Here is a 57671-nt window from a genome sequence, read left to right as displayed (position 1 = left end):
TTAAAGCGATGAAGAAGGTTGCTGGTACACTTCGTCTTGACTTGGCTTCATATCGTGAACTTGAAGCCTTTACGCAATTTGGTTCAGATTTGGATGCTGCGACTCAAGCAAAATTGAACCGTGGTCGTCGTACAATCGAAGTTTTGAAACAACCGCTTCATAAACCACTTCCAGTTGAGAAACAAGTTGTTATCCTTTACGCTTTGACACATGGTTTCTTAGATAGTGTTCCGGTTGATCAAATCTTGGATTTTGAAGAAGCACTCTATGACTACTTTGATAGTCACCATGAGGATATCTTTGAAACTATTCGTACAACTAAGGATCTTCCTGAGGAATCTGTACTTAATGAAGCTATCCAAGCTTTCAAAGATCAGTCAGAATACAAATAGAAATAGGGAGGACAGCATATGGCAGGCTCTCTAAGAGAAATCCAAGCAAAGATTGCTTCAACTAAGAAAACGAGTCAAATCACAGGAGCCATGCAGATGGTTTCTGCCTCAAAATTGACACGTTCTGAGCAAGCTGCTAAAGATTTCCAAATCTATGCCTCAAAAATTAGACAGATCACAACAGATCTTCTACATTCAGAATTGATTAATGGTTCGTCAAATCCAATGTTGGATGCACGCCCAGTTCGTAAGACAGGTTACATTGTCATTACTTCAGATAAAGGACTTGTTGGAGGTTATAACTCAACAATTCTTAAAGCTGTGTTGGACATGATTAAACGTGACCATGATTCTGAAGATGAATATGCTATCATTTCTATTGGTGGAACAGGTTCAGATTTCTTCAAGGCTCGTAACATGAATGTTGCTTTTGAACTTCGTGGCCTTGAAGATCAACCTAGTTTTGATCAAGTCGGAAAAATCATTTCTAAAGCTGTAGGAATGTATCAAAATGAACTTTTTGATGAACTCTATGTGTGCTATAATCACCATGTTAACAGTTTGTCTAGCGAAGTTCGTGTGGAACAAATGCTTCCTATCGCTGATTTGGATCCCAATGAATCAGAAGGTCATGTGTTGACCAAGTTTGAATTGGAACCAGATCGTGACACTATTTTGGATCAACTCTTACCACAATATGCGGAGAGTCTTATCTACGGTGCTATCGTAGATGCCAAAACAGCTGAGCACGCAGCTGGTATGACTGCAATGCAGACAGCCACTGATAATGCTAAGAATGTGATTAACGATTTGACAATCCAATATAACCGTGCGCGTCAAGCTGCCATCACTCAGGAAATTACTGAAATTGTTGGTGGTGCAAGTGCACTTGAATAGCTAGAGATTTGTCTTAATTAGACACACATGAAAAAGGGATGATTGTCATCCAAAAAACTATCATAAGGAGAAAACAATGAGCTCAGGCAAAATTGCTCAGGTTGTTGGTCCTGTTGTAGACGTAGCGTTTGCAGCCGGTGATAAACTCCCTGAGATTAACAATGCATTGGTCGTTTATACTGATGAACAAAAGTCTAAACGTATCGTGCTCGAAGTAGCTCTTGAACTTGGAGAAGGTGTGGTTCGTACCATTGCCATGGAATCTACTGATGGATTGACTCGTGGACTAGAAGTTCTGGACACTGGTCGTCCAATCAGCGTTCCTGTTGGTAAAGATACCCTTGGACGTGTCTTTAACGTTCTTGGTGATACCATTGACTTGGAAGCACCTTTTGCAGACGATGCAGAGCGTGAACCAATTCACAAAAAAGCACCAACTTTCGATGAATTGTCAACATCTACTGAAATCCTTGAAACAGGGATTAAAGTTATCGACTTGCTTGCCCCTTACCTTAAGGGTGGTAAAGTCGGACTCTTCGGTGGTGCCGGTGTTGGTAAAACCGTTCTTATTCAAGAGTTGATTCACAACATTGCCCAAGAGCACGGTGGTATTTCCGTGTTTACAGGTGTTGGTGAACGTACACGTGAAGGTAATGACCTTTACTGGGAAATGAAAGAATCTGGCGTTATCGAGAAAACAGCCATGGTCTTCGGTCAAATGAATGAACCACCTGGAGCACGTATGCGTGTTGCCCTTACTGGTTTGACAATTGCGGAATACTTCCGTGATGTCGAAGGTCAAGACGTGCTTCTCTTCATCGATAACATCTTCCGTTTCACTCAAGCAGGTTCTGAGGTTTCTGCCCTTCTTGGTCGTATGCCATCAGCCGTTGGTTACCAACCTACACTTGCTACTGAAATGGGTCAATTGCAAGAACGTATCACATCAACTAAAAAAGGTTCTGTTACATCAATCCAAGCCATCTACGTTCCGGCCGATGACTATACTGACCCAGCGCCAGCTACAGCATTTGCTCACTTGGATTCAACAACCAACCTTGAACGTAAGTTGACACAAATGGGTATTTACCCAGCCGTTGACCCATTGGCATCAAGCTCACGTGCCCTCTCACCTGAAATTGTTGGTGAAGAACACTATGCTGTTGCTACTGAGGTTCAACGTGTGCTTCAACGTTACCGTGAATTGCAAGATATTATCGCTATCCTTGGTATGGATGAATTGTCAGACGAAGAAAAAACATTGGTTGGACGTGCTCGTCGTATCCAATTCTTCTTGTCACAAAACTTCAACGTTGCTGAACAGTTTACAGGTCAACCAGGTTCTTATGTTCCAGTTGCTGAAACCGTTCGTAGCTTTAAGGAAATCCTTGAAGGTAAATATGACAATCTTCCAGAAGATGCCTTCCGTAGCGTAGGTCCAATTGAGGATGTAGTAGCTAAAGCTAAAGCTATGGGCTACTAATGAGGTGAAGATATGGCACAAATGACCGTACAAGTGGTAACTCCGGATGGTCTGAAATATGACCACCATGCCAGCTTTATCCACGCGGTTACTAAAGATGGTCAAATTGGTATCTTGCCAGGCCATATTAACTTGATTGCGCCACTTGAAGTGGATGAACTCAAGGTTCGTCGTGTGGATGACGAGAGTCACGTCGATTGGATTGCCGTAAACGGTGGTATCATCGAAGTTAAAGATGATTTTATTACTATCGTTGCCGATTCAGCAGAACGTGAACGCGACATTGACGTTTCTCGTGCCGAACGTGCCAAGCAACGTGCCGAACGTGACTTGGAAGAAGCAACTAAATCTGACCGTATTGATGAAGTTCAACGTGCTCAGGTTGCTCTCCGTCGAGCACTTAATCGTATCAGTGTCGGTACAAAATAAGACAAAAAAAACGAGACTTTGGTCCCGTTTTTTATTTGTCGTAAAAGAAAAAATGAGAAGTAGCAAAGTTATCAAAGAAAGCTCATTGTAAAACCTATCTGAAGGTAAGATAAAAAATCAGATTTCCAGTCCTGAAAACGGTTAATTTAGCTTTTACTTTAGTTTAAGGTATCAAAGTGTTATAATATAAGCTGTTAGCTTTATATTTTAAGAGAAAATGTAGAGTAACGTAATAGAAAGTATGAGTTTTTTAAAGATATGAAAATTGAAAAGAAGCATCTTTTAGATTACACCATCTTGATACCTTATTTAATCTTATCCATAGTTGGTTTAATAGTAGTGTATTCAACAACGAGTGCTCGTTTAGTAGCCTTGGGAGCCAATCCCTTCGCATCTGTTATGAACCAAGGAGCCTTTTGGTTGGTATCCTTGTTCTCTATTTTTTTCATCTACCGACTGAAATTGAACTTTCTCAGGAAAGATAAGCTTTTGGGAGCTGTTATTGCCTTTGAGATTTTACTTTTGGTCATTGCCAAATTTTTCACTAGGGAAATTAATGGTGCCAATGGTTGGATTGTGCTAGGTCCCTTGTCTTTCCAACCAGCGGAGTATCTTAAAATCATTGTTGTCTGGTTTTTGGCGCACACTTTTTCAAAAAAACAGTCTGCCATAGAACGGTATGACTACCAAGCTTTGACGAAGAATAGATGGATTCCAAGGAATGGTAAGGAGCTGAATGACTGGCGTGTTTATTTGCTCGTTATGATTGGTTTGGTTGCTATCCAACCTGACTTGGGTAATGCGGCCATCATTGTATTGACTACGGTAGTTATGTTTTCAATTTCTGGTGTCGGCTACCGCTGGTTCACGGCCTTATTTGCTGGTATTGTAGGAGTTTCATCTGCCTTCCTAGGTTTAATTGCCTTGGTAGGGGTACAAACCATGGCTAAGGTACCTATCTTCGGTTATGTTGCCAAGCGTTTCGCAGCTTATTTTAATCCTTTTAAGGATTTGACTGGATCTGGTCTCCAGTTATCTCATTCTTACTATGCTATGAGTAATGGGGGCTGGTTCGGGCTTGGACTTGGAAATTCGATTGAGAAAACTGGCTATCTTCCAGAAGCTACAACAGACTTTGTCTTTTCAATTGTTATTGAAGAGTTAGGCCTTATCGGAGCTGGCTTGATTTTGGCTCTCCTCTTTTTCCTCATTCTTCGTATTATGATTGTGGGGGTTAAGGCCAGAAATCCATTTAACTCTATGATGGCGCTGGGTGTGGGAGCTCTCATGCTAATGCAGGTCTTTGTTAATATCGGAGGAATCTCAGGACTGATTCCATCAACAGGGGTTACCTTCCCTTTCCTTTCGCAAGGTGGTAACTCGCTTTTGGTAACTTCAGTTGGGATAGCCTTTGTCTTGAACATCGCTGCTAATGAAAAGCGTGATAATATTGTTCAAGCTATTGAGGAAGAATTGTCTCAGACTCAAGAATTAGAAAGTCAAGATGAAAAAATTGTACCTTTAAGAAGAAGTCGTTAATTCGGCTTCTTTTTTTACTTGATAGCGTTTTGCATTAGTAAAGGTAATACTAAAAGCTTGTAGAAGTAGTAGAAATAGAATTACTGAAAGAAATATTTGTGATTACTCTAAAGAAAAATTGAAAACTATATAAAATACTTGCAATTCTATGACATTTTGATAGAATAGTAGAGTAAAGTTAGACTGTATTGCCTACTGTCTATCTATAAAATATATTTTATTGGAGGCTTTTCCTAAATGGCAAAAGAAAAATACGATCGTAGTAAACCACACGTTAACATTGGTACAATCGGACACGTTGACCACGGTAAAACTACTTTGACAGCTGCTATCACAACTGTATTGGCTCGTCGTCTTCCTAGCGCAGTTAACACACCAAAAGACTACGCTTCAATCGACGCTGCTCCAGAAGAACGTGAACGCGGTATCACAATCAACACTGCACACGTTGAGTACGAAACTGAAAAACGTCACTACGCTCACATCGATGCACCAGGACACGCGGACTACGTTAAAAACATGATCACTGGTGCCGCTCAAATGGACGGTGCGATCCTTGTAGTAGCATCTACTGACGGACCAATGCCACAAACTCGTGAGCACATCCTTCTTTCACGTCAGGTTGGTGTTAAACACCTTATCGTCTTCATGAACAAAGTTGACTTGGTTGACGATGAAGAATTGCTTGAATTGGTTGAAATGGAAATCCGTGACCTTCTTTCAGAATACGATTTCCCAGGTGATGACATTCCAGTTATCCAAGGTTCAGCTCTTAAAGCTCTTGAAGGTGATTCTAAATACGAAGACATCATCATGGACTTGATGAACACTGTTGACGAATACATTCCAGAACCAGAACGTGACACTGACAAACCATTGTTGCTTCCAGTCGAAGACGTATTCTCAATCACTGGTCGTGGTACTGTTGCTTCAGGACGTATCGACCGTGGTGTTGTTCGTGTTAATGACGAAGTTGAAATCGTTGGTCTTAAAGAAGATATCCAAAAAGCAGTTGTTACTGGTGTTGAAATGTTCCGTAAACAACTTGACGAAGGTATTGCCGGAGATAACGTCGGTGTTCTTCTTCGTGGTATCCAACGTGATGAAATCGAACGTGGTCAAGTATTGGCTGCACCTGGTTCAATCAACCCACACACTAAATTCAAAGGTGAAGTTTACATCCTTTCTAAAGAAGAAGGTGGACGTCACACTCCATTCTTCAACAACTACCGTCCACAGTTCTACTTCCGTACAACTGACGTAACAGGTTCAATCGAACTTCCTGCAGGTACTGAAATGGTTATGCCTGGTGATAACGTGACTATCGACGTTGAGTTGATCCACCCAATCGCCGTTGAACAAGGTACAACATTCTCTATCCGTGAAGGTGGACGTACTGTTGGTTCAGGTATCGTATCTGAAATCGAAGCTTAATTAATATTAAGTTCCCAATACAATTATTCGTCAGACAATAATTGAGAGAGTCGAGTTTACTCGGCTCTTTTTGGTGTTTAAAAATACTCGTAATATTATATTTTTGACGTGTTTTAGATGCTTAATCTAAGTTTTGATTGTGATAAATAGACATAAAGGAGGTTGAGTTTTCGGAATTTTCCTAAAATCCTAGTAATAGTAAGGGATTTGTGATAAAATAAACGAGTAAATAAATAAAAGAAGAGGTATGTGAAATGTCACGTAAACCATTTATCGCTGGTAACTGGAAAATGAACAAAAATCCAGAAGAAGCAAAAGCATTCGTTGAAGCTGTAGCATCAAAACTTCCTTCATCAGATCTTGTTGAAGCTGGTATCGCAGCTCCTGCAGTTGACTTGACAGCTGTACTTGCTGCTGCTAAAGGTTCAGACCTTAAAGTTGCTGCACAAAACACTTACTTTGAAAATGCTGGTGCCTTCACTGGTGAAACTAGCCCACAAGTTTTGAAAGAAATCGGTACTGACTACGTTGTTATCGGTCACTCAGAACGTCGTGACTACTTCCACGAAACTGATGAAGACATCAACAAAAAAGCTAAAGCAATCTTTGCTAACGGTATGCTTCCAATCATCTGTTGTGGTGAATCACTTGAAACTTACGAAGCTGGTAAAGCAGCAGAATTCGTAGGAGCTCAAGTTTCAGCTGCTCTTGCTGGATTGACTGCAGAACAAGTAGCTTCAACAGTAATCGCATACGAACCAATCTGGGCTATCGGTACTGGTAAATCAGCTTCACAAGACGACGCACAAAAAATGTGTAAAGTTGTTCGTGACGTTGTAGCTGCTGACTTTGGTCAAGAAGTTGCTGACAAAGTACGTGTTCAATACGGTGGATCAGTTAAACCTGAAAACGTTGCTGAATACATGGCTTGTCCAGACGTTGACGGAGCTCTTGTTGGTGGTGCATCACTTGAAGCTGAAAGCTTCTTGGCATTGCTTGACTTCGTTAAATAATTTTACATAAAGTCGGGGGGTTCCCTCGGCTTTTTTGTTTTTTGATGAATAGATTTAATAATTGCTTGGGATAAGACAAATGCTATTGGTTTGTAAAAATGAACGCTTTAGGTCCTGTATTTTATAGGTTTAGGGTTTCACAAATAGAATTGGATTGCCCAAAGAGATAGATAATATGCTATAATTAAATAGTATAACTAGAGCTCAGACGCTAATAGTCTGTATGCTCCGCATTTTTTTCCAAAAAGGAGAGTTAGAATCATGACTTTTGATGCAATTGACCAAATGGCGGTCAGCACTATTCGTTCGCTTTCGATCGAGGCAATTCAAGCCGCGAATTCTGGGCACCCAGGTCTTCCTATGGGTGCAGCGCCAATGGCTTATGTGCTTTGGAACCATGTGATGAATGTCAATCCAAAGACTAGCCGTAACTGGACAAACCGTGACCGTTTTGTTCTTTCTGCTGGTCATGGTTCTGCCTTGCTTTATAGTCTATTGCACCTTTCTGGCTATGATGTGACAATGGACGACTTGAAGAATTTCCGTCAATGGGGCTCTAAGACTCCAGGTCACCCTGAAGTTAACCATACTGATGGTGTTGAAGCAACATCAGGTCCTCTTGGTCAAGGGATTGCTAATGCTGTAGGTATGGCAATGGCTGAAGCACACTTGGCAGCTAAATTTAACAAACCTGGTTTTGATATTGTTGACCATTATACTTATGCCCTCCATGGCGATGGTTGTTTGATGGAAGGTGTTTCTCAAGAAGCTGCCAGTCTTGCTGGTCACCTTAAACTTGGTAAGTTGGTACTTCTTTACGATTCAAATGATATCTCACTTGATGGACCAACTTCAATGGCTTTCACAGAAGATGTTAAGGCTAAGTTTGAAGCTTATGGTTGGCAACACATTCTTGTCAAAGATGGTAATGATTTGGAAGCTATTGCTAAAGCCATCGAAGAAGCTAAGGCTGAGACAGATAAACCATCTATCATTGAAGTTAAGACAATCATTGGTTATGGAGCTGAAGGACAAGGAACATCAGCTGTCCACGGTGCTCCAATCGGTCAAGATGGCATTGATCACGCAAAAGGTGTTTACGGTTATGATGCACCGGCATTTACAGTTCCAGATGAAGTTGCTCGTCGTTTCGAAGTTGGTATTAAATTCCGAGGTGAAGCTGCTGAAAATGCTTGGCAAACTAAATTTGCAGAATATGAAACTGCTTACCCAGAATTGGCTGCTGAATACAAGGTTGCCTTTGCAAATGAACCTGTACACGTTAACTTGAATGCTCATGAATTGGGTTCAGCAGTAGCTAGCCGTGTATCAAGCCAACAAGCTATCCAACAGATTTCTGAACAAGTTCCTTCATTCTGGGGTGGTTCTGCAGACCTTTCAGCTTCTAACAATACAATGGTTAAGGCTGAGTCTGATTTCCAAGCAGACAACTATGCTGGACGTAATATTTGGTTTGGTGTGCGTGAGTTTGCTATGGCTGCAGCGATGAATGGTATTGCTCTTCATGGTGGTACTCGTGTTTATGGTGGTACCTTCTTCGTCTTCTCAAACTACTTGCTTCCAGCAGTACGTATGGCAGCTCTTCAAAACCTGCCAGTAACTTATGTAATGACACACGACTCAGTAGCAGTTGGTGAAGATGGACCTACTCACGAACCAATCGAACAATTGGCAAGTGTGCGTTCAATGCCTAACCTTAACGTTATCCGTCCTGCAGATGGTAATGAAACTAATGCTGCATGGAAACGTGCCTTGGCTGAGACTGAACGTCCAACAATGCTAGTCTTGACACGTCAAAACTTGCCAGTCCTTGATGGTACTGCTGAAAATGCTGAAACTGGTGTCAATAAAGGAGCTTACATCATCTCAGAAGCAAACGGTGATCTTGATGGTATCATCATTGCAACTGGTTCTGAAGTGAAATTGGCTCTTGATACGCAGGCTGCTCTTGAAGCTGAAGGTGTGCATGTTCGTGTTGTTTCAATGCCATCACAAAACCTCTTTGATGAACAAGATGCTGCATATAAAGAAGAAGTCCTTCCAGCAGCTGTGACAAAACGTTTGGCTATCGAAGCTGGAACTAGCTTTGGTTGGGGCAAATACGTTGGTCTTGCAGGTAAAACACTTACTATTGATACTTGGGGTGCCTCAGCACCTGGTGACCGTATCTTTAAAGAATATGGTTTCACTGTTGAAAATGCAAGTCAACTTTACAAATCATTGTAAGAAAAGAAAGAGCTTGGTTCGTCCAAGTTCTTTTTTGTAAATTTCATACAGAACTTGACTTTTTAGGGTATAATGTTAGAATGACTGTGTCAGCCGATTTAGCTCAGTTGGTAGAGCAACGCACTCGTAACGCGTAGGTCACAGGTTCGAAACCTGCAATCGGCATGGTCAGAAGTATTCAGATAGAAAAAGGGGTTTTTAGAAACCTCTGTTTTCTTTTGTCCTAGATTGTTCATTTAAGCTAAAATTTGATAAAATAGAAGGTAACAAAATAAAAAAGGAAGTATCATGTCAAAAGGGTTATTAATCTCAATCGAAGGGCCAGACGGTGCTGGAAAGACTACAGTTTTGGAGGCGCTTTTACCTCGTCTTAGGGAAGCCTATCCAGCTCAAGTCGTAACGACACGTGAACCGGGCGGAGTCGCTATTGCAGAGCAAATCCGTGAGGTTATTTTGGATGTCAATAATACGGCTATGGATGCTAAGACAGAGCTTTTGCTCTATATTGCGGCTCGTCGTCAACATTTGGTTGAGAAGGTTTTGCCAGAGCTTGAAAAAGGTAATATGGTTATAATGGATCGTTTTATTGATTCATCAGTTGCTTATCAAGGTACTGGCCGTGGCTTGAATCAGGATGAGATTGCCTGGTTAAATGCCTATGCGACCGATGGTTATAAACCTGATGTGACCCTATTGTTTGATGTGGATTCTGAGACTGGTTTGGCCCGCATTGCAGCCAGCGGTGAACGTGAAGTCAATCGGTTGGATTTAGAGAAGCTTGACTTGCATCAGCGTGTACGTCAAGGTTATTTAGATTTAGCACAGGCTGAACCAGAACGTATCAAGCTAATCGATGCCTCACAGGCTTTTGAAAATGTTGTAGAGGACGCTTGGAAAGTAATTAAAGGCTATTTATAAGGAGCAAGATGAAGTTAGCTGAAAGTCAAAGCAAACTATTTGAAGAGTTTTCACAAATTATCAGGGAAAATCGTTTGAGTCATGCTTATTTGTTTTCGGGTGATTTTGGAAGTCTCGACATGGCTATTTGGCTAGCACAGAGTCGATTTTGTGTGACTCCTGAGAATGGTCTACCTTGTGGTCATTGTCGTCCTTGTCGCTTGATTGCACAGGGGGACTTTTCTGATGTTAAATTAGTAGAGCCACAAGGACAGATTATTAAGACGGACACGATTCGTCAGTTGACCAGAGAGTTTAGTCAATCGAGTTTTGAGGGGCAGGCTCAGGTGTTTATCATTCGTGATGCAGATAAGATGCATGTCAATGCTGCCAATAGTCTATTAAAGTTTATTGAAGAACCTCAAAGTCAGATTTATATTTTTCTTTTGACAGCTGATGATAGTCGGATGTTACCGACGATTAAAAGTCGAGCTCAACTCTTTTATTTTCCTAAGAATCGGGCTTATCTGGAAGAATTGCTGCAGAAGGAAGGCTTGTTGCTGACACAAGCCAAAGTGTTGGCGGATTTTGCTAAAGATGATGTTCAGGCTTTAGACTTAGCTAAGGATAATAGGATTCTTGATCTGATTAATACAGTAGAGCGTTTCACACAGTCCCTGCTATCTAATCAGGACCTGCTTTATTTGGATGTTGCAAAACTGGCTGTCCAGTGTAGTGAAAAGTCGGAACAAGAGATGGTCTGGGCTTTTTTAACTTATCAATTGGGGAAGGATATACAAAATCCACAAGCAAGACGATGGCTAGACTTGGTTTATGAGGCACGAAAAATGTGGCTAGCTAATGTCAGCTTTCAAAATGCGATGGAGTATATGGTATTATCATGACAGAAGTCATTGGAATAAAATTTGAGGAAACTGGAGCAGTAGAATATGTTGTTCCTGATAAAAATTACGCCAAAGATGACTTTGTAGTCGTTTTGGAGAAAAAAGATAAACGCCTAGCCCAGGTTGTCATGGAAAACTCTGATTTTCCTGAGCTTAGTTTGCCTGCGGATTTGAATCGGGTTGAAGGATTGGCGGGGGAGAAAGATTTCGCTAGATATGATGAAAATCTTTTGAAGGCTGAAAAGAGTATGGGAGTAGTAGCTGATTTAATTGCTCAAAATCAGCTAGAAATGAAGGTCGTTGATATTGTCTTTCCGCTAAATTGCTCTTATGTGCTAATCAGTTTTGTTGCTGAAAAACGGGTAGATTTTCGTCAATTGCTCAAAGATCTGGCTTCTTACTTTAAGACACGTATTGAGTTGCGCCAAATTTCAAGTCGTGAGGAATCAAAGATTTATGGTGGCTTAGGACCTTGTGGGCGGGCACTTTGTTGTTCTAGTTTTTTGGGTGAATTCCCACCAGTATCAATTAAGATGGCTAAAAATCAGAGTTTATCTTTGAATTCTGGTAAGATGAACGGAGTCTGCGGACGACTCATGTGTTGTCTCAGTTATGAAGATGACTTTTACCGAGATAGCAAGGCCAGTTATCCTGACTTGGGTGATGACATTGAAACCAAGGATGGCACAGGTCAGGTCGTTGCCATTGATGTAATTGCAGGAACCATTAAGGTTGTATTTGAAAAAGGGCGTGCGCCCCTAACTTATGGAGTGGAGGAAGTTCAGCTAAATGGAAAAGCGTGAATTGTATGATAAATTCGAGGAATTATCACAAAATTTGATGTCGATGTTGGCAGAAGTGGAAGCGATTAAGGCGAACTTCTCAGGGATTCTTGATGAAAATACGGCCCTCAAGTTGGAAAACGACAAGTTGCGTGAGCACTTGAGTCAAGTGGTTCAAGAGGAGACAGGGACTAAAATGTCTCATGGTAAGGTGAACCTCGAGGCTATTTACGATGATGGATTCCATATTTGTCCAGATTTTTATGGCCAACGTCGTGATAATAATGAAGCTTGTGGCTTCTGTGCAGAATTGTTGTACGGAGACTAAACATGCAGGTTCAAAAGAGTTTTAAGGGGCAATCTAGCTACGGCACCCTCTATCTGGTTCCCACTCCTATTGGGAATTTGCAGGATATGACTTTTCGTAGTGTGCAAATCCTGAAAGAGGTGGATCTTATTTGTGCGGAGGATACGCGCAATACGGGTCTCTTGCTCAAGCATTTTGAGATTGAAACGAAGCAGTATTCTTTTCATGAGCACAATGCTTATGAGAAAATTCCAGATTTACTGGAGCGCTTGAAGTCAGGTCTTTCTTTGGCTCAGGTTTCTGATGCGGGGATGCCTTCTATTTCGGATCCTGGGCATGATTTGGTCAAAGCTGCCATTGCAGAGGATATTCCAGTGGTGGCCTTACCGGGAGCATCGGCTGGTATTACAGCCTTGATTGCCAGTGGTTTAGCACCCCAACCTCATATTTTTTATGGCTTCCTCCCCCGTAAAAAAGGACAGCAGATTGATTTCTTCAAGGAAAAACTGTCTTATCCTGAGACACAGATTTTTTACGAGTCACCTTACCGTGTGGCGGATACTCTTGAAAATATGCATGAGGTCTATGGCAACCGTCAAGTAACTTTAGTTCGAGAATTGACCAAGCTTTATGAAGAGTACCAACGAGGATCTATTTCAGAAGTTTTAGATTATATTGCTAGTAATCCTCTCAAGGGTGAATGTTTACTGATTGTGGCTGGAGCTTCTGAAAATGATAAGGAAGAAAATCTAACATCAAATGTTACCCCGGTAGAGGCTGTAGAAGCTTTAATTGCCTCTGGAATGAAACCTAATCAGGCTATAAAAACCGTTGCTAAAGAGCGAAAAATGAATAGACAAGAGCTTTATAACCTTTTTCATGGGGTTTAAGAGGCTCTTTTTTTGTGGCAACACAAGATATTAGAAAAGAAAGAATTATCAAAAAAATCTCGTAAATACACTTGTTTATCTCATGGTTTTGTGTTGCATTATCTGACATAAAATAATTTACTTATTGGAGTGGTTTCATGGATACAGGTAGCAGTGCCTTTATATTGATTTGTTCTGCCATGGTTTGTTTGATGACCCCGGCCTTGGCCTTCTTCTATGGTGGGCTTGGCCGTCGTAAGAATGTTATCAATACCATGATGATGTCTGTTCTTCCCTTAGCTATAGCTTCTCTTTTGTGGATTGTTGCTGGCTACTCGCTTTCTTTTGGCGGTCATGGGAATTTCTTTGGTAATTTCAGTCATCTTTTTTTAAATGATGTGTCTGAAACGGCCTCAAGCCGTGGTTTAACCATTTCTGATATGTTATTTGCTGCTTTTCAGATGATGTTTTCGATTATCTGTGTGGCGATATTGACGGGTTCAGTGGTAGGACGGATGCGCTTTACACCTTTAGCCATTTTTGTTGTCTTTTGGTTACTTTTTGTCTATTATCCATTTGCACATATGGTTTGGGATGAAGGGCTCCTTGCAAAATGGGGGACGATTGACTTTGCAGGTGGTGATGTGATTCATATTACCTCAGGTGTATCAGCCCTAGTTTTGGCAATCGTTGTTGGTAAACGGCGTGATTTTGGCATTTTAGAACACCGTCCTCATAATGTTCCTTTTGTCCTATTGGGAGCGGGTCTCTTATGGTTTGGTTGGTTTGGCTTTAATGCAGGATCAGCCTTGGCTGCCAATGGTTTGGCAGTTCACGCGCTAGTAACCACTCATGTGTCAGCTGCTACAGCCATGTTTTCATGGTTGGCAATTGAAAACCATGTCACAGGACCTCCATCCTTGCTTGGTGGTTCAACCGGTTTGGTGGCAGGTCTGGTTGCAATCACACCTGGAGCAGGTTTTGTTTCAATTTGGAGTGTTATCCGTATTCGTACTGGTGAACGCGGTGGAGACGCCATATAATATAATGGAGGCTTAAACCGGTTAGTTTGGGTCTTTTTTAGTGAATTTTGATATACTTAGAGAAGTTAGTATGATTGAGGGGGTGACCAATTGGCAAAAGGAAAAAAGAAAAGCAAGTCGAAAGCTAGACCTAAGAAAACTAAAAAGAAAAAGAAGTCTTTCTTGCTCTTTCCTAAATTTTTCCAGAAGTGGAGTCTGATTTTTATTGGGCTATTTGCCTTATTGGGACTCCTTGCTAGTTTGAATTTTCCAAGGTTGACCATGGAAAAGAACATGACATCTACGGATGAGACCACGGTTGCTTTTATTGCCGAGATTGGCGAGACGTCCCGTTATTTGGCGGCTAGAAACGATCTTTATGCATCTGTCATGATTGCTCAGGCCATCTTGGAATCTGACTCTGGACAATCCAGTTTGAGTCAGAAGCCATCCTATAACTTCTTTGGGATTAAGGGGGACTACAATGGTCAAAGTGTAACCCTACCAACCTGGGAGGATGATGGTAAGGGCAATCCTTACTATATTGATGCAGCTTTTCGTTCTTATGGCTCTGTGGAAAATTCTTTACAGGACTACGTAGACTTCCTTGAGGGCAGCTACTATGTAGGTGTACACCGTTCCAAGACTAAGAATTATAAGGATGCAACGGCTGCCCTAACAGGGGTTTATGCAACAGATACAACCTATGGGGATAAATTGAACAGCATCATTGAACAATATCAGTTAACTATTTATGATACTTATTAGGGTCGAAGGAGAGTAAAATGAATCAGAATCAAGTGAAACTCATTGCAATAGATATGGACGGGACGCTCTTAAATAGCCAAAAAGAGATTCCTGAAGAGAATATTAAGGCTATTCAAGAAGCAGCTGCGGCAGGCATTAAAATCGTACTTTGTACAGGACGCCCACGTTCAGGCATTCTTCCACATTTTGAGAAATTAGGATTGAGTGAAGAAGAGTATATTATCATGAACAATGGTTGTTCAACTTATGAGACAAAAAATTGGACCTTGCTGCAATCTGAAAGTTTATCTCGCCCTGAGATGGAAGAACTCTTGCAGGCTTGCGAAGACTTTCCAGAGGTGGCTCTAACCTTGACTGGAGAAAAGACTTACTATGTTGTGGGCGATGAGGTGCCTGAGTTAGTAGCTTATGATGCTGGCACTGTCTTCACAGAAGCGAAAGCTAGGAGTTTGGAAGAAATCTTTGCGGAAGGGCAAGTGATTTTCCAAGCCATGTATATGGCTGATTCTGAACCTTTGGACGCCTTCCAAAACGCCGTGCAAGATGGACTTAGTCAGAGCTATAGTACAGTTCGTAGTCAAGACTATATCTTTGAAATCATGCCACAAGGGGCAACAAAGGCTAGCGGGCTTAAACATTTAGCAGAAAAGCTTGACATTAACCCAGATCAAATCATGGCTCTGGGCGATGCTGCCAATGACCTTGAAATGCTTCAATTCGTCGGTCAAAGCGTTGCCATGGGTAATGCGAGTGACGACATTAAGGCTTTGTGTAAGTATGTGACTTTGACAAATGACGAGGCAGGTGTGGCACACGCCATTCGTACTTGGGCTCTATAAGAAAAAGACCTTTAGCTTTATTGTTTGCTAAAGGTTTTTCGATTTCTGATAATGGCAATGAGAGTAGTAAGTGTGATAGTGACATCAGTGATGGCAGCTGGGTAAGCCTGAATGGTCAAATCGTAAATTAGCCAAAGTAACATATTTTCAATAATGACCCAGCGAAGCCACTGAAGGTTTCGTGTGATGGCAATGGCTAAACTATAAGAGACTGAAGAGATGATTGGCAGATAGCCAATAAGTCCAAGCTGATTGAGGTAGGATCCTAAGATGATTTGAATAATGATGAGGATGGTCAAGATAGTCTTGCTCATCTTCTTTTTGACCATCAGGCTATTACGTATGATGGAAATACTAATGGTTAAAGCACCGGTATAGCCCCCAAGAAGCAGGTTGGCAATAGCAGTAAAAATATAGTCGGTAATTTGCCAGACGAGCATGTTATTTTTTGATTTTGCAAAAGAGGATATAGTGACACATAGGGCACCTATGGCTGATAATACTTGTGCTAGAAGATAGACTATCATGATATAACTTTCAATTTTTGTCTCCATTATATCACAAGGATTCAAGATATTTTCATCTCTTTTTTAGAATTTACAAGGCTGATATGTTAGCGTTTACATTAGAAAATGATATAATAAAAGTGTAGAAAAGATTGTTCCCTTAAAAGTAGAGAGAACCTGATGTTTCCTTATAACATAGGCCCTATCTTTACTTTTTATGAAAGACTAGAAATGAGGAAATGATTATGAAAAACAAATTTTCCCAAGCAATCGTGCTTTCAATAGTTACCCTTTCCTCAATGGCTTTGCTGACGGCCTGTTCCAGCCATAAGGAATCGAGTTCAGCAGATAAGACACCTAAGAGCAGCCAGGTGACCTCATCAAGTAGTGTTAAATCATCAAAGAAAGATAGTGGTAAGACCAGCAAGTCTAGTGCTAAAGTCAAGGAGTCTTCTGGTTCAAATACTGAATCTTCAAGTGCACCAAGTAGCAAAAAGTCTTCTGCACCAAGTTCAAGCAGTAGTCAGGCTCAGTCATCATCTTCAAATAGTTCATCAGTTCCCTCAAGCAGTCAGTCACAGGCTCCTAAATCTTCAAACGAGAATCAATCTTCAGCCAGTCAATCCCAAGCGACAAAGAGCTCAAGTGATAGTCAAGCTTCAGGAAGTCAATCTAGCAGCCAAGCTCAAGCTAAAACGGATACGCAAGTGACCACTGTGGATATGGATGTGAGTGCGGTAGCGCGTGGTCAGTTTGATAGTATTGCCGGAACTTGGAAGTCTAGTGATGGCAGTCGTCTGGTCTTTAACAACACTAGCCTAGTAGGAGATATAACTGCACAAGGCCAAGCGACAGTTCATAATTATGTACACCCGAAAGATGATTATCAAGAGGGCTCAGGTAAGTATGATGCTACCCTCTCAAGAGATAGGGGGGACACCTCTGGTATCGTTGGAGATATTAGCTTTGTCTCTAAAAAAGCAGCTATTTCTGGTCCAAGCTACGAACAAGATACCATTCAAGTAACCAGTACTGGAGGAACAAAGGTCTACTTAAAAGAATCAGATAATATGACGCTACCTAAAGACGTGACAGTTACTGACAATCAACTTCCAATTGATGGTGGCATAGCAGAATCTGGCAGCTACAAGCTTACCAAACGTACGGCTGTCAAAAATACTCCTAGTGATAAGGCTCCAGTTGAATTTTACTTAGAAGCAGGTGATCAGATTAACTTTGATATGAAGGTTATTCAAGATGGTCATAGTTGGATTTCTTACATCAGCTATAGTGGTGTTCGCCGTTATGTTCAAGTGGATTAATTGAGATATCTAGAAAGGTCAGATTTTCTTCTGATCTTTCTATTATTTTGGGGAAAGGTCTTGTTAATTCCTTAATAAATAGATACAATAGAAAGGTCGGTTTTACCGAAAAATTTTAAATAATGAGGACAAAAATGTGTCAGTAAATTGGCAAGATATTGCGTTTTCTTTCCTCGGTGGTTTGGGGCTTTTCCTCTTTAGTATCAAGTACATGGGAGATGGTCTTCAACAAGCAGCCGGAGATAAGTTGCGTTTTTACATCGATAAGTATACCAGCAACCCGTTTTTAGGGGTTTTGATTGGTATTGTCATGACGGCCTTGATTCAGTCGAGTTCAGGGGTTACCGTTATTGTCGTCGGTCTGGTTTCGGCAGGACTTTTGAGTCTTCGTCAGGCTATTGGTATTGTCATGGGGGCAAACATTGGTACAACCGTAACTTCCTTCATGATTGGTTTCAAGCTTGGTGACTATGCCCTTCCAGTGATTTTCCTGGGAGCTGCGCTTCTCTTCTTTACAAGCAATAAGAAGCTCAATAACCTAGGTCGTATCTTGTTTGGTGTAGGGGGGATTTTCTTTGCCCTTAACCTTATGGGAGATGCGGTTGAGCCTTTGAAGTCAGTTACAGCCTTTAAGGATTACCTGGCAACCTTGGGTGATCGCCCAGTCATGGGGGTTATCATCGGTGCTGGCTTGACCATGTTGATTCAGTCGTCAGCAGCGACCATCGGTATTCTTCAGAGTCTCTACTCGGGTGGTTTGCTTGATCTGCAAGGTGCCCTTCCAATCCTTTTTGGGGATAATATCGGGACGACTATCACAGCGGTTCTAGCTGCTCTTGGTTCAAACATTGCAGCTAAACGTGTGGCAGGGGCTCACGTCCTGTTCAACGTCATTGGGACGGTCTTGTGTTTGATTCTCTTGGTACCATTCACAGCCTTGATTCAATGGTTTAAGTCTGTGCTTGGTTTGACACCTGAGATGACTATCGCCTTTGCTCACGGTACTTTTAACATCGCAAATACTATTGTTCAATTCCCATTCATCGGACTCTTGGCTTACCTTGTGACTAAGATTATTCCTGGTGAAGATGAGATTAACAAGTACGAAGCACTTTACTTGGACCGTTTGCTTATCACACAAGCACCAGCTATCGCCCTTGGTAATGCTAAGAAAGAATTGGTGCACTTGGCATCGTACGCCATCCAGTCTTTGGAAGCTTCCTATGCTTTCTTTGCTAAGGGAGATGAAAAATACTTCGATAAGGTTGAGAAGTATGAAACAGCAGTTAATAGTATTGACGAAGAGTTGACAACTTATTTGATTGACATCTCTAACGAATCTCTAAGCGTTTCTGAAAATGAAGTGTTGGCAAGTGTGCTTGACTCTGTTCGTGACTTGGAGCGTATTGGTGACCTTGCAGTTGCAAGTGCAAACCTTTCACAACACATTCATAATAAGGGAATTGAATTTTCTGATACTGCCAAGGCTGAGCTTGCGGATGTTTACAACCGTACTCACCGTATCGCCCTTGATAGTATTCGTGTTGTTGTAGATGACGATAAGGTACTTGCAGGTCAAGTCATCCTTCGCCATGAAGAGTTGGAAAAACTTGAAAAACAATTGCGTAAAATACATACCAAACGTCTTAACAATGGTGAGTGTACTGCGCAAGCCGGTATCAACTATGTTGATTATCTCTCACATTACACACGTATCGCAGACCATGCGATTAACCTTGTTGAAAAGGTTACAGAAGGTGTGATTTAATAGAGAAAGTCGAGAAAATTTCTCGGCTTTTTTGTTATAATGAAAGCGTATTAAAAACATAGAAAAATGATGAGAGGTGGTCCTATGACCTATTATATTTCAGCCAAGCGTTTTTATTTTGAACATAAAATTAAGGAAGGTGGCTACCTAGCGGTTGAGGATAGCCGTTTTGGTGACTGGACGGAAAATGTACCAGAAGGTGCAGAGGTGCTAGATTACAGTGATTATCAGATTTCTCCGGGTCTTGTAGATACTCACATTCATGGATTTGCGGGTTATGATGTCATGGATAATTCTGAGGAAACTCTTATAGGCATGAGTCAAGCCTTGCTTTCAGCAGGTGTGACCTCCTTCTTACCGACAGCTTTAACAGCGCCATTTGAAGAGTTGAAGGCTATTTGCCAAACAACAGCTAATACGGTTGGTAAGGAGACTGGTGCCAAAATTCAAGGGCTCTTCTTTGAAGGACCTTATTTCACTGAAACCTACAAGGGAGCTCAAAATCCTAAGTATATGGGCAATCCAAGTGTGGAACAATTGAAGGAATGGCAGGAGGCGGCTCAAGGAAAACTGATTAAATTGGCTCTTGCACCTGAACGTGAGGGAGTAGCTGAATTTATCCAAGAAGCAACCAAGCAAGGTGTGACAATCGCTCTAGGTCATTCCAATGCCACATATGAAGAAGCCATGGCAGCAGTGGAAGCTGGGGCGTCCGTTTGGGTTCACGTATACAACGGGATGCGTGGCTTTACACATCGTGAACCTGGTATGGTTGGGGCAGCCTTCGATAGTCCTGAAACTATTGGTGAACTGATTGCAGATGGTCATCACGTGGTCCCTGCAGCTTGTAAGGTTCTTATCAAGCAAAAGACACCTCAAGGAGTTGCCCTAATTACAGACTGTATGTCAGCGGGAGGCTGTCCGGACGGCGACTATATGTTAGGCGAACTTCCTGTTATTGTTGAAAATGGTACCGCCCGCCTCAAAGAAGGTGGTAATCTAGCTGGATCTATCTTACAACTTAAAGACGGCGTCAAACATGTGGTTGATTGGGGACTTGTGACAGTTGCTCAAGCTTTACAAATGGCCACTAGTGTTCCAGCTAAATCGGTTGGGCTTGAAAATACTTGCGGAAGCCTAAAAGCAGGTTTACCAGCTGATTTTATTGTATTAGATGACTTCTTGGAATTACAAGCAACCTTTGTTGATGGACGAAAAGGTTGGGAAAAATAAGAGTATGAGTAGCACTTTCTTATGAAGGTGCTGTTTTTTATTGATTTTTACAAAGGTGTTAGAGTAGTGTAAAATAGAAATACTTTGTATTTTACAGGAGGTAATATGTCAAAACGTATTTGGAGCATTGCCCTGGCCTATGTCGGTGTAATGATTGGCGCAGGGGTATCTTCAGGACAGGACCTCTTACAGTATTTTGTTAGTTTTGGAGCCTGGGGGCTGATAGGTGTCATAGTTCTAGGAGTTTTGCATGTTGGCTTTGGGCGACTCATGATTGCTTTGGGAAGTTATTATCGCTCAGACGATCACTCAGTAGTCCTGGCAGAAATCAGTCATCCTGTTATCTACCGTATTTTGGATATCGCTTTGATTATCACTTGTTTCCTGTTTGGCTTTGTGATGACAGCGGGGGCAGGGGCTAACCTAAACCAACAGTTCGGCTTTCCGATTTGGGTAGGTGCCTTCCTGTGTACAGCTCTGACTATCTTTGTGAGTTTCTTAGATTTCAAAAAAATTATCGGTGTCATTGGAGTTTTTACCCCTATGATTTTGGTTATGATTGCCATGATATTCGTGACCAATGTTTTAGGGCGTCACTGGGATTTTGCTGAGATGGATAAGGTGTCGCAAACCATTCAATCTCCTTTTCCGAGTATTTGGCTGTCTGTGGTTAACTATTTCGCCGTTTGTGTCATGTCAGCCATAGCCATGGCCTTTGTCATGGGTGGCTCTATTCTCAAAATCAATGAAGCTGAAAAGAGTGGAGCCTGGGGAGGATTTATGGTTGGGGTGATTTTCTTCGTCACAACCTTGATTCTCTTTGCTAACAGCGATAAGATTGCTAGCTCAGATGTTCCTATGTTGGCTATTGCAAAGGAAGTGAACCCTATCTTTGCGACGCTCTACGCCTTGGTCATTTTTGGATTGATTTTTAATACCGTCTTTAGTCTCTACTATGCCCTTGGGAAACGCTTCTCAGCAGGTAGTGATAAACGCTTCAAATTCTTTGTGGCTACATTTGCCCTTGCTGGTTTTGCTATTTCCTTCATGGGCTTCCGTCAATTGGTAGCGGTTATGTATCCTATTATCGGTTATTTGGGAATGCTGATGTTGTTTGTGCTGGTTGTGGCTAGCTACCGCAAAAAAGCCAAAATTCGTAAGGAAAAGGAAATTCGAAATCATCTCTTGTCTATCGTTGAGAAAGCTTATGATCCCAATCAAGACTTGACCCATCAGGACAAGAAAAAGGCTGAAGAACTTCGAGATGCCTCAATTATTGATAATGATATTCTCCATGAAGATAGCCATGCACATGTTCGTCAGGAAATGGGGATTAGTAAGAAGGATTAGAATTTTATTTTACAAGTTTCTCTATTTCTGCTATAATACTGACAAGAAAGAAGGGCTTATGGCGTTTTTCTAGCGAGCTTGGGACAGTGGAAGCCAAGTAGAGCAAAGTAGGCAAGTGGCGCTTTCTCTCAGCAAATGGCTGAAGACAAACAGATAAAATGAAGTAATAAATTAGGGTGGAACCGCGTTTCTGACGCCCCTAGGTCAAACGACTTAGGAGCAGAGACACGGTTCTTTTTGTATCCTGAGTCACAAGAAACTTTATGAATAAGGAGTAAAACATGTCTAAAAAATTGACTTTCCACTGCGTCAGTGGCAGAGACCTCCTTACAGTCGGACTGCCTCACGCTCAGCACTAGGGTGCCTGAGCTAGACGCAGTACTAACTCGTCTTGCCTCGTATAATCGACGAGGCAGACTCGTGTCGCAAGAAATCATTTTTAATCAAGGAGTATTCAATGTCTAAGAAATTAACATTTCAAGAAATTATTTTGACTTTGCAACAATACTGGAATGACCAGGGGTGTATGCTCATGCAGGCTTATGATAACGAAAAGGGTGCGGGAACTATGAGTCCTTACACCTTCCTTCGTGCCATTGGTCCGGAGCCATGGAATGCGGCTTATGTAGAACCATCTCGTCGTCCAGCTGATGGTCGTTATGGGGAAAACCCAAACCGTCTTTACCAACACCACCAATTCCAAGTGGTCATGAAACCATCACCATCTAACATCCAAGAGCTTTACCTTGAGTCTTTGGAAAAGTTGGGAATTGATCCGTTGGAACACGATATCCGTTTTGTTGAAGATAACTGGGAAAACCCATCAACTGGTTCGGCTGGTCTTGGTTGGGAAGTTTGGCTTGACGGTATGGAAATCACTCAGTTCACCTATTTCCAACAAGTCGGTGGTTTGGCAACTGGTCCAGTAACTTCTGAGGTCACTTACGGATTGGAACGTTTGGCTTCTTACATCCAAGAAGTAGACTCAGTTTATGATATCGAGTGGGCTCCAGGCGTTAAATACGGAGAAATCTTCCTTCAACCAGAATACGAACACTCAAAATACAGCTTTGAAGTTTCTGACCAAGATATGCTTCTTGAAAACTTCGAAAAATTTGAAAAAGAAGCAGGACGTGCTTTGGAATTGGGCCTTGTTCACCCAGCCTATGACTATGTTTTGAAATGTTCACACACCTTTAACTTGCTAGATGCACGTGGTGCTGTTTCTGTTACAGAACGTGCCGGTTACATTGCCCGCATCCGTAACTTGGCCCGTGTCGTAGCTAAAACCTTCGTCGCAGAACGTAAGAAACTTGGTTACCCACTTCTTGACGAAGCCACACGCGCAAAACTCCTAGCAGAAGAGGAAGAATAAGCAAAGTTACAAGAATGGAAAATGGGCAAACAAAGTGAGCCCACATGGCTACCTAGAGGCAAGTCGAAGACTTGCTAAAGGGATAGGCGCCGCCGTACTGGTATATGGAGATTTTTGAAACGTTAGGTTCAAAAATCAGTTAGCTAAATCCACTTTGATGAGACTGTTGGAAATCTATGTCAAGGAGACACCAGATTTCCCTACAGCCTCACAAAGTTAGTTAGCAACGTCCCCAGTACCTAAGGCGCCTATCAAAAAAAGAATTTTGTAAAGGAAGAAACATGACAAAAAACTTATTAGTAGAACTTGGACTTGAAGAGTTGCCAGCCTACGTTGTCACACCAAGTGAAAAACAACTCGGGGAGAAAATGGCAGCCTTCTTGGATGATAACCGTCTCTCGTACGAAAGCATTCAAACCTTCTCAACACCACGCCGTTTGGCAGTCCGTGTGATTGGTTTGGCTGATCAACAATCCGATTTGACCGAAGATTTTAAAGGCCCTTCTAAGAAAATCGCTTTGGATGCAGAAGGTAACTTCTCAAAAGCGGCGCAAGGATTTGTCCGTGGGAAAGGCTTGACTGTTGACGATATCGAATTCCGTGAAGTCAAAGGTGAAGAGTACGTTTATGTTACTAAACACGAAGCTGGAAAACCTGCTAAAGAAGTTTTGGTTGGCGTTCCAGAAGTGCTTGCTTCATTGACTTTCCCTGTCAGCATGCACTGGGCTAACAACACATTTGAATACATTCGCCCAGTTCACACCTTGACAGTTCTTTTGGGCGACGAAGCACTTGACCTTGATTTCTTGGATATCAAGTCAGGTCGTGTGAGCCGTGGACACCGTTTCCTTGGACATGAAGTGGAAATTACCAATGCGGATTCTTATGAGGAAGACCTTCGTACTGTTTACGTGATTGCGGATAGCAAAGAACGTGAAAACATGATTCGTGAGCAAATCAAAGCTATCGAAGCAGAACAAGGTGTTCAAGTCCAAATCGAAGAAGGGCTTTTGAATGAAGTCTTGAACTTGGTCGAATACCCAACTGCATTTATGGGAAGTTTCGATACTAAGTATTTGGACGTTCCAGAAGAAGTTTTGGTGACATCAATGGAAACGCACCAACGTTACTTTGTTATACGTGACCTTGACGGTAAGCTTAAACCAAACTTCATCTCAGTCCGTAATGGTAACGCTGAGCACTTGGAAAATGTTATCCGAGGAAATGAAAAAGTATTGGTGGCCCGTCTTGAAGATGGTGAATTCTTCTGGCGTGAAGACCAAAAACTTAAGATTGAAGACCTCGTTGCTAAACTGGCTAACGTGACTTTCCATGAAAAAATCGGTTCTCTCTCAGAACACATGGCCCGTGCCGGTGTCATTGCAGCATCACTAGCTGAACAAGCTGGTTTGACTGCCGAAGAAAGGGCAGCCGTAGCGCGTGCAGCTGAAATCTACAAATTTGACCTCTTGACTGGTATGGTCGGAGAGTTCGATGAATTGCAAGGAATCATGGGTGAAAAATACGCCCTTCTCGCTGGTGAAGATGCTGCGGTAGCGACAGCTATCCGTGAGCACTACCTTCCTGATTCAGCAGACGGAGCTCTTCCAGAGACTAAGGTTGGTGCTATCCTTGCGCTTGCAGATAAATTGGATACCCTACTTTCATTCTTCTCAGTTGGCTTGATTCCATCAGGTTCAAATGACCCTTATGCGCTTCGTCGTGCAACACAAGGGATTGTTCGTATCTTGGATGCTTTTGGTTGGCATATCCCTATGGATGAGTTGATTGACAGCCTTTACGGACTTTCATTTGATAGTCTTTCATATGACAATCAAGCAGAAGTCATCAACTTCATCAAAGCGCGTGTGGACAAGATGATGGGACGCACTTCAAAAGATATCAAAGAAGCCGTTCTTGCTGGTTCAAACTTTGTCGTGGCTGATATGCTTGAAGCAGCTGACGCCCTCTCAGAAGCTGCTAAGGCTGATGGCTATAAGTCAGCTGTTGAGTCACTTTCTCGTGCCTTCAACTTGGCAGAAAAAGCGGATGCTTCAGTGACAGTCGATGCTAGTCTCTTTGAAAACGACCAAGAAAAAGCCCTTGCTAAAGCGATTGAAGAGCTTGAATTGACAGGTTCAGCAAGTGACAAATTGGCACAGCTCTTCGCTCTTAGCCCAGTCATCGATGCCTTCTTTGACAATACTATGGTTATGGCAGAAGATGAGGCTGTTAAAAACAACCGTTTGGCCCTTCTTGCAGGTCTTGTAGCTAAAGCTAACGCTGTTGCAGCTTTCAACCAATTGAACACAAAATAATGACCTGATGACAGGTAGGAAGTAGGTCTTGTTATGACACCTGAAAAAATCGCTCGTATCAATGAGCTTGCTAAAAAGAAAAAAACCGAAGGTTTGACTCCAGAAGAAGAAGTGGAGCAAGCAAAACTTCGTGAAGAATACATTGAAGGTTACCGTCGCTCAGTTCGTCACCATATCGAAGGAATTAAAGTGGTTGACGAAGAAGGTAACGATGTGACACCTGAAAAACTACGCCAAGTGCAACGTGAAAAAGGTTTGCATGGCCGTAGTCTTGATGATCCTGAATCATAATAACGATGAACAAGGGTTTGGAATTTTTCCAAGCCCTTGTTTTGAAGTATAAAATTCTGAATATTCTGTATAAAATTGACCAATTATTTCAAAAATGGTAAAATATAAGTTATGTTAAAAAATGGCATGATTCAATGAGTCGTGCTCAATAGAATTGGAGTGAAAAAAATGTCGCAAAAGCAACATCATAAAGACGACGACAACCAGACTGAGAATGGGATGGTGCGTGGTCTTCAAAACCGTCACGTCCAGCTGATTGCCATCGCTGGTACAATCGGTACAGGTCTCTTCCTTGGTGCGGGGCGTTCCCTTTCCCTAACAGGACCTTCAATCATCTTAGTATATATACTAACTGGTATCTTCATGTATCTTATGATGCGAGCGATCGGTGAGATGCTCTATATGGATCCTGACCAGCACACCTTTATCAACTTTATTACCAAATACCTTGGTAAGGGCTGGGGATTCTTCTCGGGTTGGTCTTACTGGGTATCACTGATATTCCTCGGGATGGCAGAAATTACGGCAGTATCAACCTATGTGCAATATTGGTTCCCAAGTTGGCCTGCCTGGCAGATTCAGATTGTCTTCTTGATTATCCTGAGCTCGGTTAACCTGATTGCGGTTAAGATTTTCGGGGAAGTTGAGTTTTGGTTTGGGATGATCAAGATTATCACCATTCTTGCTCTTATCGCAACAGGTATCTTCATGGTAGCAACCAACTTTGAAACGCCTGCTGGACATGCTAGCCTTGCCAATATTACACACGGCTTCCAGATGTTTCCTAAAGGTTGGGTAAGCTTTGTTATGACCTTCCAAATGGTCTTCTTTGCTTACCAAGCCATCGAATTTGTAGGGATTACAACTTCCGAGACAGCAAATCCACGTAAGGTCTTACCAAAGGCAATCAAGGAGATTCCGATTCGTATTGTCATCTTCTATGTGGGTGCCCTCATTGCCCTCATGGCTATCTTCCCATGGCAAAAACTTCCAGTTAATGAATCACCGTTCGTAACGGTCTTCCAAATGGCTGGTATCAAGTGGGCAGCAGCCTTCATTAACTTTGTTGTCTTGACAGCAGCGGCGTCATCATTGAACTCAACACTTTACTCTACAGGTCGTCACCTCTTCCAAATTGCTAAGGAAACACCAAATAGTAAAGTCATGAAAGCTTTGAAGCTAGATACTTTGTCACGTAATGGTATTCCTTCACGTGCCATCATTGTTTCAGCCATTGTAGTATGTGTTTCAGCCTTCATCAATGTCTTGCCTGGTGTATCTGATGCCTTTGCTTTGATTACCGCATCATCATCAGGGGTCTACATTGCCATCTATATCTTGACTATGCTTGCTCATCTCAAGTACCGTAAATCTCAAGAGTTTATGGCAGATGGCTTCCTTATGCCAGCCTACAAGATTCTTAATCCATTGACTATCCTTTTCTTCATCTTCGTCTTTGTTTGTCTCTTCTTGCAAAAGTCAACAGTTGTCGGAGCTATTGGAGCAGCCATCTGGATTGTCGTATTTAGTATCTATAGTAACTGGAAACACAGCAAATAAATCAATTTAGCTCACCTTTATGGTGAGTTTTTTATTGCAAAAAAAGGACACAAGGTGTCCCAGTTATTAGTTATGCAATACTTTCTTGGTTTCCGTGGTGAAAGAAACCACCTAAGAGGCCCTTGCTACGATGGAAAATAGCAGGCTTATGATCGTTGTGTGAACGACCATTAACATCAAGTTTGGCCCATTCAAGAGCCTGGTAGGCATTTCGGTCTGAAACTGTAGATGTCCCAATATAGCTATAGATTCCTGCCTGAGCAAGAATAAAACCTTGTAGTTGGCGAATATGCTCATCATTGAGGGCTTCGGAAAAATGAATCTTCACAGTCTTATAAGTTAAAGCTTGGACAGACTCGACGATTGGTGACTCTGCTAAGAGGTGCAAAAGTTCTTGATGCTTAGTAAAGTACTTATCATAGTCCATTGGAAGAATGATAGTATGGGCAATCCAATCTTCCAAGTTGGCTTTGGCTTTTTTACTGAGACCCCTTACTGTAATACTGAGATCATCTATATTGAAAGGAAGCTGGTCGATGTGAGCAGTGTTTGAACCATATGCCTTTCTGAAAAGCGGTGTACTTGATAGAATATGTCCAGTAGGAGAAATAATAGCCAAGGCAGTTTCCTTGGTTTGGTAACCAAGCTCGTGGCATTCCATGCTAGCGTATGTGTCTTTAAATTCAATAATTGCTCTTGTTTTCATCGTGTAACTCTCTTTCTGTTAGTTTATAAACTAACAATAGTTTATCATGACTTATAATCTTGGTCAAGATTTTACCTTCAAAAACAAAAAATATTTTTGTAAGGGCTTGCAAAAATTTTTGAACTCTGATAAGATAGAACCATAGCAAAAGGATTGTTACTGGTCGGCAGGCAAAACCTAGATAAATACGAAAAACTAATGGGAGTAGTGTAGGCTCATCCCAATTGGTTCTTGGTATTTATTTAGGTTTTTTTCGTTGAGAAAGCCTCAAAGGAGACTAAAAATCCTAGAAAAGAAAGGAGCCCTTATGGCTAAATATACTGAATTAGCTGAGGACATTCTCAAACACGTCGGTGGAAAAGAAAATGTCAATAGCTTAAAACACTGTGTGACACGTTTGCGCTTTGATTTGAAAGATGAATCTAAAGCAGATGATGATTACCTTAAGAACCGTGATGGCGTTGTTACTGTTGTTAAGGCAGGTGGACAATATCAGGTAGTTATCGGTAACCATGTGCCTGATGTTTATGCGGAGGTTCTCCAGGTTGGTGGTCTTCCAGCAGGTGGAAGTCTTGATCTTGATGAGGGGGATGCACCAAAGGGTAATCTCTTTGATCGCTTTGTATCCCTAGTCTCAAGTATTTTCCAACCTTTTCTTGGACCATTGGCTGCAGCTGGTATTATCAAAGGGATAGTCGCTATCATGGCAGCATGTGGTCTGTCTGCTGCGACAAGTCCTATGTATGTTATCTTGAATGCGGCGGGAGATGGTTTCTTCCAGTTCTTGCCAGTCTTGATTGCCTTGACATCTGCTCGTCGTTTCAAGGTTAATGAATTTACAGCTATTGCGATTGCAGGAGCACTTGTTTATCCTGATATTGCTACGCTAGTGACAGCTCTTCAAAAGGCTGGCCAAGGTCATGTTCTAGGTGTTATTCCGTTTACGCTTCCTGCAGGGGGGTACCTCTCAACTGTAATGCCTTCTATCTTGGCGATCTGGGTGGCTTCATACATTCAAAAATTCTTTACCAAGATTACCCCAGATGTCATTAAAGTCTTCGTAGTACCCTTCTTTACATTACTCATTACTGTCCCATTAACATTCTTGGTGGTAGGACCAGTTGCTAATACTTTCTCTGATGGATTGACAAATCTTTTCCAAGCGATCATGAACTTTAGTCCTATTGTCTTTGGTCTTATACTCGGTATCTCGTGGCAAGTCTTGGTTATGTTCGGAATGCACTGGGCGCTTGTTCCCCTTGCTATCCTAGATGTGGCAACAAACGGAAGTTCTATTATTCTTTCGGCAGCTATTCTTCCATGTTTCACGCAAACAGGTGTGTTGGGAGCTATCATGCTTAAAACGAAAGAAGAAAAAGTCCGTACCATCTCTATGCCAGCCTTCATTTCATCTATTTTTGGGGTGACAGAACCTGCTATCTATGGGGTAACCCTTCCAATGAAAACGCCATTCTACATTTCATGTGGTGTTTCAGGACTTATGGGGGCTGCCATGATGGCCCTAGATATTAAGACGTATTCAATAGGTGGTCTGGGTGTTTTTGTCTTCCCAAGCCTTATTGGACCGGATGGTAACCTTTCTAAAGTTATCTTTGCCATTATTATTGCCATTGTGGGTGGTGTTCTTGCCTTCCTCATCCAACTCTTTGTGCGAGTACCAAATCTATACGGTGGTGGAGCAGCTAAGGTTGAGGAAAAAGCTGAAGAAGCTGCACCTGCTCCTAAAGAAATTCAACAAGAAATTATTGCGAGCCCACTTATCGGGAATGTTGTCCCACTTGACCAAGTTCCTGACCAAGTCTTTGCCTCAGGAGCTATGGGTAAAGGTATCGCTATTGACCCTACTGATGGGGTAGTGGTCGCACCAGCTAAGGCAACCGTTAATTTAGTCTTCCCTACTGGTCATGCGATTGGTTTGACGACTGAAAATGGTGCAGAGCTTCTCATCCATATTGGTATGGACACTGTTTCTCTTGCTGGTAAAGGCTTCAAGACCTATGTGGAAGCAGGTGAAGTTGTAGAAGCAGGTCAAAAACTTATAGAATTTGACCTAGCAACTATCCGAGATGCTAAATTACCAGTTATCACGCCAGTCATTGTGACCAATACAGCTGACTTTGATGATGTCTTAACGACTAAAGAAGCTCGTGTTAACACTGGTGACTATCTCCTCACTGCTGTTAAATAAAAAGAAATCCGAGAATCAACTTCTCGGATTTTTGTTTATTTGAATTTGTAGTCTTTAACGACTTCAACGGAATTAACCGTTACATTCTCTTTTGGTTTACTGTTGTCATCGACTTCAAGGTTAGCAATGGTATCAACAACATCCATACCTTTGATGACTTGTCCAAAGACAGTATATTTGGTATCACCAGCTGGGTAACCACCTTTTTTGTAGGCGTCAATGATAGGTTTTGGATAGCCAGCATTTCCTAATTGCTTGCTTTGATCGTCCTTGTTTTGAACAATGTAGAATTGGCTGCCGTTTGAATTTTTAGCACCAGTATTGGCCATAGCAAGTGCGCCACGGATGTTGTAGAGGAATGGTGTAGGCTCAACAGCGAAACCTTTCTTCCAGATAGATTCTCCGCCAGTACCGTCACCCTTAGGATCACCACTTTGAATCATGAAATCCTTGATGACACGGTGGAAGGTGAGTCCATCATAGTATTTGTCCTTGGCATGTTTCAAGAAGTTTTCAGAAGCCTTTGGAGCAAGTGTAGGGAAGAGTTTGACTGTGATATCACCCTTTGAAGTATGGAGAATAACTTCAGCTTCGTCCTTACTGACCTTGTCTGACAACTGTGGAAAGGCATCTTTTCCAGATTTTTGGGCTTTTTCTAATTGTTTAGTGAATATCTTATTATCAACATAAGCATCTCCACGAACGGCGCGTGCGATGTTCTCACGAAAGGCAAAACCTAGGCCTGCGATAACAAGTACAATAATTAATGGAATGTACTTTTTAATGTTTTTCATATATAACTCCTTTGGTGCATTATACCTACTATTGTAGCAGAAAAAAACCTTTTGGGAAACGGTTAACAGAGGTCTTTAAATATGGTAGAATGGAACTATCAACAAGAAAATGAACATGGGACTAGATATAGGGAAAGGTTGCCTCAGGCTAAAAAGTGAGGGCTGACTTTTGGAAGGACGCATGCTACTTGCTCTTATCAGAGACAGGTGTCTGAATCCTAACTATAGAAAACTTCGCTAAGCCGAAGGAACCTCTTGTTTGGATTTCTTGAAAAAAGGAGATTTTTATGTCAACTAAAGCAGAATGGGCTGAACTCTTTGAGTCGGTACACGGGCGTAAGCCTAGCCCCCAAGAATTTTTGGATGCTAAAGCAGCTGACTTTGATACAAGTGCTTTGGCTGCTCAAGCAGCATCTGTAGAAGCACCAGCTAATGAACCTGTCGCTGAAGAAGTAGCTCCAGAACCAGTTGCTACTGAAGAAGTCACAGAACAAGATGACATCGCAGATGTAGCTGAAACAGCTGAGGATGCCGTCGCAGAACAAGCAAGCAGTGAATCACCATTTGGTGCAGAAGCTTTCTCAGAAGCACCTGTGCAACAACCAACACCACAATTTGATTCAAGCATGTTTGAAAAGGCACCTATCTCATCAGCTCAAGGATTTGGAACAGTTCCTAATCCAGCAGCAGCTGGCTCAGCAGATAAACCTCTTTTCAATCTTATCTTGCCAATCGTTGCGATTGCACTTTCAGTAATCTTTGCAGTCTTGGCATGGTTTGTAGGTCCTGCTTGGCTCTTCATCATCTTGACAGTCCTCGCAGTTGCGGTGGCAGTTGTTTCACTTGTCTTTAGCCTTAAATCAAGCAAGAAATTGCTTTCAATCATCGCAACAGGTGTTGCTGGTCTCATGCTCTTTGTGTCTATTGGTGGTTTGATTTTCCAAATCTCTCAAAATGCTAGCAACAACACAAGCTCAAGCAAGACATCAAAAGTTGCTGATAAAGACGATGATGCTGACAAAAAAGATGATGACAGCGATTCAAAATCTGACTCTAAATCTGATTCAAAAGGTGATAGCACTGACGTCAACGATTACATTGACAAAAATGCTAAATTTGATTGGAATGAATCTAAGTTCCAGAAATTGAAAGTCGGTAAAGATACCGTTAAGTCTATCATCAAGACTTATGGTAAGGCTTCTGATGCACAAATCTCTGGCGATGAGATGAAGTTGAACTACTCTGGTAAAGACTATGGTGAAAGTGTTTACCTAACCTTTACGAAACAATATGATGGTACATTTATCTTGTCATATGCTTCAGGTAGATTCCCTCAAGATAAGGTAGAAGTTGATAAGTCTTATAAAGCTGACTGGACAAAAGAACAGTTTGATGCTCTCAATAAGGGGGATTACACTGATCCATCAAACGGTACAAAACTTGAAGATGTCGTTAAGGATCACCCTAAAGCTTCAAGTGCAGAATACACGATTTCAACATCTCGTCAAGGTGAATTCAAAAAAGAAATGACTATTTCTTATAGTGATTATAAGGCTGAAGATGGCAAACTCAAGAGTGTTTACTTGTCATTTGATACCAAAGAAGGTGAAGATACATTCTACCTTACTTATAAATCAGGTCCAGATGAGGATTAATTAAGGGACAGGAGGGGAAACCTTCCTGTTTTTTCTTGATAAAAGGAGAAAGCTATTGAAATTCTTAAATTATACATTCGAGCAAAGTCAGTCTCTTGTCACTAAGGAGACCGTAGAAAAGCTCAATCAAAAAGGAAGCTGGAAACGATTTATTGGCTTGTTAATCACTTCAATTGTTATTTATTTCTTCTCTATTGCTATGCCCATGTTTATAAAAGGATTGACGCTTGATCAAAATCCAAGATTTTCTTGGATTCAGTGGCCCATGATTATCTTGTATGTGGTCATGTATCTGGTCTATCTGCTCTTTTCAATAAAGCACAGAAGAAGCCCGATGAAACTAAAATTTTGCACCTACTTTTACACGGTAGTCTTACTCGCTATCTTTACAGTAAGTGCCGGAATAATGATGATGACACGACGAAATATTGTCAGTATACTATCGGGAGCTATGTTTCTTCTTTCCATTTATTACTTGATTCGAACGGTTCCCCGTAAACTGAAAGAAGCCGTTCAAAATCAGACAGAGTTTAGCCCTATGGTAGCTCTTGTGACTGAAAAGATTTCGGATGGTTTGGTCTTTTTAAGTGGTACAGGGATTACAGCTGGACTGGTGCTTTTTGACCGCTCTACTGGAAGTGACGTTAGAGGGAGCATTGATGCGGTATTGATGCGGTATTGATGCCTATCATGCCTGCCATATTTGTCTTTGCGACTTATGTCTTTTCCATTGATTTGCTACGAGGCTATTACCTCTTCAAATACTCCGAGCAATATAGAGAGCAGTTTGGCTACTCAGTTAAGGATTGGTATGGAGAGAAGTCGAAGGAGTATAGGAGGATGCAGGGTTAGGGTACTTCGAGAAGCCCAACAAGCTTTGACGCTATTTATAAGATTGATGGAAACGTAGCAAAGGATACTCAAAGTTAATGAAAGTGTAACTACAAAAGTATATACTTCAAAATATGATGGTCGCAGTCCAACGTTTTGGTCTCGAAGACAAACAGAAGTTTATGTAAATATAGACTTTAAAATAGTACGGCTTAATTATTATAAAATTTTACTGTCTTTAGATTCTAATGTACTGCCATTTCGCACTTTTAAGAGGTAATATTCTCCTCGTTGCATAATGAAATGGGGCGTTGCACCCTAGTTTTTAAGGGAGTTGCGCATATTTTACTATTCGTTGCGTGCTTTTACTCATGGGTCTTGATAAATTTAAAGTAACAAATTTAAGGAGGTATTCTTAATGTTACAATTTATTAAGAAAAACAAAACTAATTTTATATGGGTACTTACTTTTGGCTTAATGGGGCTGATACTGAAACCTTTAGTTAATTTATCGGTCAGTTTATCAAACAAATATCCATGGGTTACGAGAATTTTATTGTTTCTATTACTTATTGCCGTTTACTTTATTCATAAAAATCCTCTCTTTATAATAGTAATGACGATTTTTCTAGCAGAGCCTTTTATAAAAGAATAAAAATAAGACAGGGGTATTAAAATGGACATTGCTACGTTGATTAAAGAATATAGAACTAAAACGGGTATGACTCAGCAAGAACTTGCAGATAAAGTATTTGTTACTCGTCAGACCATTTCTAAATGGGAATTAGGAAAAAGTGAACCTGATAATGTTTCACTGGATTTATTATTTAAAGAGATGAATATTGAAAAAGAATCTCAAAAAGGCATTAAAGCTAATTTAATTAGCAGAAAAAATATTTTACTTACAATAATTGCCGTTTTATTCTCTCCATCGATACTTATTATTAGACTATTGGTAGTTAAAATAGGCAAGATAGAAAATAAAAGATTAGTCATTTTGATTAATACCTTTCTCTTTGTAATAATTGGCATTTATATGAAGAGTTTAAAGGATAATGTATACTTTGGTTTCTTGGGAATTATTGCAATATCTTATAGCCTTTATAGTTTTTATAAGCTTAGTTTGGAAATCAAAAAGGATTAGATACTTAACTATACAAGTATAAAAACTAGTCATACTAATATCTGAACTGCCCCCAAAAGTGTGACAGAGAAAATCAAACTTTAGGGTGCAGTTTTTTTCGACTTTCGTCTATTTTCATGAGATGGCTTGACACTAAAGCACATCAGGCAGTCTCAAAAAATTCTCTCTTATATCCGACCTTATTTTCATAAGACCAGATTAAAGTATGATAAAATAAAGAAAAAGAGATAAAGGAGTCAGCTATGGCAACTAGAGAAGAATGGGTGCGTCACTTTGAGGACGTCAATGGTCGTAAACCAAGTCCTGAGGAGTTTATGGAAGCTAAGAAAGAGGGCTTTGTCATCGCTTCGGAGGAACCAAGTGTCCAAGTGTCTGAGCAGGTTGAGGCTCAGCAGGTGGATAGCTCTGAATCTACTGAAGAGGTGACAGCTGACTCAGTAGCAGATACGCAATCAGATGAAGTTCAGGTGGCATTAGAGGAGGAAGCTCCTAAGCCAATGCCTGAGTTGAATATGGAGAAAGAGCAAGAAAAAGAAACTCCAAAGACAAGTCAGATACCTTTGGAAAACCCTTATTACAAGCCAAAAGTAACCAAGAATAATGCTTTTGTTAATATTGCTTTGCCAATCATAATTCTAGTCTTGGGGCTTCTATTTGCCGTTTTGGCTTGGACACTTCCAATCGGTTTCATCTTTACCTTCCTTGCTTTCTTCCTTATCATTTTGGCTATTGTGACTTTGGTTTTGAGTCTGAAATCGACACGCAAGGCACTATCTATTATTGCCCTAGTCATGTCAATTATCTTCTTCATGACTTCGCTTGCTGGAGTAGGTTATCAAGCGGTGAAATATGTCATGAACCATGCTGAACAGTTCCAAAGTGAAGGTCACGATAGAGCTTATCTGTACATCGATGAGAATTATAAGTTTGACTGGACTGAGGATCAGTTTAAGGAGTTGAAGGTTGGTACTTTGACATTGGACGAGGTCTTGGATGCTCACGGTAAGGCGACTGATGCCGAGTATAGTGACGCTTACGAGGAAGATAAACCAGATTTGCTAGACCTCACCTATAGAAAAGAAAACACAGATGGAAACAACTATGTGCGTTTGACTTTTGAGCAAAAAGACGGTGTCTATGTTTTGAAATCTGCCTCAGCAACCTTCGACTATGATAAGGTCAAAGAAGTCGATGACTATCATAGCAACTGGACAAAAGATGACTATGAAAAGTTGTCTGTAGGTACACAAGCTGATTTGCTTAAGGGGACACGACTTTCTGAAGTGGTTGAAAAACACCCAGAGGCTAGCTTCACTTATCATGAAATGACACAAACTGAACAGGGCGATCTCACTCAGTCAGTGAGTCTTAGCTACCGTGATTATAATCCAGAAAATGGTAAGGTAGATACTGTTCGTTTGACCTTCGACTATGACAAACGTGAAAACGAGTACTTCTTGACAGATAAATCAGACGAATAGGACTACTTTGTTAGTCATTCAAGCTCAGGGTTGCCTGGGCTTTTTAGTATCAACAAAAGAGGATAAAATCTGGTATAATAAAATTGATTGATTTTTCAAGAAAGAAGTGTCACAGATGAACATACAACAACTACGTTATGTCGTAGCCATTGCCAACAGCGGAACCTTCCGTGAGGCAGCCAGCAAGCTCTTTGTGAGCCAGCCTAGCCTATCAGTGGCTATCAAGGATTTGGAGCAGGAGCTGAATTTTCAAATTTTCACCCGTACAACGACGGGGGCTGTCTTGACCAGTCAGGGTATGACCTTTTATGAGCGTGCGCTTGAGGTGGTACGCAGTTTTGATAGTTTTGAAAATCGCTATCTCAATGCTTCTGAAAAGGGTAACCAGTATTCGATTGCCAGCCAGCACTATGACTTTTTGCCACCTTTGATTACGACTTTTTCAGAGCGTTACCCTGATTACAAGGATTTCCGTATTTTTGAGTCTACGACCATTCAGATTTTGGATGAGGTAGCCAAGGGACACAGTGAGATTGGGATTATCTATTTGAATCGTCAAAATAGCAAGGGAATCCAGCAAAATATGGACAAGCTTGGGCTTGAGGCTATTGATTTGATTCCATTTAAGACGCACATTTATCTCCGTAAGGGGCATCCTCTGGCTAAAAAAGAAAGTCTGGTCATGGAGGACTTGGCAGCCTTGCCTACGGTACGTTTCACTCAGGAGAAGGACGAGTACCTTTACTATTCTGAGAACTTTGTGGATACGTCAGATTCGTCTCTTATGTTTAACGTGACAGACCGTGCGACTTTGAACGGTATCTTGGAACGGACGGATGCTTATGCGACGGGGTCTGGCTTCTTGGATGCACAAAGTGTGAATGGGATTACGGTGATTCCGCTTGAGGATAATTTGGATAACAAGATGGTTTATGTCCGTCGTAAGGGGATTAACTTGTCGTCTTGTGCTCTCAAGTTTGTCAATGTTATGTTTGACTACTTTGATACATACAAACCATAGGAGGATTTATGCGTAAGGTTGTGATTCCTTTGGTTATTCTAGCTCTGATTGGTTTGGATCAGTGGGTTAAGCATTGGGTTGTGGCAAATATTGCCCTTAACCAAGTTATCAAGGCTATTCCTGGACTCTTCAGCTTGACCTATCTACAGAACCGTGGTGCTGCCTTTTCGATTTTACAGGATCAGAAATATTTCTTTGTGATTTTGACGGTTCTGGTGATTGGTGCGGCTTTGGTTTATCTGGTTAAGAATTACCAGAAGAGCCTTTGGCTGGTGCTATCTTTGGTTTTGATTATCTCAGGTGGTATTGGTAACTTTATTGACCGTGTGCACTTGGGTTACGTGGTTGATATGGTTCAGCTTGATTTTATTGATTTTGCAATATTTAACGTGGCAGACTCCTATCTAACGGTGGGCGTACTGCTCTTGATTTTAATCTTATGGAAAGAGGAAAATGGAAGTCATCATTAAAGAGGCGGGAAACCGTCTGGACAAGGCCCTGGCAGATTTGACAGAATTGTCACGTAGTCAGTCCAATGAAGCGATTAAGGCTGGAACGGTCTTGGTTAATGGTAAGTCGGCAAAGGCCAAGTATGCGGTTAAAGAGGGTGATGTCATCACCTATGAATTGCCAGAAGAAGAGGTCTTGGAATACAAGGCTGAAGATATTCCTTTGGATATTATCTACGAAGATGCGGATGTGGCAGTGGTCAACAAGCCTCAAGGTATGGTGGTCCATCCATCAGCTGGTCACACGTCTGGTACCTTGGTCAATGCCCTGATGTATCATGTCAAGGACCTCTCGTCTATTAATGGTGTGGTTCGTCCAGGGATTGTCCACCGTATTGACAAGGACACGTCTGGTCTCCTTATGATTGCTAAGAATGATAAGGCCCACAATGCTTTGGCGGCTGAGCTTAAGGATAAGAAGTCGCTTCGCAAGTATGTGGCTATCGTGCATGGCAATCTACCTAATGATCGAGGCGTGATTGAGGCTCCAATTGGGCGTTCGGACAAGGATCGTAAGAAGCAGGCAGTTACAGCTAAAGGAAAACCTGCAGTAACACGATTTACTGTTCTTGAACGTTTTGGCAACTATACCTTGGTAGAGTTGCAGCTGGAAACAGGTCGTACGCACCAGATTCGTGTGCACATGGCTTATATTGGTCACCCAGTGGCAGGAGACCCTCTTTATGGGCCACGCAAGACACTCAAGGGCCATGGTCAATTTCTACATGCTAAGACCCTTGGTTTCACGCATCCTACGACTGGAGAATTGGTCGAATTTACAGCGGAAGAACCTGCTATTTTCAAGGAAACCTTGGAGAAGTTGAGAGAAGCGTAACAGTTATTAAACGGATAGTCTTTCTTGGGAGGGGCATCCGTTTTTTTCTTGTAAAAGAGTCTGAAATTTGCTATAATTTACCTAATTAAATAAGTCCTTTAATCACTGTCCAGAGAGGCAGGCAAGGAGCCATGAGAAGTGTACGGGTGAACTGTACTCATATTTTTGTGTATCTCCTTGTTTTCGAGGGGATTTTTTTGTATTTAGAAAGGTTCTTTTTATGAAGAAAAAAGAGATCGTCGATGACGTAACCATGAAACGTGCCATTACACGTATCACTTATGAGATTATTGAGCGTAACAAAAATCTCGACAAGATTGTCTTGGCTGGTATTAAGACACGTGGTGTTTATATTGCACAGCGTATCCAAGAGCGCTTGAAACAGTTGGAAAACCTTGATGTGCCATTGATTGAGCTTGACACTAAAGCTTTCCGTGATGATGTTAAGGCTGAGCAAGACACATCTGTTTTCCCTATTGAAATTGATGGTACAGATGTTATCCTTGTGGATGATGTGCTTTACACAGGTCGTACGATTCGTGCAGCTATTGATAATATCGTTAGCCATGGACGTCCGGCGCGTGTTGGTTTGGCTGTCTTGGTTGACCGTGGTCACCGTGAATTGCCAATCCGTGCTGACTATGTTGGTAAAAATATCCCAACTAGTGAGTCAGAAGAAATTGAAGTTTTGGTCGCAGAAGTTGATGGCAAAGATAGCGTCAACATTATCGATCCAAGCTAAGTTAGCTGACAGATAAGGTGAAACGCCTTTTGTATCTTGTTAATTGAACACGGGCTAAGAGCTGTGTAAAATAGATAAATCTTCCTAGAAGCTAAAGCTTCTGCGTCGGATTTCCTAATTTTACTTTGCTCTTTGTACGCCCTTTGTATCTTGTTAATTGAACATGGGCTAAGAGCTGTGTAAAATAGATAAATCTTCCTGGAAGCTAAAGCTTCTGCGTCGGATTTCCTAATTTTACTTTGCTCTTTATATGCCCTTTGTATCTTAATTTTAAGGAGTCCTTTGATATCGTGAATAACGTAAAATATGATGTGAATGATATGCCGAAACCTGGTTTATTGGTTGGTTTGTCATTCCAGCACTTGTTTGCCATGTTTGGTGCGACGGTGCTTGTGCCGATTTTGGTTGGGATTGATCCCGCTATTGCTCTTTTCTCATCTGGTTTGGGAACTTTGGCTCACTTGACGGTGACCAAGTACAAAATTCCAGCATACATGGGGTCTAGCTTTGCCTATATTGCGGCTATGCAGACACTTATGAAGACTGATGGGATTGCAGCGGTCGCTCAAGGTGCCATGGCTGGTGGTTTGGTTTACTTGCTTGTGGCTCTGATTGTTAAGTATGCGGGTAAAGACTGGATTGATAAGGTCCTTCCGCCAATTGTGGTTGGTCCCATTATCATGGTGATTGGTTTGAACCTTGCAGCCAATGCAGTCAATGATGCGACAACTTTGAACAAAAGCTATAGTATCTATGCTCTCTTGATTTCGATGGTGACCCTCTTTGCGGTTATCCTCTTTAACATGTATGGCAAGAAGATTATCGGTGTTATCCCAATTTTACTTGGTTTAATTGTGGGCTATATTTTCTCAGCGGTTCTTGGTTTGCTGACAGGACATAGCTTTATCAATTTCTCAGAGGTAGCAGCGGCACATTGGATTCAGGTTCCAAACTTTGACATTCCATTTGTGGATTATAGCTTCAAGCTCTATCCAAGTGCGATTTTGACCATGGCTCCGATTGCCTTTGTGACGATGACTGAACACTTTGGTCACGTCATGGTTCTAAACAGTTTGACTGAGCGTGATTACTTTAAAGATCCAGGTCTTGACCGTACCCTTACTGGTGATGGTTTGGCACAGATTATCGCTGGATTCTTTGGAGCTCCTCCGGTAACTTCTTATGGTGAAAATATTGGGGTTATGGCCCTCAGTAAGGTCTACTCAGTTTACGTTATTGCGGGCGCAGCAGTGATTGCGGTCTTGATGAGCTTTATTGGTAAGCTGTCAGCACTCTTGCATTCTATTCCAACTCCTGTATTAGGGGGATTATCTATTGCCCTCTTTGGGGTTATCGCTGCTAGCGGTTTGAAAATTTTAGTTGAACATAAGATTGATTTTGATAATAAAAAGAATCTCTTGATTGCTAGTGTTATCTTGGTATCTGGTATCGGTGGTTTGATGATTGACCTTGGTGGTCTTCAAATCACAGGTGTGGCAAGTTCAACCATTCTTGGTATCTTGCTTTACCAAATCTTGCCAGATCCTAAAAAAGGTAGCAAAGATTAGTCAATCAATTTAAAAGGAAAAACTATGGCGATTGCAGATGGAAAAGTGTCACTGAAGCATTTGGTGACCATGGAAACCCTCACGAATGAAGAGGTCTTGGGCCTGATTCGTCGAGGTGGAGATTTTAAAAATGGCAGAGCTGATTTCCAGCTGGATCGACAGTATTTCGCTGCCAATCTCTTTTTTGAAAATTCAACACGAACACACAAGTCCTTCGAAGTGGCTGAGAAAAAACTTGGCTTGGATGTGATTGAGTTCGATGCTAGGACTAGCTCGGTGAATAAGGGTGAGACTCTCTATGATACGATTTTGACCATGTCTGCCTTGGGCGTTGACATCTGTGTGGTTCGCCACTCGGAAGTCGATTACTACAAGCAGTTGATTGATAGTAGGACTATCCAGACCTCTATTGTTAATGGTGGTGATGGTTCAGGGCAACACCCAAGTCAGTGTTTGCTTGACTTGATGACCATTTACGAAGAGTTCGGAACCTTTGAAAATCTTAAGATTTGTATTGCAGGTGATATTACGCATTCGCGTGTCGCTAAGTCCAATATGCAGATTCTCAAGCGTTTGGGTGCTCAGCTTTATTTTGCTGGTCCTGCAGAGTGGTACTCGAATGAGTTCGATGTCTATGGTCAGCATGTGGCTATTGACGACGTCATTGAGGACTTGGATGTGCTCATGTTGCTTCGTGTTCAGCACGAACGTCATGGGGACGATAAAGGATTTTCAAAAGAAGACTACCATGCTCTCTATGGTTTGACTGAAGAACGTTATGCCAAGTTAGCTGATCAGGCGATTATCATGCATCCTGCTCCGGTTAATCGTGATGTGGAGATTGCTGATAGTCTGGTTGAGGCGCCTAAGGCTCGTATCGTTGCTCAGATGCAAAACGGGGTCTTTGTCCGTATGGCAATTATTGAAGCTATTTTAAATGGCAAAGCGTAAACTACGTTAACCGATTCCTGAGAGAATCAGACGAAAAAGAACATGGGCTAAATCTTTGAAAAGAGACAAATCTTCCTAGAGGCTAGAGCTTCTTTGTTAGATTTGATTTTCATTCAGATGTTTAACGCCCTTTGTATCTTAGTGAAAGGAACAATTTACTATAATGGCAAAACGTTTACTTATTTTGGAAGACGGCACTATTTTTGAAGGTCAGGCCTTCGGTGCTGATGTGGATGTGACGGGTGAAATCGTCTTTAATACTGGTATGACAGGTTATCAAGAATCTATCACAGATCAGTCTTACAATGGTCAAATTTTGACTTTTACTTATCCACTTGTTGGTAACTACGGCGTTAACCGTGACGACTATGAGTCAATTAAGCCAACGACCAAGGGTGTTGTTGTGTCAGAGGCTAGCCGTCGTGCCAGCAACTGGCGTAACCAAATGACCTTGGATGAGTTTTTGAAAGCAAAAAACATCCCCGGTATCTCTGGTATTGATACACGTGCCTTGACTAAGATTATCCGTCAACACGGTACCATGAAAGCGACTTTGGCTAATCCTGGTGACAGTATCGAGCACTTGCAAGATCAATTGCGTGCGACTGTTTTGCCAACCAACAATATTGAGCAGGTATCAACTAAGACAGCCTACCCAGCACCAGGTGTTGGTAAAAATATCGTTTTGGTTGACTTTGGTCTCAAGCACTCTATCTTGCGTGAGTTTTCAAAACGTGACTGTAACGTGACTGTTGTGCCACATGATATCACTGCTGAAGAAATTCTCCATCTTAATCCAGATGGTGTGATGTTGTCAAACGGTCCGGGTAACCCTGAAGATGTACCGTATGCACTTGATATGATTCGTGGTATTCAAGGCAAAATTCCAATTTTTGGTATTTGTATGGGCCACCAGTTGTTTAGTTTGGCGAATGGTGCCAAGGCCTACAAGATGAAGTTTGGTCACCGTGGATTTAACCATGCGGTTCGTGAAATTGCGACTGGTCGTGTTGACTTCACCAGCCAGAACCATGGTTATGCCATTGACCGTGAGACACTTCCAGATTGCCTCATGGTAACACACGAAGAAATTAACGACAAGTCAGTTGAAGGTGTTCGTCACCGTGACTTCCCTGCATTCTCAGTGCAATTCCACCCAGATGCAGCACCTGGTCCACACGATGCTAGCTATCTCTTCGATGAGTTCTTGGAATTGATTGATGCTTTCCAAGCTGAAAAAGCACGTCGTTAATTGCAACTGTCTAGTGACTATAGTGGGGTGTGACTCTTGTTCGCCCCAGTCTACTACCTTATTTAATGACAACCAGAGAGTTGTCAAATAGAAAGGAGAAGATACAGGTTCACGGAAGTGAACACGCCCTAAGGACTGTGTGAAAAAGATAAACGGTGACTAGACGCTTAGGTGTCGTCGTCACGTTTCCTATTTTCACTGGGTCCTTAACGGGCTTTGTATCATAAATTATGCCTAAACGTTCTGATATTAAAAAAATTATGGTTATCGGGTCTGGTCCTATCATCATTGGTCAGGCTGCTGAGTTTGACTACGCTGGTACGCAAGCTTGCTTGGCCTTGAAAGAAGAAGGCTACAGTGTTGTTCTTGTTAACTCTAACCCTGCGACTATCATGACTGATAAAGAAATCGCAGACAAGGTTTACATTGAACCAATTACGCTTGAGTTTGTCACACGTATTCTTCGTAAAGAGCGTCCTGATGCCCTCTTGCCAACACTTGGTGGACAAACTGGTTTGAACATGGCAATGGAATTGTCAAAAGCTGGCATTCTTGATGAGCTTGGAGTAGAGCTTTTGGGAACAAAATTGTCTGCGATTGACCAAGCCGAAGACCGTGACCTCTTCAAACAATTGATGGAAGATTTGGAACAACCAATTCCAGAATCAGAGATTGTAAATACGGTTGAAGGAGCAGTTGCCTTTGCGTCAGAGATTGGCTACCCAGTTATCGTTCGTCCAGCCTTTACCCTTGGTGGTACTGGTGGAGGTATGTGTGCCAATGAAGAAGAACTTCGTGAAATCGCTGAAAATGGATTGAAATTGTCACCAGTAACCCAATGTTTGATTGAACGTTCTATCGCTGGTTTCAAAGAAATCGAATACGAAGTTATGCGTGATGCCGCAGACAATGCTCTTGTGGTATGTAACATGGAAAACTTTGACCCAGTTGGTATCCACACAGGGGACTCAATTGTATTTGCTCCAACGCAAACCTTGTCAGATATTGAAAACCAAATGCTTCGTGATGCCAGCTTGAAGATTATTCGTGCCCTTAAAATTGAGGGTGGTTGTAACGTACAGTTGGCTCTTGACCCTAATAGCTTCAAGTACTATGTTATCGAAGTAAACCCACGTGTGTCTCGTTCATCAGCCCTTGCCTCAAAAGCAACTGGTTACCCAATCGCCAAATTGGCAGCCAAGATTGCTGTTGGTTTGACACTTGATGAAATGATTAACCCAGTCACTGGTACAACTTACGCTATGTTTGAGCCAGCTCTTGACTATGTGGTTGCTAAGATTCCGCGTTTCCCATTTGATAAATTTGAACACGGGGAACGTCGTCTTGGTACTCAAATGAAAGCAACTGGTGAAGTTATGGCTATCGGTCGTAACATCGAAGAGTCACTTCTTAAAGCCTGCCGTTCACTTGAAATCGGTGTTTACCACAATGAAATGCCTGAGCTTGCGGACGTCACAGACGATGCCTTGGTTGAAAAGATTGTCAAAGCTCAAGACGACCGTCTCTTCTACCTTTCTGAAGCCATCCGTCGTGGTTATACTATTGAAGAATTGTCAGAGTTGACTAAGATTGATATCTTCTTCCTCGACAAATTGCTTCATATCTTCGAATTGGAACAAGAATTGGCTACTCACGTAGGCGATGTTGCTGTTTTGAAAGAAGCTAAACGTAACGGTTTCTCTGATCGTAAGATTGCTGATCTTTGGAATCAAACAGCTGACCAAGTTCGTGCGACACGTTTGGAAAATAACATTGTTCCTGTTTACAAGATGGTTGATACCTGTGCGGCTGAGTTCGAGTCATCAACACCATATTTCTACTCAACTTACGAGTGGGAAAATGAATCAATCAAATCTGATAAAGAATCTGTCATCGTTCTTGGTTCAGGACCTATCCGTATCGGACAAGGGGTTGAGTTCGACTATGCGACAGTTCACTCTGTGAAAGCTATCCAGGCTGCAGGTTACGAAGCCATCATCATGAACTCTAACCCTGAGACGGTTTCAACAGACTTCTCAGTTTCAGATAAACTTTACTTCGAACCATTGACCTTCGAAGACGTGATGAACGTTATCGAATTGGAACAACCTAAGGGTGTCGTGGTTCAGTTTGGTGGTCAAACAGCCATCAACTTGGCAGAGCCATTGTCTAAAGCTGGTGTGAAAATCTTGGGTACACAGGTTGCTGACCTTGACCGTGCCGAAGACCGTGACCTTTTTGAACAAGCCCTTAAAGACCTCGATATCCCACAACCACCAGGACAAACAGCGACAAATGAAGAAGAAGCGGTTGAAGCAGCTCGTAAGATTGGCTTCCCAGTTCTTGTTCGTCCATCATACGTTTTGGGTGGACGTGCCATGGAAATCGTTGAAAATGAAGATGACCTTCGTTCTTACATGCGTACAGCCGTTAAGGCAAGTCCAGACCACCCAGTCCTTGTTGATAGCTATATCATTGGACGTGAGTGTGAAGTGGATGCCATCTCTGATGGTAAGGATGTCTTGATTCCAGGTATTATGGAACACATCGAACGTGCAGGGGTTCACTCAGGGGACTCAATGGCAGTTTACCCTCCACAAACTCTCTCTAAGAAAATCCAAGAGACTATCGCTGATTACACTAAACGCTTGGCTATCGGTCTTAACTGTATTGGTATGATGAACATTCAGTTCGTTATTAAGGACGAAACTGTCTATGTTATCGAGGTTAACCCACGTGCCAGCCGTACGGTACCATTCTTGTCTAAAGTGACTGATATCCCAATGGCACAAGTTGCTACAAACTTGATTCTTGGTGAATCATTGGCTGAACAAGGTTACAAAGATGGACTTTACCCAGAAAGCAAGCATGTCCATGTTAAAGCACCAGTCTTCTCATTCACAAAATTGGCTAAGGTAGATAGTCTCCTTGGACCTGAAATGAAATCAACTGGTGAAGTTATGGGTACAGATACGACTCTTGAAAAAGCCCTCTATAAAGCCTTTGAAGCTTCTTACCTCCACTTGCCAACCTTTGGTAATGTCATCTTTACTATTCATGATGATACGAAAGAAGAAGCCCTTGATTTGGCTCGTCGTTTCGATGCTATCGGTTACGGTATCTACGCCACTGAAGGAACAGCTAAGTTCTTGAATGAACATGGAGTTCACGCAACGCTTGTTAACAAATTAGGTGAAAATGACGACAACGACATTCCAGCCCTTGTTCGTACAGGTAAAGCGCAAGCTATTATCAATACGGTTGGTAACAAACGTACTTATGACGAAGATGGAGCAGCAATCCGTAGCTCTGCTATCGAAGCAGGAATCCCACTCTTCACAGCGCTTGATACAGCAGATGCCATGGTGCGTGTGCTTGAAAGCCGTAGCTTTACAACAGAAGCTATCTAATTTTAAAACAGAGTCTCAGCCTTGCTGGGACTTTTTTTTATTTAAGGCACAGTTTTCTTTTGAGACTTTTCTTGGGTGATGGCGGACGTCAGCGATCTTCTTCGAAGTTCCATGACTAAGTTTTGAGCCGAACGTCTCAAAACTTCCGAACGCCTGAGACTAATTGCTTCAGGCGTTTTCATCACTGCCAAAAGTCTCGGTCTAAGCTGACTAGGTACGCAAAATCTATTTCATATTTAAAAATAGTTTAATTATGTTCTGAATCTCAGCCTTGCTGAGGAGTTTTCTTACACAAATGTAAGCTAGAAAGTTAAAAATGAAATCTAAGACCATGGTTTAGACTACTTAAATTCTGCTATACTAGAAACATGATTATTACGACATCTTTACGGGAAAACGAGACCTTGATTGCACGTGCCCAAGAACTAGCTCACGAGTTAGGAGCTGACTACCAGCCTCGTCGCAAGTTGTCCTTGGCAAAATGTTTAGAGCGCTTTGGACCTTTCTATCTCCTATATAAAGACAGATTGTCTTTTGTTAATGCGGATGGCAGTGAGCTGAGCTTTCATCCAGATACGGCAGTTCTTCGAATTAAGGCACCTCATGATACTTTAGTCAATCTTTTAGGGCAATCTTCCAAATCTATTCTCGACACGACCATGGGTCTGGCTTCTGATAGCCTAGTGATGGCAGCAATGGGAAATAGGGTGACAGCCCTTGAGAGTCAAGAAGTGATTTTTCAGGTGGTTTCTCGTGGTCTTGCCTCTTATCAGACGGATGATAAGCAGCTTGAAAAGGCCATGCGTTCTATTAAAGCTATTAAGAGCGATAGCTTGTCTTTTTTAAAGGTTCAAGCTGACAATTCCTTTGATATCATCTATGCCGATCCTATGTTTTCAGAGATCATCAAGGAATCGGAAAATCTAGAGGCTATCAAGCCTCTGGCCAATGGTAGCCGTCTGACAGAAAAATGGCTAAAAGAAGCTAAACGTGTTGCACGGGAAAAAATTATCATCAAGGCACATTTTCGAGATACCGTTTTCGAAGAACTTGGTTTTGAACGCCAGGTTCGACCCAATCAAAAGCTGCATTATGGTGTCATGGATGTAAGCGAAGGCCATTGACACTGAAAGTTAAAAGTATTACAATTGTTTTACTCATGCGATACAAAAAGAAAAGAGAGACATATGCGAAAGAAAATCAGTCCAAAGTTATTTAAAAATAAAAAAAGAGTTTGGATCATTGGAGGAATCGGCTTCCTTGTCCTTTTGGTTCTAGGCTTTAACCTTTTTGCAGGTGGTGGCAAGAAAGATAAGGCTTCTGAGTCCCCTACAGCAAGTAAGGTAACTAAGGGGCAGCTAGCCTCGTCGACCCTTCTGACTGGCATGGTGAAGGCTCAGTCGGAACAGTATGTTTATTTTGACAATACCATTGGACGCAATGCCACTGTGACAGTCTCTGTGGGTGAGGAAGTTAGCGTCGGTCAGCAACTGGTCCAATACGACAGCACCTCAGCCCAAGCGGCTTATGATACGGCTAGTCGTGCCTACAATAAGGCAGTTCGTGACCGTAATTATTTCCAACAGTATGGGACGGCTCCTGCGGCTTCAGCACAAACAAGTAGTGATTCGGATGAGGATGATTCGACAACTACCGTTAGTCCTCAACAGCGTCAGCAAACCGAGGCAAGTAATTACCAAACCTTGCAAGATTATAATGATGCTATTGCCAATGCAGCATCAGAGCTAGAAAAGGCACAAGATGTCCTCAACCAAACAGTCATTGTTTCAGATGCTAATGGGACAGTCGTAGAAGTCGCGGACTCTGTGGACCCTGCTTCAAAAGAGAGCCAAACCCTAGTTCATGTGACAAGTGAAGGCCAATTTGAGATTCAAGGGACCTTAACAGAATATGACATTCCAAATATTTCAGTGGGGCAAAAGGTCAAGATTACTTCCAAAGTATACCCAGACCAAACTTGGACAGGGAAGGTCAGCTATGTTTCCAATTATCCTAAGCAAAATGCTAGTCAGTCAACGGGGACATCTGGCAACTCAGGTCAGTCAGGTTCTCAGTATGAATACAAGGTTCAACTGACCAGTCCAATCGGCAAGCTCAAACAAGGCTTCAATGTATCTCTTGAAGTGACCAAAGATGATGATGCCCTGTTAGTTCCAGTAACTGCTGTGACCAAGAAAGGCTCTGACAACTACGTCTGGGTTTACGATGACGAGAGTCAAAAAATCAAGCAAGTCAAGGTCAAACTTGGTAATGCAGATGCTAAGCAGCAAGAAATTGCATCAGGGCTTAAAGAAGGTCAAAAGGTTATTACTAAGGCTGAAAAATCCTTCAAGGATGGTGAGACACTAAAGGATGTGACGGATGCCGATAGCAAAAAATCAAAAGAGACTAGTGGAGAAGAGGTGAAGTCTAGTGACTAAGCCAGCTCTTATGGTTTTAAGGGGGATCACCAAGTCTTTCAAAAATGGCCAAGAGTCCTTGCAGGTCCTTAAGGGGATTGACTTATCAGTTGATGAAGGTGACTTCGTGGCAATCATGGGCCCTTCTGGTTCAGGTAAATCAACCCTCATGAATATTATTGGACTTCTTGATCAACCAACTACAGGTTCCTATCAACTCGAGGGCGAGGATGTGGCTGATCTCTCTGAAAATCGTTTGGCCAAGGTAAGAAATGACCAGATTGGTTTTATCTTTCAGCAGTTTTTTCTCTTGCCAAAGTTAAGTGCCCAAAAAAATGTAGAGCTTCCCTTGATTTATGCAGGGAAATCTCCACGTGAACGTAAGCAAAGGGCAGAGCAATTCTTGAAAAAAGTCGGCTTGTCAGACCGTAGCCATCACCTACCATCAGAGCTGTCTGGTGGACAGAAGCAAAGGGTGGCTATTGCGCGTGCACTATCTAACGATCCAGCAATCATTTTGGCGGATGAACCTACGGGTGCGCTTGATACCAAGACAGGAACCCAGATTATGGATCTCTTAACCCAGCTAAACCGTGAAGGAAAGACCATTGTCATGGTTACCCATGAACCTGAGATTGCGGATTATGCCCGACGTAAGATTGTCATCCGTGATGGGGAAATCACCCAAGACACAACGGACAGCGTTCGGATAGACTAGGAGGTAAGAATGGAAAATTGGAAATTTGCTCTTAGTTCTATTCGTTCTCACAAGATGCGGTCCTTCCTGACCATGTTGGGGATTATCATTGGTGTTGCTGCGGTAGTACTTATCATGGGTCTAGGAAATGGGATGCGTCAGAGTGTTACCGATAGTGTGACAGGTGATAAGGATACTGTTCAAGTCTACTATGAAGCAAAGGGTGAGGAGCTAGATCCTGCCTATGCGGACCTGTCACATCCGACCAAACCGGTTAAAGAAGTTTGGTTGGAGCAAGTGGCTAGGCAGACGCCTGGTATCGATAGTTATTTTGTGACCAACAGCCTAACTTCCTCTATCTCCCTCCAGAAAAAGACTGTGAAGAATGTTAATATCACAGGTGCCAGCCAGGGCTACTTTAAAGCTAAAAAGTTAGAGATGTTGACAGGACGTTCCTTGCAAGACAATGATTATAAAAACTTTTCACGAGTCATTGTCATTGATCAGATGGTGGCTAAAAAACTCTTTGAGACGAATGAGGATGCCCTTAACCAAGTGGTTACTATTGGGAAAAATGATTATCGTGTGATTGGTGTTTATAAGAATAAAGACACAGCAATCGGTGCCTATGGTGAAATTGGAACAGCTCTTGTGGCCAATACCCAGTTAGCAGCTGAAAATAACACTGATGCTATTGGCCAGATTTTTTTCCATGTGACCGATGTGAAAAATAGTAGTAGTGTCGCTAAGGATGCCGCCAAACGCTTGACCCAGTTGACCCAAGATGACAATGGAGAATATAAGGCAGCAGATATGAGCTCGGCCTTAGATCAGGTCAACACAATCTTTGGAACCATTACCACCGTTGTCGGAGCTATTGCTGGGATTTCACTCTTAGTTGGTGGAATCGGTGTTATGAACATCATGTTGGTTTCGGTAACTGAGCGGACACGAGAGATTGGTCTTCGTAAGGCTTTAGGTGCCACACGTCGTAAAATCTTGACACAGTTTCTGATTGAGTCCATGGTTTTGACCATCCTGGGAGGTTTGATTGGGCTGGGCTTTGCAGCCCTAGTCGTTGGACCAATCGGGAATGCCATGGACCTTAAAGCGACAGTCTCTCTTGGCGTAGCCATGGGAAGTATTGCCTTCTCAGCAGCTGTAGGGATTATCTTTGGTCTCCTACCAGCTAATAAAGCTTCGAAACTCGATCCTATCGAAGCCCTTAGGTATGATTAGAAATAACCTCTTGAAATCTTTAGATTTTGAGAGGTTTTATGGTCTTCAAAAAAAGATAGAGAAAAAAATAAAAAAAATTGTATTTTTTTCTTGACGTCTGATTTAGGTCATGATATTATAAATAAGGTTTGAAAAAACTGACCTAAGACAGTTGGGGAGCAAGACTCGTAAACATCCAACCGAGGCACAAAACGTAACTATTTTTTTGTAACGTATTGTACTTTCGTGTCTAGGTTTAGGTACGATTTTTTTGTGCCTAGCCCAAAAATAAAAACGGAGGTAAAACTACTAATGAGTGAAGCTATTATTGCTAAGAAAGCTGAACAGGTTGCTATCGTCGCTGAGAAAATGAAAGCAGCAGCATCTATCGTTGTTGTTGACTCTCGTGGACTTACAGTTGACCAAGATACAGTTCTTCGTCGTAATCTTCGTGAATCAGGCGTTGAATTTAAAGTTATCAAAAACTCTATCTTGAGCCGTGCAGCTGAAGAAGCAGGTCTTGAAGACCTTAAAGAACTTTTTGTTGGTCCATCTGCAGTAGCATTCTCAAACGAAGATGTTATCGCACCAGCAAAAGTTATTAGCGAATTTGCTAAAGACGCAGAAGCTCTTGAAATCAAAGGTGGTGTTGTTGACGGTGCGTTCACTTCAGTCGAAGAAATCAACGCTCTTGCATCACTTCCAAACAAAGAAGGTATGCTTTCTATGCTCCTTTCTGTACTTCAAGCGCCAGTGCGCAACGTTGCATACGCTGTCAAAGCGGTTGCAGAAAGCAAAGAAGACGGTGCTGCATAAGCCCATCTTCACAACTCGTAGCCTAAGCTACGTTTAAAACACTATATTAAAAAACACATTTGGAGGAAATCACTATGGCATTGAACATTGAAAACATTATTGCTGAAATTAAAGAAGCTTCAATCCTTGAATTGAACGACCTTGTAAAAGCTATCGAAGAAGAGTTTGGCGTAACTGCTGCTGCTCCTGTAGCTGCTGCTGCAGCTGGTGCTGCTGACGCTGGTGCTGCTAAAGATTCATTCGACGTTGAATTGACATCTGCAGGCGACAAAAAAGTTGGCGTTATCAAAGTTGTACGTGAAATCACAGGCGAAGGTCTTAAAGAAGCTAAAGCTATCGTTGACGGTGCACCATCAGTTATTAAAGAAGGTGTTGCTGCAGCTGAAGCTGAAGAAATCAAAGCTAAACTTGAAGAAGCTGGAGCTTCAGTTACTCTTAAATAATAATCATATAGCTATTTAATTGCGGAATCCTACTATACCGGTTTTTTATTGCGATAAGCGATTATGAGAAACTGTTTGAATTAATAGGTTCCCTGCCAAAAAAACTGCCAAATTTATTTTTGGCAGTTTTTTTGTTTTTCTATTTTAGATTGGTTTTGTTTATCATATCCTCTACTATGAGATTGAAATATGAACGCTTTTTTTGATTTATTGTCTTTTCGCTTGAAATAATTAAAGCATATATGAATAGATTGTCTCCTACATCATAATTTATATCTGATACTCGCATTTTTTTACTATATTGGAGTTTGACTGTGAAGTCAAAATTGTCCTTAACAATAAGTTCAATCCAATTAGAATTATTTTTTTCGAATTTATGAATGACTTTTCCGTATACATAACATTTTGCGTATGATTTGGGATGTGAGAATCCTAATTTCTTTTGATTATCAAAAAAGTGCTCAGATAGTTCACTTTGCGATTCAGAAATTGAATCAATTATGATAAATTGATCAACACCTTCAAAACTATTTTGTTTATTTTTAATATGTGCTGTAATTATCACATATTGATTTTTACTAATATAAAATATTTTTGGATCATATCTAAATGTTAAGTAAGTATGTCTTAGTCCAGCGCCATTTCGAATAAATAATTTTAAGTAAGAGCAATCCTCATTATGTTCGATATTTATGATTTTTCCTCTTGCAATAACTGTATTTCTTCTCCTATTTTTTATTTGGGAATTGACATGATTCATCATTTATTATCTCCTTATTTTCAATTTTTCTAAATATATTATGTTTGATATTAGTCGTAGAAAAAAATACGAGAACTAACCTTTTTATAAATTTTCATTTTCAATAGTCAATTCTTCACAATGAAAATCTGATTCATTATCAGTTTTAGCATCATATCCAAATAGTTGTGTAGGAGGTGGATCACGTCTTTCACCCTCTAAGTAATCTCGTTCGTGTTGTGCAAGTTTTTCATTTAATTCTGTATCATGACGAATAATATTATAAAGACCATCATTTAAAACAGACGCTAAAAATAGAAAATGTTGTCCTTTTATGACAAAAAAACTACTGTTTATGACTTCAATGAAACTTTAGTTGTCTTTATATTATACTAATCTTGTAAATCATAAGAAAAGGAACGTCAATTATGAAAACAACAACTAAACTCATTGGTATCCTATCAGCTCTTATTGTAGTTATCCTCGCTATCTTCTTAGTGACTAAGTTTAATAGTCATGAGTCGGCACGTGTTAGCTCAAGTAGTAGCCCAGTCAAGACGGTTAAGAAATCATCTTCTAGCTCAAGTAAAGCTGTTAAAAAGGATAAGAAAGTAGCTCAATCATCATCTTCAGCAGTTTCAAATGAAGAAAATGACAATCAGGCTTCAGCAGTAGCACCTAAAGCTTCTTCTCAAGAACAAGCTCAAGCAGGTACCACAGATGGTGGGCAAGTGGCTGAAGCAACAACACCAGCTTATCAAGTTGGAGGAGTTGAAGGTGGTCGAGGTGCTTGGACAGCTACTTCTGGAACATTGACACTTGATGAGGAAACCCCTGTATATGCTGCACCAGATAAAGACAGTGAGGTTGTTTCTAAAATGCCTGCAGGTGATGTTGATTGGGATAAATATGAAATTTTACCTGATGGAAACTGGTATAGTTTTGTCAAAGATGGGCAACGTTATTATATTTCATATTCAGATGTAGGGCATTGATAAATGATTAAGAAGTCTTTATAAACCACTTTTCAAGTCTATCAAGGTTTTAAGAAAAACATGAAATAAAAAAGACAGTAACTATTATGAAGTTACTGTCTTATTTTGGTCTTACGAAAACCACTAGCTATGCTAATGGTCCCAAAAATTATTAAGCTATGTAGCAAAAAATACTAGAAACAGACTATTCAAATGCAAAACCTAAGTCGATTAAAGAGGTTAAAGTTAAAAGTTGAGACTTACTTACAAAATTTGATAGTTTGAGAAAAGAGATGATTTGCACTACGAGTGGTAATCGTAGATTTAGGGTATTTTTCTAATACGCTGTTTACATTATGTAATCCAAGACCTCTTCCTTCCCCTTTACTAGAGTACCCCCTATCAAAAATATGATTAACATCCACTTTTTCTGATTTTATACTATTTTCAACGATAAGTACCAACGAATCATCATTATTCATGAAAGCAACAGTCATTCTTGGACTTATAGCTTCAATCGTAGCTTCGATAGCATTATCACAAAGGACAGAAAGAACAGTTATGAAATCTAGTAATTCTATCCTAAAATTACTAACAGGTTCTTCAATCTCAACAGAAATTGAAATACCTCTATTTTGTGCCTCAAGTAATTTAGCGGAAAGAATACTTTTGATAGCATCATTCTTAATATTACTAAGTTTAGCAATATCAAACTTACTATCATAGAATTGGTTTCCACTATCTCTTAGGACACCACTGTATACAGTTTTAATAGCTTCGATATCTTGATTATCAATTCCTAATTTTAGACTGGTCAAAATATTAATGTAGTCATGACGGAAACTTCTAATTTCCTCATAAAGTGATTCAACATGATGGCTGTAAATAGATAGTTCATTTAATTGAGTATCTTTTTGATCAATTATTTCCTTTTCTAGTTTTTCTTTTGAAATTGCATTGAGATAGAGTAGCATTACAAAAAACAGAACAATATAAAAGTTATTAATATGTCCTCTCCAGTTATCTGCATCAGCTAATTTGTCTCTATAAATAACAAGTATAGAAACTAAGAGCATATATACAAACATAGAGATGTTGATCAGTAACAATAAATACTTGAAATAGTAACGCTTGAAACCTTCTTTTATTTCGTTAAAATCTAACCTAAGAGATTTTACTATGAGTAAATGAAGAGGGAAAACCAGTAATTCAATTAAGATATCATACCAACTTAGTTTGACTTCATTGAAGACAGAGACTCCTAGTAGAGGGAAAACGTAGAATGCTAACATTCTACCTAGCAAGCTTTCAACGATAACGGGGTACAAGCCATAAAAAATATCAAGTGTTTTACTACCATACTTATTTTGATATATGTTATAAGCAATAAAGATAAAAAAGAAAGTAAAGTACCCAACAGGAGGACATATGATGAGGAGTAGAACATACAAAAATGGACCAATAATACACCACAAAGGTTTGATTGGTTGGTTACTAACCTGTTGAAACAGTAACAATGCTACTAACATCTTAGAATAGAACAGCAATAAATTTATAACTATATCCATAGAAACACCTTAGCTTTTCAGAGATTTAACTTTTTCTAGGAGGCCCTTATATTTCGTACGCGAAATGGGACATTCATTATTATTTTCAAACATTACCATTTTATCTTCTTTATTGATCCTAACGATATTTTCAGGATTAACGATAAATGAACGATGGCATCGAAATAGGCGGTCATCAGCTCGTTCAACTTCTGAAATACTGGCGTAGAACTCCATGCGTTCTTCTTTAGTATGCAAAATAACTTTATGTATTGTTGGAGATGTTTCAAAAAATAAAATATTGTTAAAAGGCACTTGAACATGGGCCGTAGCTGTTTCAAAAGTAAATGAATCTTGGGCAATAGTGGCACCGATTTTATCCATGGTATATTCAATTGCTAAATGCACACGTTCATAAAACTCTTCATCATCCAAAGCTTTATCAATAAAATCTAGTGCAGCAACTCTATATTTAAAAGTGACTGGCATAAATTCTGAATGTGTTGTTACAAAAACAATTGTTGCATTAGGGTCTTTTTTCCGAATTTCTTTTGCAATGTCTAGCCCCTTTTTTTCTTCTCCTTTAATTTCAATATCTAAAAAGAAAAGTTGATGAGAACCTCTTTCGGTAATCGCATCAAGTAGCTGGCTAGGTTTTCCAAAAATCTCAGGTCCTTTACATTTTAGAGATTTTTTTGCAATAACATCCTTAATAACGGTCTCTATTCGTGTTTGTTGTAAAAATTCGTCTTCTAAAATAAAAATATTTAACAATTAGTGTACTCTCCATTCGATAAAAAATTTAGTACTGTAGTAAAAGACATTGAAGTCTTTTTCCAGTATGAAAATATATTTGTTTTGTTTTTTTAGGACGTCTAAATAAAAATCCATGTTTCTTTACAAATACAGATAATTTTCCCTAACATGCAGTACACATATAAGTATGTAAACTTTTAAGTAATGATAGTAGTCATAAAACCGGTATATCGTAACAGTTCTAGAAACTATTATATCGGTATACTTTTACTGTAAATGACAAAAAATGAACCGTTTATGATATATGACAAATTAAATGGTATAACCAAGCTATAATAAAAATAGGAATTGGAGGTGAAGTATGTTCAATATTGTGAGGCACTTTTGGTTGTTGATAACTGTTAAAAAGTATATTAAAAAATATAAGTTAAAAGTTAAAGTTAACAATCATTTTAATTATATAAGGATTACTACAGCAACTAACACTCTTTATTTTATCACATTTACAAAGAATTGTAATTATGGAAAAAAGTTAAAAAAATTAGGAGGAGTAACGTTTATGCACAAATTATTTTATTGACAGCGAATATTGATTATAACAAAATATTTAATGAACATCTCGAACTATTAGGTGTCATTGATATCAAAAAGTCATTAGCGAATACCTCTAATGAAATTAGTGATTATCTAGATTATTTTTTTAATATCGAAAAGGTGCATTAACCTCCATGTACATGTAAACTGTACTTGAGGTTATTTTTTTTATCATCAGATTAAATAGTTTTTCGATGTTTTATCGTAACAAATGTTTATTTATGTATGTTATAACAAAACGAAGTTCAAATCTGCAAACTTTTGAAACAAGGATGTACTTTAATTGTCTTAGAATCGCTTTCTAGGACAAATATATCCTATTTACTGGTTTTCTCTAAAAAATGCTATGATAAATCTAGGGAGGGGATTATGATGCAGATTAATCTTGAAAATTTAGTTCCCATTTCTGAAGCTAACCAAAATTTTTCTAAAGTTGCTCGTATGGTCGACAGGAAGGGGACTGCAGTGATTCTAAAAAATAATAAGCCCAAGTATGTATTGGTAGAATATGACACCTTAATTAAAAATGAATAAGGTGAGACAGAAGTTGCAGAGTAGGTCACAGTCGACGATGTGGCTAACTCTGTTTTGTCTCGTCATTTAGATGCCTTCAAGGAATTAGCTAAATGAAGCGATAAAACAGATAATTTAGTGATAGCAAAATAGATAGAAAACTAGGGCATAAGCTCTGGTTTTTTCTATTACTTTTAATATTTTCATTTGTTAGAATGTAGGTAATGTGCGTGCTTGTCACGCCCTTTTTCTGTGTCTTTTACGGCTTTAGTGGTTGTAAATAACTATAAAAATCTTAAA

50 protein-coding genes, 1 tRNA gene, 2 pseudogenes and 1 other annotated feature (1 of these 54 running past the window's edge) are annotated in these 57671 nt (G+C 40.8%); of the genes and pseudogenes, 47 read left to right on the top strand and 6 right to left on the bottom strand.

Annotated elements, in window-relative coordinates; all coding sequences use genetic code 11:
• The 17 genes and pseudogenes from atpA to AX663_RS01550 form a co-directional block, all read left to right on the top strand.
• On the top strand, positions 1–392 hold the end of the coding sequence (atpA, locus tag AX663_RS01630) for a F0F1 ATP synthase subunit alpha (protein WP_014634010.1). Its footprint begins 1114 nt before the window's first position; 392 of the gene's 1506 nt are visible here — the last part of the coding sequence; the start codon falls outside the window, past its left edge; it ends in the stop codon at positions 390–392.
• 18 nt (positions 393–410) lie between these two features.
• Entirely contained in the window at positions 411–1289 is an 879-nt protein-coding gene (locus AX663_RS01625; RefSeq protein ID WP_002890208.1) for a F0F1 ATP synthase subunit gamma, read from the top strand.
• 76 nt (positions 1290–1365) lie between these two features.
• Entirely contained in the window at positions 1366–2772 is a 1407-nt protein-coding gene (atpD, locus tag AX663_RS01620; protein WP_002885994.1) for a F0F1 ATP synthase subunit beta, read from the top strand.
• Between the two features lie 12 nt (positions 2773–2784).
• A complete protein-coding gene (locus AX663_RS01615; RefSeq protein WP_002890211.1) occupies positions 2785–3201 on the top strand; it encodes a F0F1 ATP synthase subunit epsilon in 417 nt (138 codons plus the stop codon).
• A gap of 258 nt (positions 3202–3459) precedes the next feature.
• Positions 3460–4740 (top strand): cell division peptidoglycan polymerase FtsW, encoded by a 1281-nt coding sequence (ftsW, locus tag AX663_RS01610; protein WP_014634011.1) that lies wholly within the window; start codon positions 3460–3462, stop codon positions 4738–4740.
• A gap of 237 nt (positions 4741–4977) precedes the next feature.
• On the top strand, positions 4978–6174 hold the full coding sequence (gene tuf / locus AX663_RS01605) for an elongation factor Tu (RefSeq protein ID WP_002886182.1): 1197 nt from the start codon (positions 4978–4980) through the stop codon (positions 6172–6174).
• A gap of 254 nt (positions 6175–6428) precedes the next feature.
• Entirely contained in the window at positions 6429–7187 is a 759-nt protein-coding gene (gene tpiA, locus AX663_RS01600; RefSeq protein ID WP_002885895.1) for a triose-phosphate isomerase, read from the top strand.
• Between the two features lie 261 nt (positions 7188–7448).
• Positions 7449–9434 (top strand): transketolase, encoded by a 1986-nt coding sequence (gene tkt, locus AX663_RS01595; RefSeq protein WP_049529417.1) that lies wholly within the window; start codon positions 7449–7451, stop codon positions 9432–9434.
• 92 nt (positions 9435–9526) lie between these two features.
• Positions 9527–9599 (top strand) — tRNA-Thr (locus AX663_RS01590).
• Between the two features lie 123 nt (positions 9600–9722).
• Positions 9723–10352, top strand: coding sequence for a dTMP kinase (gene tmk, locus AX663_RS01585; RefSeq protein WP_060972515.1), 630 nt, complete (start codon positions 9723–9725; stop codon positions 10350–10352).
• 8 nt (positions 10353–10360) lie between these two features.
• Positions 10361–11236 carry a DNA polymerase III subunit delta' gene (locus AX663_RS01580; protein WP_060972514.1) on the top strand — a complete coding sequence of 292 codons (876 nt, stop codon included), beginning with the start codon at positions 10361–10363 and terminating at the stop codon, positions 11234–11236.
• Complete coding sequence (gene ricT / locus AX663_RS01575; protein ID WP_060972513.1) at positions 11233–12039, top strand: regulatory iron-sulfur-containing complex subunit RicT; 807 nt, start codon at positions 11233–11235, stop codon at positions 12037–12039. Before AX663_RS01580 ends, ricT begins: the two co-directional genes overlap by 4 nt.
• Positions 12026–12346 carry a DNA replication initiation control protein YabA gene (gene yabA / locus AX663_RS01570; RefSeq protein WP_002887582.1) on the top strand — a complete coding sequence of 107 codons (321 nt, stop codon included), beginning with the start codon at positions 12026–12028 and terminating at the stop codon, positions 12344–12346. The genes ricT and yabA overlap by 14 nt, the downstream gene beginning before the upstream one ends.
• Before the next feature lie 2 nt (positions 12347–12348).
• Positions 12349–13215, top strand: a complete 867-nt coding sequence (rsmI, locus tag AX663_RS01565; protein ID WP_002890224.1) for a 16S rRNA (cytidine(1402)-2'-O)-methyltransferase — start codon at positions 12349–12351, stop codon at positions 13213–13215.
• Between the two features lie 137 nt (positions 13216–13352).
• Positions 13353–14204: pseudogene (locus AX663_RS01560) on the top strand (ammonium transporter); the annotation flags it as partial.
• Positions 14205–14327: 123 nt separating this feature from the next.
• Complete coding sequence (locus AX663_RS01555) at positions 14328–14984, top strand: glucosaminidase domain-containing protein (protein WP_060972512.1); 657 nt, start codon at positions 14328–14330, stop codon at positions 14982–14984.
• Between the two features lie 17 nt (positions 14985–15001).
• Positions 15002–15823 (top strand): Cof-type HAD-IIB family hydrolase, encoded by an 822-nt coding sequence (locus AX663_RS01550; protein WP_060972511.1) that lies wholly within the window; start codon positions 15002–15004, stop codon positions 15821–15823.
• A 17-nt stretch (positions 15824–15840) separates the two neighbouring features.
• Here AX663_RS01550 and AX663_RS01545 read toward each other — a convergent pair whose 3' ends face one another.
• Positions 15841–16350 (bottom strand): YgjV family protein, encoded by a 510-nt coding sequence (locus AX663_RS01545; RefSeq protein WP_060972517.1) that lies wholly within the window; start codon positions 16348–16350, stop codon positions 15841–15843.
• Between the two features lie 224 nt (positions 16351–16574).
• On the opposite strand from AX663_RS01545, the gene AX663_RS01540 reads away from it, so the two are divergent.
• The 8 genes from AX663_RS01540 (at position 16575) to AX663_RS01505 (ending at position 27546) form a co-directional block, all read left to right on the top strand.
• Complete coding sequence (locus AX663_RS01540; protein WP_060972510.1) at positions 16575–17651, top strand: SH3 domain-containing protein; 1077 nt, start codon at positions 16575–16577, stop codon at positions 17649–17651.
• Positions 17652–17787: 136 nt separating this feature from the next.
• Positions 17788–19419: a Na/Pi cotransporter family protein gene (locus AX663_RS01535; RefSeq protein WP_002890237.1), complete on the top strand. Its 1632-nt coding sequence runs from the start codon at positions 17788–17790 to the stop codon at positions 19417–19419.
• An 84-nt stretch (positions 19420–19503) separates the two neighbouring features.
• Positions 19504–20652 (top strand): N-acetylglucosamine-6-phosphate deacetylase, encoded by a 1149-nt coding sequence (gene nagA, locus AX663_RS01530; RefSeq protein WP_060972509.1) that lies wholly within the window; start codon positions 19504–19506, stop codon positions 20650–20652.
• 105 nt (positions 20653–20757) lie between these two features.
• Complete coding sequence (locus tag AX663_RS01525) at positions 20758–22002, top strand: YkvI family membrane protein (RefSeq protein WP_060972508.1); 1245 nt, start codon at positions 20758–20760, stop codon at positions 22000–22002.
• Positions 22003–22459: 457 nt separating this feature from the next.
• On the top strand, positions 22460–23377 hold the full coding sequence (gene glyQ, locus AX663_RS01520; protein ID WP_049496776.1) for a glycine--tRNA ligase subunit alpha: 918 nt from the start codon (positions 22460–22462) through the stop codon (positions 23375–23377).
• 281 nt (positions 23378–23658) lie between these two features.
• Complete coding sequence (gene glyS, locus AX663_RS01515) at positions 23659–25695, top strand: glycine--tRNA ligase subunit beta (RefSeq protein WP_060972507.1); 2037 nt, start codon at positions 23659–23661, stop codon at positions 25693–25695.
• Between the two features lie 33 nt (positions 25696–25728).
• Complete coding sequence (locus tag AX663_RS01510) at positions 25729–25986, top strand: DUF896 family protein (protein WP_002886085.1); 258 nt, start codon at positions 25729–25731, stop codon at positions 25984–25986.
• Positions 25987–26154: 168 nt separating this feature from the next.
• Complete coding sequence (locus AX663_RS01505; RefSeq protein WP_002885919.1) at positions 26155–27546, top strand: amino acid permease; 1392 nt, start codon at positions 26155–26157, stop codon at positions 27544–27546.
• Positions 27547–27616: 70 nt separating this feature from the next.
• Here AX663_RS01505 and AX663_RS01500 read toward each other — a convergent pair whose 3' ends face one another.
• Complete coding sequence (locus tag AX663_RS01500; protein ID WP_060972506.1) at positions 27617–28252, bottom strand: hypothetical protein; 636 nt, start codon at positions 28250–28252, stop codon at positions 27617–27619.
• A 307-nt stretch (positions 28253–28559) separates the two neighbouring features.
• On the opposite strand from AX663_RS01500, the gene AX663_RS01495 reads away from it, so the two are divergent.
• Positions 28560–30461, top strand: coding sequence for a beta-glucoside-specific PTS transporter subunit IIABC (locus AX663_RS01495; RefSeq protein ID WP_060972505.1), 1902 nt, complete (start codon positions 28560–28562; stop codon positions 30459–30461).
• Between the two features lie 35 nt (positions 30462–30496).
• Here the strand turns inward: AX663_RS01495 and AX663_RS01490 are convergent, their stop codons facing one another.
• Positions 30497–31255 carry a peptidylprolyl isomerase gene (locus tag AX663_RS01490; RefSeq protein WP_060972504.1) on the bottom strand — a complete coding sequence of 253 codons (759 nt, stop codon included), beginning with the start codon at positions 31253–31255 and terminating at the stop codon, positions 30497–30499.
• 287 nt (positions 31256–31542) lie between these two features.
• Here AX663_RS01490 and AX663_RS01485 point away from each other — a divergent pair, with 287 nt between their 5' ends.
• The 19 genes from AX663_RS01485 (at position 31543) to rplL (ending at position 52248) form a co-directional block, all read left to right on the top strand.
• Positions 31543–32910 carry a hypothetical protein gene (locus AX663_RS01485; protein WP_060972503.1) on the top strand — a complete coding sequence of 456 codons (1368 nt, stop codon included), beginning with the start codon at positions 31543–31545 and terminating at the stop codon, positions 32908–32910.
• A 334-nt stretch (positions 32911–33244) separates the two neighbouring features.
• Positions 33245–33592: a hypothetical protein gene (locus AX663_RS10900; protein ID WP_231724196.1), complete on the top strand. Its 348-nt coding sequence runs from the start codon at positions 33245–33247 to the stop codon at positions 33590–33592.
• A 567-nt stretch (positions 33593–34159) separates the two neighbouring features.
• Positions 34160–34396 (top strand): hypothetical protein, encoded by a 237-nt coding sequence (locus AX663_RS01475; RefSeq protein WP_060972502.1) that lies wholly within the window; start codon positions 34160–34162, stop codon positions 34394–34396.
• A gap of 21 nt (positions 34397–34417) precedes the next feature.
• Entirely contained in the window at positions 34418–34885 is a 468-nt protein-coding gene (locus AX663_RS01470; protein ID WP_060972501.1) for a helix-turn-helix transcriptional regulator, read from the top strand.
• Between the two features lie 242 nt (positions 34886–35127).
• Entirely contained in the window at positions 35128–36366 is a 1239-nt protein-coding gene (locus AX663_RS01465; protein ID WP_060972500.1) for a CD20-like domain-containing protein, read from the top strand.
• 115 nt (positions 36367–36481) lie between these two features.
• Positions 36482–37387 (top strand): LysR family transcriptional regulator, encoded by a 906-nt coding sequence (locus AX663_RS01460; RefSeq protein ID WP_004183016.1) that lies wholly within the window; start codon positions 36482–36484, stop codon positions 37385–37387.
• Between the two features lie 8 nt (positions 37388–37395).
• A complete protein-coding gene (gene lspA, locus AX663_RS01455) occupies positions 37396–37857 on the top strand; it encodes a signal peptidase II (RefSeq protein WP_060972499.1) in 462 nt (153 codons plus the stop codon).
• A complete protein-coding gene (locus AX663_RS01450) occupies positions 37841–38731 on the top strand; it encodes an RluA family pseudouridine synthase (RefSeq protein ID WP_060972498.1) in 891 nt (296 codons plus the stop codon). The genes lspA and AX663_RS01450 overlap by 17 nt, the downstream gene beginning before the upstream one ends.
• Positions 38732–38951: 220 nt before the next feature.
• A complete protein-coding gene (gene pyrR, locus AX663_RS01445) occupies positions 38952–39473 on the top strand; it encodes a bifunctional pyr operon transcriptional regulator/uracil phosphoribosyltransferase PyrR (protein WP_002886175.1) in 522 nt (173 codons plus the stop codon).
• 290 nt (positions 39474–39763) lie between these two features.
• Entirely contained in the window at positions 39764–41041 is a 1278-nt protein-coding gene (locus AX663_RS01440) for a uracil-xanthine permease family protein (RefSeq protein ID WP_048676126.1), read from the top strand.
• Positions 41042–41065: 24 nt separating this feature from the next.
• The gene (locus AX663_RS01435; RefSeq protein ID WP_060972497.1) at positions 41066–41992 is read left to right on the top strand and encodes an aspartate carbamoyltransferase catalytic subunit; all 927 of its coding nucleotides are present in this window, start codon (positions 41066–41068) and stop codon (positions 41990–41992) included.
• Positions 41993–42155: 163 nt separating this feature from the next.
• Positions 42156–43244: a carbamoyl phosphate synthase small subunit gene (locus AX663_RS01430; RefSeq protein ID WP_002890257.1), complete on the top strand. Its 1089-nt coding sequence runs from the start codon at positions 42156–42158 to the stop codon at positions 43242–43244.
• Between the two features lie 230 nt (positions 43245–43474).
• A complete protein-coding gene (gene carB / locus AX663_RS01425; RefSeq protein WP_060972496.1) occupies positions 43475–46654 on the top strand; it encodes a carbamoyl-phosphate synthase large subunit in 3180 nt (1059 codons plus the stop codon).
• A gap of 368 nt (positions 46655–47022) precedes the next feature.
• Positions 47023–47778 (top strand): class I SAM-dependent methyltransferase, encoded by a 756-nt coding sequence (locus AX663_RS01420; RefSeq protein WP_060972495.1) that lies wholly within the window; start codon positions 47023–47025, stop codon positions 47776–47778.
• A 63-nt stretch (positions 47779–47841) separates the two neighbouring features.
• On the top strand, positions 47842–49095 hold the full coding sequence (locus tag AX663_RS01415) for an efflux RND transporter periplasmic adaptor subunit (RefSeq protein ID WP_060972494.1): 1254 nt from the start codon (positions 47842–47844) through the stop codon (positions 49093–49095).
• Between the two features lie 10 nt (positions 49096–49105).
• Entirely contained in the window at positions 49106–49792 is a 687-nt protein-coding gene (locus AX663_RS01410; protein ID WP_207184709.1) for an ABC transporter ATP-binding protein, read from the top strand.
• A gap of 9 nt (positions 49793–49801) precedes the next feature.
• Complete coding sequence (locus AX663_RS01405; RefSeq protein WP_060972492.1) at positions 49802–51010, top strand: ABC transporter permease; 1209 nt, start codon at positions 49802–49804, stop codon at positions 51008–51010.
• A 123-nt stretch (positions 51011–51133) separates the two neighbouring features.
• Positions 51134–51270 (top strand) — a sequence feature (ribosomal protein L10 leader region).
• Positions 51271–51301: 31 nt separating this feature from the next.
• Positions 51302–51805, top strand: coding sequence for a 50S ribosomal protein L10 (rplJ, locus tag AX663_RS01400; protein WP_003095623.1), 504 nt, complete (start codon positions 51302–51304; stop codon positions 51803–51805).
• 74 nt (positions 51806–51879) lie between these two features.
• The gene (rplL, locus tag AX663_RS01395) at positions 51880–52248 is read left to right on the top strand and encodes a 50S ribosomal protein L7/L12 (protein ID WP_004183006.1); all 369 of its coding nucleotides are present in this window, start codon (positions 51880–51882) and stop codon (positions 52246–52248) included.
• 139 nt (positions 52249–52387) lie between these two features.
• Here the strand turns inward: rplL and AX663_RS01390 are convergent, their stop codons facing one another.
• Complete coding sequence (locus AX663_RS01390; protein WP_060972491.1) at positions 52388–53011, bottom strand: hypothetical protein; 624 nt, start codon at positions 53009–53011, stop codon at positions 52388–52390.
• 404 nt (positions 53012–53415) lie between these two features.
• On the opposite strand from AX663_RS01390, the gene AX663_RS01385 reads away from it, so the two are divergent.
• Positions 53416–53982, top strand: a complete 567-nt coding sequence (locus tag AX663_RS01385; protein WP_060972490.1) for a hypothetical protein — start codon at positions 53416–53418, stop codon at positions 53980–53982.
• A gap of 239 nt (positions 53983–54221) precedes the next feature.
• On the opposite strand, the gene AX663_RS01380 is transcribed toward AX663_RS01385, so the two are convergent.
• Both AX663_RS01380 and AX663_RS01375 read right to left on the bottom strand, forming a co-directional pair.
• A complete protein-coding gene (locus AX663_RS01380) occupies positions 54222–55529 on the bottom strand; it encodes a sensor histidine kinase (protein ID WP_060972489.1) in 1308 nt (435 codons plus the stop codon).
• A 9-nt stretch (positions 55530–55538) separates the two neighbouring features.
• The gene (locus tag AX663_RS01375; protein WP_060972488.1) at positions 55539–56282 is read right to left on the bottom strand and encodes a response regulator transcription factor; all 744 of its coding nucleotides are present in this window, start codon (positions 56280–56282) and stop codon (positions 55539–55541) included.
• Between the two features lie 948 nt (positions 56283–57230).
• Here AX663_RS01375 and AX663_RS10895 point away from each other — a divergent pair.
• Positions 57231–57488: pseudogene (locus AX663_RS10895) on the top strand (type II toxin-antitoxin system Phd/YefM family antitoxin).
• The last annotated feature ends 183 nt before the right edge of the window (positions 57489–57671 follow it).

Origin of the sequence: Streptococcus sp. CCH8-H5, assembly GCF_001556505.1 — a bacterium.
Classification (GTDB): Bacteria; Bacillota; Bacilli; order Lactobacillales; family Streptococcaceae; genus Streptococcus.
The sequence above is the reverse complement of the archived record's forward strand: the minus strand, read 5'-3'. Positions and strand labels throughout refer to the sequence as shown.

Coding starts and splice junctions, on each gene's coding strand:
- AX663_RS01540 (WP_060972510.1), top strand. CDS start 16,575: ATGAAAAACAAATTTTCCCAAGCAATCGTGCTTTCAATAGTTACCCTT.
- AX663_RS01435 (WP_060972497.1), top strand. CDS start 41,066: ATGGCGATTGCAGATGGAAAAGTGTCACTGAAGCATTTGGTGACCATG.
- AX663_RS01430 (WP_002890257.1), top strand. CDS start 42,156: ATGGCAAAACGTTTACTTATTTTGGAAGACGGCACTATTTTTGAAGGT.
- AX663_RS01550 (WP_060972511.1), top strand. CDS start 15,002: ATGAATCAGAATCAAGTGAAACTCATTGCAATAGATATGGACGGGACG.
- rplL (WP_004183006.1), top strand. CDS start 51,880: ATGGCATTGAACATTGAAAACATTATTGCTGAAATTAAAGAAGCTTCA.
- atpD (WP_002885994.1), top strand. CDS start 1,366: ATGAGCTCAGGCAAAATTGCTCAGGTTGTTGGTCCTGTTGTAGACGTA.
- AX663_RS01470 (WP_060972501.1), top strand. CDS start 34,418: ATGGACATTGCTACGTTGATTAAAGAATATAGAACTAAAACGGGTATG.
- AX663_RS01380 (WP_060972489.1), bottom strand. CDS start 55,529: ATGGATATAGTTATAAATTTATTGCTGTTCTATTCTAAGATGTTAGTA.
- lspA (WP_060972499.1), top strand. CDS start 37,396: ATGCGTAAGGTTGTGATTCCTTTGGTTATTCTAGCTCTGATTGGTTTG.
- rplJ (WP_003095623.1), top strand. CDS start 51,302: ATGAGTGAAGCTATTATTGCTAAGAAAGCTGAACAGGTTGCTATCGTC.
- AX663_RS01580 (WP_060972514.1), top strand. CDS start 10,361: ATGAAGTTAGCTGAAAGTCAAAGCAAACTATTTGAAGAGTTTTCACAA.
- tmk (WP_060972515.1), top strand. CDS start 9,723: ATGTCAAAAGGGTTATTAATCTCAATCGAAGGGCCAGACGGTGCTGGA.
- AX663_RS01450 (WP_060972498.1), top strand. CDS start 37,841: ATGGAAGTCATCATTAAAGAGGCGGGAAACCGTCTGGACAAGGCCCTG.
- AX663_RS01465 (WP_060972500.1), top strand. CDS start 35,128: ATGGCAACTAGAGAAGAATGGGTGCGTCACTTTGAGGACGTCAATGGT.
- AX663_RS01475 (WP_060972502.1), top strand. CDS start 34,160: ATGTTACAATTTATTAAGAAAAACAAAACTAATTTTATATGGGTACTT.
- AX663_RS01545 (WP_060972517.1), bottom strand. CDS start 16,350: ATGATAGTCTATCTTCTAGCACAAGTATTATCAGCCATAGGTGCCCTA.
- AX663_RS01390 (WP_060972491.1), bottom strand. CDS start 53,011: ATGATGAATCATGTCAATTCCCAAATAAAAAATAGGAGAAGAAATACA.
- AX663_RS01490 (WP_060972504.1), bottom strand. CDS start 31,255: ATGAAAAACATTAAAAAGTACATTCCATTAATTATTGTACTTGTTATC.
- tpiA (WP_002885895.1), top strand. CDS start 6,429: ATGTCACGTAAACCATTTATCGCTGGTAACTGGAAAATGAACAAAAAT.
- glyQ (WP_049496776.1), top strand. CDS start 22,460: ATGTCTAAGAAATTAACATTTCAAGAAATTATTTTGACTTTGCAACAA.
- AX663_RS10900 (WP_231724196.1), top strand. CDS start 33,245: ATGAAACTAAAATTTTGCACCTACTTTTACACGGTAGTCTTACTCGCT.
- glyS (WP_060972507.1), top strand. CDS start 23,659: ATGACAAAAAACTTATTAGTAGAACTTGGACTTGAAGAGTTGCCAGCC.
- pyrR (WP_002886175.1), top strand. CDS start 38,952: ATGAAGAAAAAAGAGATCGTCGATGACGTAACCATGAAACGTGCCATT.
- AX663_RS01500 (WP_060972506.1), bottom strand. CDS start 28,252: ATGAAAACAAGAGCAATTATTGAATTTAAAGACACATACGCTAGCATG.
- nagA (WP_060972509.1), top strand. CDS start 19,504: ATGACCTATTATATTTCAGCCAAGCGTTTTTATTTTGAACATAAAATT.
- ftsW (WP_014634011.1), top strand. CDS start 3,460: ATGAAAATTGAAAAGAAGCATCTTTTAGATTACACCATCTTGATACCT.
- yabA (WP_002887582.1), top strand. CDS start 12,026: ATGGAAAAGCGTGAATTGTATGATAAATTCGAGGAATTATCACAAAAT.
- AX663_RS01510 (WP_002886085.1), top strand. CDS start 25,729: ATGACACCTGAAAAAATCGCTCGTATCAATGAGCTTGCTAAAAAGAAA.
- AX663_RS01460 (WP_004183016.1), top strand. CDS start 36,482: ATGAACATACAACAACTACGTTATGTCGTAGCCATTGCCAACAGCGGA.
- tkt (WP_049529417.1), top strand. CDS start 7,449: ATGACTTTTGATGCAATTGACCAAATGGCGGTCAGCACTATTCGTTCG.
- AX663_RS01495 (WP_060972505.1), top strand. CDS start 28,560: ATGGCTAAATATACTGAATTAGCTGAGGACATTCTCAAACACGTCGGT.
- AX663_RS01420 (WP_060972495.1), top strand. CDS start 47,023: ATGATTATTACGACATCTTTACGGGAAAACGAGACCTTGATTGCACGT.
- AX663_RS01625 (WP_002890208.1), top strand. CDS start 411: ATGGCAGGCTCTCTAAGAGAAATCCAAGCAAAGATTGCTTCAACTAAG.
- carB (WP_060972496.1), top strand. CDS start 43,475: ATGCCTAAACGTTCTGATATTAAAAAAATTATGGTTATCGGGTCTGGT.
- AX663_RS01405 (WP_060972492.1), top strand. CDS start 49,802: ATGGAAAATTGGAAATTTGCTCTTAGTTCTATTCGTTCTCACAAGATG.
- AX663_RS01525 (WP_060972508.1), top strand. CDS start 20,758: ATGTCAAAACGTATTTGGAGCATTGCCCTGGCCTATGTCGGTGTAATG.
- AX663_RS01415 (WP_060972494.1), top strand. CDS start 47,842: ATGCGAAAGAAAATCAGTCCAAAGTTATTTAAAAATAAAAAAAGAGTT.
- AX663_RS01410 (WP_207184709.1), top strand. CDS start 49,106: ATGGTTTTAAGGGGGATCACCAAGTCTTTCAAAAATGGCCAAGAGTCC.
- AX663_RS01485 (WP_060972503.1), top strand. CDS start 31,543: ATGTCAACTAAAGCAGAATGGGCTGAACTCTTTGAGTCGGTACACGGG.
- AX663_RS01615 (WP_002890211.1), top strand. CDS start 2,785: ATGGCACAAATGACCGTACAAGTGGTAACTCCGGATGGTCTGAAATAT.
- tuf (WP_002886182.1), top strand. CDS start 4,978: ATGGCAAAAGAAAAATACGATCGTAGTAAACCACACGTTAACATTGGT.
- AX663_RS01505 (WP_002885919.1), top strand. CDS start 26,155: ATGTCGCAAAAGCAACATCATAAAGACGACGACAACCAGACTGAGAAT.
- AX663_RS01385 (WP_060972490.1), top strand. CDS start 53,416: ATGAAAACAACAACTAAACTCATTGGTATCCTATCAGCTCTTATTGTA.
- rsmI (WP_002890224.1), top strand. CDS start 12,349: ATGCAGGTTCAAAAGAGTTTTAAGGGGCAATCTAGCTACGGCACCCTC.
- ricT (WP_060972513.1), top strand. CDS start 11,233: ATGACAGAAGTCATTGGAATAAAATTTGAGGAAACTGGAGCAGTAGAA.